The organism is Mycobacterium sp., from assembly GCF_035314905.1.
Taxonomy (GTDB): Bacteria; Actinomycetota; Actinomycetes; order Mycobacteriales; family Mycobacteriaceae; genus Mycobacterium.
In genome coordinates, this window is the sequence record NZ_DATFYW010000011.1 from 1 (window position 1) to 41,264 (window position 41,264).

Below are 41,264 nucleotides of genomic sequence, written 5' to 3' on the forward strand. Positions count from 1 at the left end.
GTGCCCAGCCGGTGCTGCAGCCGGGCGATCTCGGTGCGCATCTGCACGCGCAGCTTGGCGTCGAGGTTGGACAGCGGCTCGTCCATCAGGAAGGCCTTGGGATTGCGCACGATTGCGCGACCCATCGCCACCCGCTGCCGCTGGCCGCCGGAGAGCTGAGCCGGTTTGCGGTCCAAAAGCTCGGTCAGATCGAGGATTTTCGCGGTCTCCTCGACCTTCTCTGCGATCTCGGCCTTCTTCGTCTTGGCCAACGTCAGCGGGAATGCGATGTTCTGGCGCACCGTCATGTGCGGGTAGAGCGCGTAGGACTGGAACACCATCGCGATATCGCGGTCCTTGGGCGACTTCTCGTTCACCCGCTCACCGCCGATGCGCAGCTCCCCGGAGGTTATTTCCTCCAAGCCGGCGATCATGTTCAACGTCGTGGACTTACCGCAGCCGGATGGGCCGACCAAGATGATGAATTCTCCGTCGGCGATCCTGACCGACAGGTCCTTCACGGCCGTCGCGCCGTCGGGGTAACTCTTGGTCACCCTGTCCAACACAATCTCGGCCATCGCCTATCCCTTCACTGCACCGGACGTCAGACCAGCGACGATCCGTCGTTGGAAGATTAGAACAAAAACGATGATCGGCACCGTAATGACCATTGCCCCGGCGGCGATGGATCCGGTCGGCTCCTCGAACTGCGAACTGCCCGGGAAGTTGGCGATCGCCACCGGTGCGGTGATCGAGCGGGTCGTTGCGGTCAACGAGATCGCCAGCAGCAGGTCGTTCCACGCGAAAATGAACACCAGGATCGAGGCCGTGACGATGCCGGGCGCGGCCAGCGGCGCGATCACTTTGCGGAAGGCCTGGAATGGCGTTGCGCCGTCCATCTTGGCCGCTTTCTCCAGGTCCCACGGGATCTCGCGGAAGAACGCCGAAAGCGTGTAAATGGCCAGCGGCAGGGCGAACGTGATGTACGGGATGATCAGGCCCGGCCACGTATTGAAGAGGCCCAGCGCACGCGAGAGGTCGAACAGCGGCGAGACCAGCGAGATAGCCGGGAACATCGCGATCAGCAGCGCGACGCCGATCAGCAGTCGCTTGCCCGGAAACTCCAGTCGGGCAATCGCATAGGCGGCCATGCCGCCGATCACGACGGCGATCACCGTGGTGATGACGCCGATCCCGATCGAGTTGCGCAGCGCGGGGCCGAACAGGTCGCCCCGGAAGATGCCGCGGTAGTTGTCGAACGTGACCGACGACGGAATCAGCTTGCCGTCCCTGACGTTCGACGTCGGTTTCAGGGACAGGCTCAGGATCCACAGCACAGGGAACAGCGCGTAGACGAGCACCAGGATGTCGACGACCACCCACCAGGCCCTGCGACCGACGCCCACCGGTTCGGCCATCTCACCGGTTCCCGTCACTCGCGCCGGGGGCCGATGCCCCGAAGCCCTTGATGAAGATGAACGCGATCACCGCCACACACACGAAGATGAGGACGCTGATCGCCGATCCGAGACCGAGGTTGAACCCCTTGAACAGGTTGTCGTAGCCGAGGATCGAGACCGAACCGGTCTTGTTGGCGCCCCCGGTGAGGATGTAGATGTTGTCGAAGATGCGGAACGCGTCGAGCGTGCGGAACAACAGTGCCACCAGGATCGCGGGTTTGATCAGCGGCAGCGTGACCTTGACCAGTCGCTTCCACGCGCCCGCACCGTCAACCTGGGCGGCGCGCATCAGTTCCTCGGGAACCAGTGCCAGGCCGGCCAGCAGCAGCAACGCCATGAACGGAGTGGTCTTCCACACCTCGGCGAGGATGATGATGCCCAGCGACGGGATCCGGTGGGTGAGCGGCGCCGAGCCTTCCGGCAGCAGGTTGGCCAGGTACCCGGTGCCCGGTGTCCACGCGTAGTACCAGCTGTACGACGCGGCGACGGTGACGATGCCGTACGGGATCAGCACCGCCGTGCGCACCATCCCTTTGCCGAAGATCGTCCGATGCATCACCAGGGCCAGCGCCAGGCCCAGCACCAGCTCGACGGCCACCGAGATCACCGTGATCGCGAGCGTGACCGTCAAAGCCGTCCACCAGTACCCGTCGGTCAGGACGGTCTGGTAATTGGCCAGGCCAACGAACGACGTGTCGCCCGGTGTCGCCAGGCTGACCTTCTGCAGGCTCAGCCACACCGCGTAGCCGATGGGATAGCCGGCCACCGCCAGCATCAGCAGCACGGCCGGGGTGATCAGCAGGTAAGCCAGCCGGCGCTGCGACCTCTCGTCGGCGGTGCGGCGGGGTTTTGCCGCGGGTGTCCGCGTGGCGGGAGCCTCGGCGACGGTCACTGTCACGGGATCAGCCCCTTCCCGTCGATGGCCTTTTGCACCTGCCCGGCCAGCCTGTCGGCCGTCTTCTCCGGGTCGATCGCGGTAATCGGCGACAGCGTCGTCGAGATCCGCATCGACACCGACTGGTAGACGGGCGTTGCCGGCCGCACCGCGGCGTCGGTGAGCTGACGCCGGATGATGTCGTACATCGGGTACTTCAACTGGAACTGCGGGTCGTCATACAGGGACCTTCGGACCGAGGGCAGGCCACCTGCGGTCGAGTAGTAGAGCTCGTTGTCGCGGTTGCGCAGGCAGCGGATCACCTCGAATGCCTCGGCCTTGTGCAGGGTGGTCTTCGCGACCGCCAGGTTGAGGCCGCCGATCGTCACCCGGGCGGGCTGCCCCGGCAGGACTTCGGGATACGGCGCGAACCCGAACACGGCCCTGCTGGCCTCGTAGGCGCCGGCGAACTGCGTGTCGTTGGGTGAGAAGGTGCCGACGTCGTCGATCGCGCTGGTGAGGTCCTGCCTGCGGTCAAGCGGCAGGAAGCTGACCCCACCCTTGACCGCGTTCTCCAGGATCGAGGGAAATACGAACGGCCAGTTCACCTCGAGCGCGGCCTTGCCCTGTTCCAGCGCCAGCCTCGCGGTGGCCTCGTCGGTCTGCGTGACCGATGGGTCGGCGCCGGGTGCGGTGGCCACGTCGTGGATGATTTGCAGCGCCCTGACGGTGGCGGCCCGGTGCTCCGGCGTGTCGGTGAGCGTGACCTTGCTGCCGTCGTCGGAGAGCACCTGCCCCCCGGCGCTGACCAGCAGCGTGTTGAACCACACCACCAGGCCCTCGTACTGCTTGCCCTGCACGGCAATCCAGCCCGGCTTGCCCTCCGCGTGCAGCCGCGTCGCCGCTGCGATCATGCCGTCCCAGCCCGCTGGCGGGTCGGGCACCAAATCCGGTCGATACCAGAGCAATTGAGTATTGGTGGTGACCGGCGCCGCGTACAGCCTGCCGTTCCACGTCGCGGTCGCCAGCGGCCCGGGCAAGGTGTCGGCGGTCGCGTCGGTTTCAGCCTGCCCCGACGGGTCGTCCGACAGCGGGAGCGCCCAGCCGGCCGCACCGAACTCGGCCGTCCAGACCACGTCGATCGCCATCAGGTCCAGCGTGTGGTCGTTTCCGGTCAGCCGGCGGGCAAGCTGCAGCCGCTGGTCGTCGGCGCCTTTGGGCAGGCTGTTCTGGATGATGGAGTACCGGCCGCCGGCCTGGGCGGTGCAGCGCTTGGCCAGCACCGTGAACGTCGCGGACTCGCTGGCCGGCGTGTAGAGGGTGATGACCGTTCCGCCGCTGCGCGAAGTGCACGCCGAGGCAACCGACACCGTGGTCAGGGCCGCCAACGCCACCGCGCCGAGCCGCCGGACGCGCGAGCCCTCAGCCACGACCGCCTCCCGTGTGCACTCACGACGGGAACCTCCCGCGGGCAAACGGTAGAGCGACACGCCCGGGATTTGCAACATTATCCGGCGCCTGCGTCGCAATCGTGACCTGCGGCGGCACGGGCCGACGGCGCCAGGGCAACGCGCGCGGAGCCGCTATAACGTCAAGCGCGCCAGCAGATCCCGCGCCTTCTCGGCGTTCTGTGGGTCGCAGAGCACGTCGTAGCGTCCGGCGACCAGTTGCATCGTCGAGCTGAAATCTCTTGTGCCGCGCGCCATCGCATACGGAACCGCGGAGCTGATCAGGCCGAACACGATGCCCGCGACCAGACCGGTGAGCAGCGCTGCCCACGGATTCGGGGCGAAGAAGCCCAGCACCAGGCCGATGAAGATGCCCAGCCACGCGCCGGTGAGGATGCCGCCGCCGACCACCTTCGGCCAGGTGAGACGGCCCGTCACCCGTTCGACCTGCATCAGATCGACGCCGACGATGGTCACCTGCTCGACCGGGAACTGCTGGTCGGAGAGGTAGTCCACGGCCCGCTGCGCCTCGGCGTAGGTCGGGTAGGAGCCGATCGGCCACCCTTTCGGAGGGGTGGGCAGCGACGGGCCCCGACCACTACGCGTCGGCGAGCCCGGTGCGCCGCCCGGAGTCCGTCCTGACGGAAATGGGCTGGTCATCAATCCTCACTCTCCTTACGTCGCGGGTCGACGTACGGGCCGCTTTCCTGCATCAACGCGCCGGTCGGGGCGATCGTGCCCCGTCCACGGACAGCCGCTATCCACGCTACGGTCAACGCGCCCATAGGCTAGGTTGATCAGCATGACAAATCCGGGCGACCAGGGCGACAAGCCGCAGTCCGAGGCCAGCGGGGCGGCGTCCCCGGGTGGCTACGAGGCCCCGCCGATCGAGCACTCGCACGGGCAGCCGAGCCACCAGCCGCAGCCCGGCCCGACGCCGCCGGCATCGGATTACCTGCCACCCGGCGGCTACCCGCCGCCGCCTGGGTACCCATCCGCGGGCGCCCCGCCGAGCGCCTACGGGCCGGCGGGCTACCAAGAACCGTCGGGCTACGGTGCGCCGTCCTACCCGTCGCAGCCGCAGTACGGCACGGCGCCGGGCGGCGGCTACCCGCCACCGCCGCCGTCCTACTCAACCGGCTACGGCGCATACCCGGGCGGATACGCGACATCGCAGCAGGGGACCAACTCGCTGGCAATCTGGTCGCTCGTCACGTCGATAGTCAGCATCTTCCTCGGATGGTTCTGCATCGGCTGGCTGACGGGCATCGCAGGCGTGGTGCTCGGCGTCCTGGCGCTCAACCAGATAAAGCAGACCGGTCAGCCCGGCCGTGGCCTGGCCGTGGCCGGGATTGCCGTCGGTGCGGCAGCCCTGGTGATCAGTTTGATCGGATCGATCTACTGGTTCGGCAGTTGGTCGCACTGACCCTGCGATGACCCACCAGCCCGAAGAGCCGTTCGGCGGAACCGAATACCCCTTCCCGGAGCAGTCCCGGCCACCGGTGGATCCCTACGCTCCGGTCGACTACCCGGCGGTCTACCCCGGGGCGCCGGCCGGTTATCCGCCGCCCTACCAGGGCTATCCCGTCGACCCGTACGACCCGTACCGCGCTTCCAGGCCGCCGGGCACGAACGGAAAGGCGATCGCCTCGCTGGTCGCGTCACTGGTCGGCTGGTTCTGCTGCGGGTTGCCGTCGATCGCCGGAGCCATCCTCGGCGTCGTCGCGATGCGAGAAACCAAACGCACCGGGCAGGAAGGCTACGGAATAGCGTTGGCGGGCACCATCATCGGCGGCCTCACTGCGGCCGGTTGGCTGGTGTTCATGCTCGTATGGCTGCTCGGGTTCCTGCTCACGCTGCACTCGCGGACATATTCCTGAGCGTCAGCGCGGCGGCTCGGAGTTCTGCCCGGTGCGCCGCAGTCCCGCGGCGCGGCCCTTCGCGGCGATCACCAGCGCCATCTTGCGGCTCGCCTCGTCGATCATCTCGTCGCCCAGCATCACCGCCCCGCGCGCCCCACCGGCCTTGGACGTGTGCCACTCGTAGCTCTCGAGGATCAGCTCGGCGTGGTCGTACTCCTGTTGGCGCGGGGTGAAGATTTCGTTGCCCGCGGCGATCTGATCCGGGTGCAGCACCCACTTGCCGTCGTAGCCCAGCGCCGCCGAGCGGGCCGCCACCCGGCGGAACGCTTCGACGTCGCGCACCTTCAGGTATGGCCCGTCGATCGCCGCGATCCCGTGCGTGCGGGCGGCGATCAGGATCGTCATCAGCGCGTGGTGGTAGGCGTCGCCGACGTCGTACCCCTCCGGCTGTTCGCCGACCACCAATGTGCGCATGTTCAGGCTGGCCATCAGGTCGGCCGGACCAAGCACGAGGGCCTGCAGCCGCGGCCCGGCGGCGATCGCGTCGACGTTGGTCAGCCCCCGGGCATTCTCGATCTGCGCCTCGATGCCGATCCGGCCCGCCGGCAACCGATGGACGGCTTCCAGCTGGCTCAACAGCAAATCGAGCGCATGGATGTGCGACACATCGGTCACCTTCGGCAGCACGATGATGTCCAGCCGGCCGCCGGCCGTGGACACCACCTCGATGACGTCGGCATAGGTCCACGGCGTGGTCCAGTCGTTGACCCGGACACCACGCAGCTGCCCGGCCCATCCCGGCTCGGACAGCGCGATCGCCACCCGGGTGCGGGCCTGCGCCTTCGCATCGGGCGCGACGGCATCTTCGAGGTCGAGAAACACCTCGTCGGCGGGCAGCCCTTTGGCTTTGTCGATCATCTTCTGGCTGCTGCCCGGCACCGAAAGACAGGTTCGGCGGGGTCGATAGGCGTTCTCCACGGCTACACTCCTACCCTTTCCCGCATGGTGGCGGTCAACAGGGTCTATGCGGCGCGGCCGGCGGGCCTGCGCGTGCCGGGCCCGGACGTCGGCGTCGTCGTCCAGCGGGTTCCTGATACATCGCGGTGACCAATGTGCAACCAATCTGTTGCCGACTAGGTATGGTGACGTAGTTCACGGTCGGCCGACGTAGGACGGTGTGAGTGCGAATAGGGGGAGGGGTCCGTGCCGCCTATGCGTGGGCGCGTTGCCGGGCTACCCGAATCGCCCGAACACCCAAGTCGGGTTTGATCGTCCTGGCGCCACTGGTGCTCGGCGCTGCGGTCGCCGCCTCCCCCGACTCGGCCGCGGGAGGACCGGCCGCCCAACGGACCGGCGTCGTGCCGCTGGCCGCCGTGGCGCCCGGTACTCGCGACCAGTCCGGACCGTCCGTTGTTTCCGTCGCCCGTGCCCCGGCCAGCTTCCACGTCGCGGAGGCCAGCATCATCGCGCCGCCACCGCCGCTCGCCGTGGTCAATTCGGTGGGTTCCCTGCGGATTCCGGCGATCGCGTTGTCGGCGTACCGCAACGCCGAGCGGATGATGGCGCTGGCCGACCCCGCATGCGGCGTGAGCTGGAACCTGTTGGCGGGGATCGGCCGGATCGAGTCGATGCACGCCAACGGCGGTGCCACCGACGCACACGGCACGGCGGTGTACCCCATCTACGGGCCTGCGCTGGACGGTTCGCTGCCCGGCAACGAGATGATCGTGCAGAGCATGGCACCCAGCGGCAGGGTCAGCTACGTCCGCGCGATGGGCCCGATGCAGTTCCTGCCCGGCACGTGGGCGCGCTACGCCTCCGACGGTGACGGAGACGGAAGGGCCGACCCGCAAAACATCTACGACGCGTCACTGGCGGCGGCACGGTACCTGTGCAGCGGCGGGCTGAACCTGCGCGACCCATCGCAGGTGCTCGCGGCGGTCCTGCGCTACAACAACTCGATGCCGTACGCACAGAACGTGCTCGGCTGGGCGGCGGCCTACGCGACCGGCGTCGTTCCGGTCGACCTGCCGCCGATAACCGGCCCGGTCCCGCCGGTCGGGGATGCACACCTGGAGGGCAACCCCGAAGGCCTCGGTCCCGGCCTGCCGATCAACGTGCTGGGGTTGTCGCCGACGGATCCGATGTCGCAGCTACCGCTCATCACGTTCGGCCCGACCGATGCGGCCAGCCAACTGAACAACCCGAGCCCGGTCGCCGACCCGGCGACACTGGCCGCGCAGAACCCGGCGCAGCCGCCGATGTGCGTGCTGGTGTGCTTCGGGCAGAATCCGCTGCCACCGCCGGCGCAATTCGTCCCGCAGGGCACGGGCCCGCTGCCCGGCCCGGCCCCGGCACCATCGTCGCCGCCGGCTGCCCAGGTGCCCGCGCCCGATGCGCCGCCGAATCCGTTCGCCCCGCCGGTCAACCCCTTTGCACCGCCACCGCAGGCTCCGCCGCCGGCACCGGCGCTGCCAGCGACGCACGGACCGCTCCCGGGACCGGCCAACTGACCAACTGACGCTGCGGCCGGGGGCTGTTCGGACGGGCCGTAGACTCGACCGTGATGTCCGAGAACGAACCTGGTGCCGCCGTGCGCGCGGCGCTGGCCAAGGTGATCGATCCCGAGCTGCGCCGGCCGATCACCGAGCTCGGCATGGTCAAGAACGTCACGATCGAGCCCGACCAGGGCGTGCACGTCGAGATCTACCTGACCACCTCCGCATGCCCGAAGAAGACCGAGATCGCCGACCGCGTCACCCGAGCCGTCACCGACGTACCCGGCACCGGCCAGGTGAGGGTCAGCCTCGACGTGATGAGCGACGAGCAGCGCACCGAGTTGCGCAAGATGCTGCGCGGCGACGCCCACGAGCCGGTCATCCCGTTCGCGCAGCCGGGCTCACTGACGCGGGTGTACGCGGTGGCGTCCGGCAAGGGCGGCGTCGGCAAGTCCAGCGTCACCGTGAACCTGGCGGCCGCGATGGCGGCGCGCGGGCTGTCGGTCGGACTGCTCGACGCCGACATCTACGGCCATTCGATTCCCCGCATGATGGGCACGACCGAGCGGCCCACACAGGTCGAGTCGATGATCCTGCCGCCGATCGCCCACGAGGTGAAGGTGATCTCGATCGCCCAGTTCACTTCGGGCAACACCCCGGTGGTGTGGCGCGGCCCGATGCTTCACCGTGCGCTTCAGCAGTTCCTCGCCGACGTGTACTGGGGCGATCTCGACGTGCTGCTGCTCGATCTCCCACCGGGCACCGGCGACGTCGCGATCTCGGTGGCCCAGCTGATCCCGAACGCGGAGATCCTGGTGGTCACCACCCCGCAGCTGGCCGCCGCCGAGGTCGCCGAGCGTGCGGGTGCGATCGCGCTGCAGACCCGTCAGCGGCTGGTCGGCGTCGTCGAAAACATGTCCGGGCTGTTGATGCCGGATGGTTCCACGATGCGGGTGTTCGGCGAGGGCGGCGGACGCCAGGTCGCCGAGCGGCTGTCGCGCGCGGTCGGCGCCGACGTGCCACTGCTGGGTCAGGTTCCGCTGGATCCCGCGCTGGTCAGCGCCGGCGATTCCGGAGTGCCGCTGGTGCTCAGCGCGCCGGATTCGGCTGCGGGCAAGGAGTTGCGCAGCATCGCCGACACGCTGTCGGCACGTCGCCGCGGTCTGGCGGGCATGTCGCTGGGCATCGACACCGCCCGGCGCTGAGTTCTCGCGACAGGTCTAGGTCGCGTCGGCGTCGAAAGGCGTCGCGCCGGAGTCGAAAGGCGTTGTCCCGCTTGCCGGTTGCGGCGGCGGCGGCTGCTGGCCCTGCGCGGGCGCCACCTGCTCCGGCGCCGGCGTGGTCGACGGGGTGTCGGGCGGCAGGTCGACCGGCCGGTCGAATGCGCGGAACACCGAGTCGTCGCCGTCGAGCAGATGTTTGGCCAGCGCCTGGCGCGGCGTCAGGCCCCGCAGCTTCTGCAATTCGCTGAGAGGCTCGCGCAAGTCGTCGAATTCGGGCCCCAGCTCCTCGCGCAGGTTGCTGGTGGCGCCGCTGATGTACTCGCGAGCCTGGCGCAGCGCGTCGGAGGTCCACCGGATGGCGCCCGGCAGCCGCTCGGGGCCCAGAACGACCAGCCCGATGACCAACAGCACCAGCATCTCGCCCCAACCGATGTTGAACATCTACGTATCCGGGGTCGGGGTGACGGTGAGAGTGACGTGGCGGCCGTCGCGCACCACTTCGATCGGTGCGGGTTGCCCGATGGTCAGTTGGCGCGTCGCGACGACGAACTCGTCGGCATCGGCAACGCTTCGATTCCCGACCTTCACGACGACGTCGTTCTCGAGGACGCCCCCCTTCTCCGCCGGGCCGCCGGCCTTGACGTTGGCGATCTGCGCTCCGGAGGCCACCGAGTTGCTCACCGAGCGCGCCGTGACACCCAGCGTCGGGTGCGCGAGCTTGCCGTCCTTGATCAGTGCGTCGACTGTCCTTTTGACCTCATTGACCGGGATCGCGAAGCCAAGCCCGCTTGCGCTGTCGGACAACGATTTCCCGGCGGTATTGATGCCGATCACATGGGAGTCCATGTCGATGAGCGGGCCACCCGAGTTGCCGTGGTTGATCGACGCGTCGGTCTGGATGGCGTCGATAACCGTGTCCGTGTCCGACCCTTCGCCCGACAGCGGCACCGGGCGGTGCAGCGCGCTGATGATGCCGTGCGTGACAGTGCTGCGCAGGCCCAGCGGTGCGCCGGCGGCGATCACCTCGTCGCCGACGCGCACCTTGTCGGAGTCACCGAACTGCGCAACCGTCAGGTTGTCGACATTGTCGACCTTCAGCACGGCCAGGTCGGTCTTCGGGTCCCGGCCGACGAGGTTGGCAGGCACCTTCTTGCCGTCGTTGAAGACGACGGTGGTCTTGTACTGGCTCGGGTTGTTGGCCGCGTCCGAGATCACGTGATTGTTGGTGACGAGGTAGCCGCGGCCGTCCACGATCACGCCGGAGCCCTGTGAGCCCTCCTGGTCGCTGGTCGATTCGACCGTCACCACCGAGTCGGCGACCGATGCCGCGACCTTGGCGAAGCGGCCCTCGGGCGGCTGGCTGCCGTTGGTCGACAAGGTGACCTTCGACGTGGTGAACGCCTCGACGACCTCGGCCGTCTTGCGTCCCACCCAGCCGCCGGCAAAGCCGATCAGCAGCGCGATGATCGCCAGGATCGCCAGGGCGACGTACGAAACCCTGCCGCCGAAGAGCACGTCGCGCACCCCGAGCTTGCCCGTGTCCGCCCCGACCGCGGCAGGCGGCGGCGGTACGACGGCCGGGCCGCCGAGCGCGGCCGCCGCGCCCGGGTCGCGCCACGGGTCGTCGGCGCCGTTGTCGCCCTCGCCGTCCCGCTCGCCGTCGAGTGCTCCGGCATCGGCGGGATGGCGCTGCAGTGAATCAACGATTTGGTGCGGGCGGCCGAAGGCTTCGGCGAGCACGGGATCCGGCGGCGCGTCCTGCGGCGTGAACTCAGCCTGGTCGCGGTGCTTCTCCGAGCCGAGGAACGACCCGTCGAAACCCTCGGGACGGCCGAACGCCTGACGCGACGCCGGATCGACGGGCGGGCGGGAAATCGGCCGCGGCGCCAGACGCTGCGTCCCCTCGGAATTGTCCTGGTTGAAGCTCAAGTCATCCTCTTCCGGGCGTTCGGAAGACACGGGCTATGGTCCTCGCCGCATCCCCGATGAACGTAACCACCCTACCGGCGCTTACGGCGGGACCGGGTGATGCGGTCAGCTAACTCGTCCAGGTCGGTCTGCGAAGTGTCGCCGCCGGTGTCGACGGCGGAATGGGGAATCTGCGCCAGCATGCCCAGCAGCGCGCTGGGCACGTGGATGGGGCACGAGTCACGCAGCGCCGCACGAGCCTGGCTCTGGGCCTCGACCTCCGCGGCGCACTCCGGGCACAGCGACAGGTGGTGAGCGGCTCGCAGGTGCGCATTCATGCGCAACTCACCGTCGACGAACGCGGCAATCGCCTCGGTGGACAGATGTTCGGTGGAGCCGAACTGGCGGGGACCGACAGGGGCATCGCTTTGCGACGCGAACTGGGAGGGCAGCCAGGAGAATGCGCGGCGGAACACGTGGCCCCGATCCACCATGACCCTGCGCCTCCTTCGGTGCTGTCATTGCATGCGCCACCTCGAATGTAGCGCGCGAGGCTGTGGCCGACACCCCGGGAAACGCCGCCGGCTGTGGCGGCGGGCCGGGTCAGGCCGACTTGGCCGTCAATTCCTCGGAGTCGCCGTGGGCGGCGAGATAGTCACGCAAGGCCTGTCTGCCACGGTGAATGCGGCTGCGCACGGTGCCCAGCTTGACGCCGAGCGTGGCGCCGATCTCCTCGTAGGACAGACCCTCGATGTCGCACAGGACCACCGCGGCGCGAAACTCCGGAGGCAACGAATCCAGCGCTGCCTGCAGGCCGGGCCCGAGCCGTGAGTCGTGGTAGATCTGCTCGGGGTTCGGCTCGTCGGCGGGCACCCGGTCGTAGTCCTCCGGCAGCGCCTCCATACGGATCCGGCCGCGCCGTCGCACCATGTCGAGAAACAGGTTCGTCGTGATGCGGTGCAGCCAGCCCTCGAAGGTGCCGGGCTGATAGTTCTGCACCGAGCGGAACACCCGGATGAAGGTCTCCTGGGTCAGGTCCTCCGCGTCGTGCTGGTTGCCGGAAAGCCGGTAGGCCAGGCGGTAGACGCGATCGGCGTGCTGACGGACGAGTTCATCCCACGACGGCATCGCACTCTTGTCGCCCGTCGCGTCGAATACCGCGGTGCCCTGCAGGTCGTCGCTTTCTTCCAGCCAATCGGCGCCGGCGTACTGCTCGAGGCGCGACATGCTGGTGGGCGCGGTCGTAAGGATGCTGGGCGTGGGGTCCTCCCGGTGATCGATCAATGGCGAGCCGCCATCGCGGCCAACGTGAAATTCGTCAGGGTTATTCCCGGACCGCCAGGACGCTCCGTATGCCATTGGCCTACCGTTGCCCATCGCGGTGTGGCAGCCATATGAGCAAACTGAACTTTCCCTGAGAAACCGGGCCGCCGGCCGCCCGTACACGGCCGATGGGTCGGTGAAACGCTATTTTAGCCCGGGCGTGTCGCGGCCTCTCCCCCGGCCCCGGTTCGGGCGCGCCTGCCCGGCCCCGCTGGGCTTTGGCTTTACGCTGCGGGAATGACCACCTCCTGCGAACCGCTGTCCGCCGAGACGATGGTCGCGCATGCCGAGGGCTCGATCTCCGAAGACCAGATCGTCGCTGCAGCCCGCGAGCGCGCCGTCGATGCCGGCGCCGGTGCCGTCAGCCCGGCGGCCGGCGCGCTGCTGAGCCTGCTGGCCCGCCTGTCGGGCGGCAAGGCCGTCGCCGAGGTCGGCACCGGCGCGGGCGTGAGTGGGCTGTGGCTGCTGGCCGGCATGCGGGAGGACGGCGTGCTGACCACGATCGACGTGGAACCCGAGCACCAGCTGCTCGCCAAGCAGGCGTTCGCCGAGGCCGGCATCACGCCGTCACGCACCCGGCTGATCAGCGGACGGGCCCAGGAGGTGCTGCCCCGGCTCGCCGACGAGTCCTACGACCTGGTCTTCCTCGACGCCGACCCGATGGACCAGCCGGAATTCGTGATCGAAGGCATCCGGCTGCTGCGCCCCGGTGGCGCGATCGTGGTGCACCGGGCCGCACTGGGCGGCCGGGCCGGGGATCCCGCCGCGCGCGACGCCGAGGTCGCCGCAGTCCGAGAAGCCGCCCGGCTCATCGCCGAGGACGAGCGGCTGACCCCGGTGCTGGTCCCACTCGGCGACGGCATCCTGGCCGCCGCGCGGGACTGACGCGCTCGATCTTGACGGCTTCCTAACGTCATCGATCCTTGCCGGGGCGCATTCCTGTTGCTGCCGGTGGTGATGGCCCTCAGCGCGTTCGACCATCGTCTCGGGTGGTCGCCGGTGCCTGCCGTGGTGTCGCTGATCGGCGATGCGCTGGTCGTGATCGGGCTCGCCGTCGCACAGTTGGTCATCATCGAAAACAGTTACGCGGCCGCGAACGTCACGGTCGAGGCAGGCCAGAAAGTCGTCTCCACGGGGCTGTACGGGATCGTGCGACACCCGATGTACGTCGGGACGCTGATCATGATGGCAGGCGTCCCACTCGCCCTCGGTTCCTGGTGGGGCCTTGTCTTCCTCATCCCCGGCCTGATCGCGCTCATCTTCCGCATCCTCGACGAGGAAAAGATGCTCACGCAGGAGTTGGACGGATATCGCGAATACACACAGAAAGTCCACTATCGGTTGGTGTCATACGTGTGGTAGCAGCGCTCTAAGGTGAGTCGCGTGGCCCCGCAATCGGCGCCGGCGCTCGACCGGCCGTGGCATCGTCCCGGCCGGTTGCGCTACGCGCTCACCAGGCTGCGCGGATTCGCGAGGCCACCCGTCACCGTCACCGAACCACCCAGTGGGATCGTCGTCGACCGCGACGCCGAGGTGCGCACCAGGGATGGAACGGTGTTGCGGGTCAACGTGTTCCGCCCCCCAGGTGGGGAAGCCCATCCGGTCCTGCTGAGCGCTCATCCCTACGGCAAGGACAACCTGCCCGCCCGGCGCGGCAATCGCTGGAGGTACTCGGTGCAGTACCACGCGCTCCGCCAGCCCGAGCCGGTGACGTTCTCGGCGTTCACCGGCTGGGAGGGGCCGGACCCGGCATGGTGGGTGCCGCAGGGCTTCGCCGTCGTGAACGCGGACCTGCGCGGCTGCGGCCGCTCCGAGGGCGTCGGAAAGCTGTTGTCGCAGCAGGAAAGCGAGGACATCTCCGACATCGTGCAATGGTCGGGCGCCCAGGCGTGGAGCGACGGCCGGGTCGCCATGCTCGGGGTGTCCTACCTCGCCATCAGCCAGTACGAGGGGGCGGCGCAGCAGCCGCCGGCACTGCGGGCCATCTGCCCCTGGGAGGGTTTCACCGACGCATACCAGGACCTCGCGTATCCCGGCGGTGTCCGGGAGAAGGGGTTCGTGCGGCTCTGGTCGACGATGCTGCGCCGCACCGCCCGGCTGGCCTACGACATCCGGCGCGCGCAGGACGTCCACCCGCTGCGCGACGAGTTCTGGCGCTCGCTGACACCTGACCTGTCGGCGATCCGGGTGCCGATGCTGGTGTGCGGAAGCTTCTCTGATCACAACCTGCACAGCCGCGGCTCGATGCGGGCGTTCACCCGATCGGGTTCGACCCACTCCCGGCTCTACACGCACCGGGGCGGCAAGTGGGCGACGTTCTACTCCGAGCCGGCACGCGCCGAACAGCTGTCGTTCATCCGTGCGGCGCTCGACGGTGCCCTCGACCAAACCCGCAGTGTCCGACTGGAAGTCCGCGAAGATCGGGACACCGTCGCAGCGGTTCGCGAGGAAACCGAATGGCCGCTGGCCCGCACCCGCTGGCAGCGGTTGCATCTCGCCGGAGCGGGCGTGTTGTCCACAGTGGCACCGCAAACCCCGGGCTCGGTCTCGTTCAAAACCCGTTCCCGGGCGGCGGCGTTCACCTGGACGGTGCGCGAGGACGTCGAGCTGACCGGCCCGATGGCCGCACGGCTATGGCTGGAACTGTATGGCTGCGGGGATGCGAATTTGTTCGTGGGCGTGGAAAAGTGGCGCACCGGAAGGTTTGTCCCCTTCGAAGGGTCCTACGGCTACGGCCGCGACCGGGTCGCCACCGGCTGGCAGCGGGTCTCCCTGCGAGCTCTGGATCCCGAGCTGTCACAACCTTGGGACCCGGTGCCGACATGCACCGATCCGCAGCCGCTGCGCGCCGGCGAGATCGTCGCGGTCGAGGTCCCGCTCGGGCCGTCGGCGACGGTTTTCCGCGCCGGTGAGCAGCTGCGGCTGGTGGTCGCCGGGCGCTGGCTGGCGCCGCGAAACCCGTTGTCCGGCCAATTCCCGGCCGCGTACGCGAGCTCGGGGCGCGGTCGGGTGACCCTGCACTGGGGTCCGAATCGCGACGCGCACCTGCTGGTGCCGGTGATAGCTGCGGCGCCGCCGACCTAAACCCAGATTCCCTTGCCGACCGCGATGACGCCCCCGGCGCTCACCGCGAAGCGCTCCCGGTCCTTTTCCAGGTCCACGCCCACCATTTCACCTGGGCCGACCACCACGTTCTTGTCGAGGATCGCATGGCGCACCACCGCGCCGCGCCCCACCCGCACGCCGGGCATCAGGACGCTGCCCTCGACGATCGCGCCGTCGTCGACGACGACGTTGTTCGACAGCACCGAGTTGCGCACCGACGCGGCGGACACGATGCTGCCCGCTCCGACAACGGATTCCTGAGCCGAGCCCCCGTTGACGAACTTCGCCGGCGCCAGATTCTCGGTGCCGCCGCGAATCGGCCAGCGCTTGTTGTACAGGTTGAAGATCGGGTGCACCGAGACCAAATCCATGTGCGCGTCATAGAACGCGTCGAGCGTGCCGACATCACGCCAGTAGCCGCGGTCGCGGTCGGTGGCGCCGGGCACCTCGTTTTCGTTGAAGTCGTAGACAGAGGCGCGGCCGTCGGTAACCAACCGCGGGATGATGTCGCCGCCCATGTCGTGGTCGGAGTTGTCGTCATCGGCATCGGCGCGGATCGCGTCGATGAGCACCTTGGTAGTGAAGATGTAGTTTCCCATCGACACGAACGTCTGCTCGGGTTCGTCGGGGGTGCCCGGCGGGTCCGCGGGCTTCTCGATGAAACCGCGGATCCGGCCCGAGTCGTCGGAGTCGATGCAGCCGAACGCGCTCGCCTCCGCGCGCGGCACGCGGATGCCGGCGACGGTCGCGCCGGCGCCGCTTTCAATGTGGAAGTTCAGCATCTGCTCCGGATCCATCCGGTACACGTGGTCGGCGCCGAAGACCACGATGTAGTCCGGATCCTCGTCATAGATCAGGTTCATCGACTGGTAGATCGCGTCGGCACTTCCGGTGTACCAGCGCGGGCCGAGCCGCTGCTGCGCGGGCACCGGCGTGATGTATTCGCCGGCCAGACCGGAAAGCCGCCAGTTCTGCGAGATGTGCCGGTCCAGAGAATGTGACTTGTACTGGGTCAGAACGCAGATCCGCAGGTAACGGGCGTTGACGAGATTGGAGAGCACGAAGTCGATGAGTCGGTATGCACCACCAAAGGGAACTGCCGGCTTTGCCCGGTCCGCAGTCAAGGGATAAAGCCGCTTCCCCTCCCCGCCGGCCAGGACAATTCCCAGCACATGTGGCGCTTCCCTCATGGTCTAAACCTATCCGTCACCGTGATGTGGGGCTAGCATTCCCGTGATTCCGGCCGCCACAAACACGTCCACCGCCGACAGTGTGCATCGGCTCGTCCGCCGCACTACGGTCGGGAAGTATGCGGGTGGCGATGATGACGCGGGAGTACCCACCTGAGGTTTACGGAGGTGCGGGCGTCCATGTGACCGAGCTCGTCGCGCAGCTGCGTCACCTGTGCGACGTCGACTTGCACTGCATGGGTGCTCCCCGCCACGGCGCGGTTGTGCACCAGCCCGACCCGCAGCTCAAGGGCGCCAACCCCGCACTCGCGACACTGTCGGCCGATCTCGTGATGGCCAACGCCGCGTCGGAGGCCACCGTGGTGCATTCGCACACGTGGTACACCGGCCTGGCCGGGCACCTGGCCGCGTTGCTCTACGACATCCCCCACGTGCTGACCGCCCATTCGCTCGAGCCGCTGCGGCCGTGGAAGGCCGAGCAGCTGGGCGGCGGCTACCGGATCTCGTCGTGGGTGGAGCGCACCGCGATCGAGGCCGCCGACGCGGTGATCGCGGTCAGCTCGGGCATGCGCGACGACGTGCTGAAGACCTATCCCGCGCTGGATCCCAACCGGGTGCATGTCGTGCGCAACGGCATCGACACCGACGTGTGGCACCCCGTGGAGCCGAAACCCGGGGAGTCGGTGCTGGCCGAACTGGGTGTGGACACCGCACGTCCGATCGTCGCGTTCGTCGGGCGCATCACCCGCCAGAAGGGCGTCGCGCATCTGGTCGCCGCGGGCCATCGGTTCGCACCCGACGCGCAGCTCGTGCTGTGCGCGGGCGCGCCCGACACCCCCGAGATCGCGGCCGAGGTGACCGCCGCGGTGCAGCAGCTGTCGCGCGCAAGAAGTGGGGTGTTCTGGGTCCGGGAGATGCTGCCAATCGGCAAGATTCGCGAAATACTCTCCGCGGCAACGGTTTTTGTATGCCCGTCAGTCTACGAGCCGTTGGGGATCGTGAATCTCGAGGCGATGGCTTGCGCGACGGCGGTGGTCGCATCCGACGTCGGGGGCATTCCCGAGGTGGTCGCCGACGGGGAAACAGGGCTGCTGGCGCATTACGATCCGGCCGATCCGGCCGGATTCGAGGCCGGGCTCGCCGCGGCGGTCAACACCCTGATCGCCGACCCGGACAAAGCCGCGCGGTTCGGCCGCGCCGGCAGACAGCGCTGCATCGAGGAGTTTTCGTGGTCGCACATCGCCCAGCAGACGCTGGAGATCTACCGGAAGGTGTCCTCGTAGGGACTCAACTGGTGACGCTCTTCAGTTCGTCGCCGAGGGCCGATGCCTCCTCTGGAGTCAATTCGACGACGAGGCGGCCACCGCCCTCCAGCGGTACTCGCATCACGATGCCTCGCCCCTCCTTGGTTGCTTCCAGAGGACCGTCTCCGGTCCGGGGCTTCATCGCCGCCATCGAGTGCTCCCTCCAGGTCTAGACCGGGCCGCCGTGGTGGAGGCCGCAGATGCCGAAGGTGCCCACCCGCCGCCACCCCCGACAGAGAACTGCAACTTCACGCCCCTATTGTTCCCTATCCGCGAGCATCGGTGTGCCAAGACCCTGTTATGCCCCGCTGATCACCGGCACCCAACAGGACCGAAGATGGTCGTCGACCATGCCCGTGGCCTGCATCAGCGCGTAGGCGGTGGTGGGCCCGACGAACCGAAACCCGCGCCGCTTCAACTCCTTGGCCATCGCGACCGATTCGGGACTGGTCGGGGGCACCTGTGACGGATCGGCGGGCCGCGGCCTCCCGGGCGGGGGCGCGAACGACCAGAGCAGGTCGCTCAAGTCGACGTCGAGCGTGGCTGCCGCGCGGGCGTTGGCGATCACCGCGCCGATCTTCGAGTGGTTGCGCACGATCCCGGTGTCGGACATCAGCCGTGCGACTTCGGCATCCGTGTAGCCGGCGACCTTTTCGACATCGAAGTGGTCGAACGCACGACGGAAGTTGTCGCGCTTGCGCAGGATGATCAACCACGACAAGCCACTTTGAAAGGCTTCCAACGACATTCGCTCGAAGAGCGCGTTGCGGCCGTGCACCGGCCTCCCCCACTCGAGGTCGTGGTAGTCGCGATAGAGGTCCCCAACCGCCCACCCGCAACGGATACGGCCGTCGTCGTCTTCGGCGCTCACGCCTCGTCCCGGCCGACGGTCCCGGACGCCTCAGAGGCGGACTCGGTGGTCGACTGCAGCGCCCGCACCGCCGAGAGCTGCCCGCGCAGCAGCTCGATCTCCTGGCCCAGCCGGTCGAGCACCCAGTCCACCTCGCTTGTCTTGTAGCCGCGCAGCGTCTGGGTGAACTTCACCGCGTCGATGTCGGCGCGGGCGACACCCGAGGCCGGCAGAACGGTGGCGGTAGTCGCCCGCGGCAGCGGCGGAAGCGGCTCGCCGCGACCGAACACGGCGCTCGCAACCACGAACAGGACCGCGGCGACCAAAATGAGCACCAGCAGATACAGCAGCACCATCGTCACGCCACCGATACTGCCTGACGCACCCGACAGTGCGCGCGGCCGACCGGTGGACGACTAACGCTGCCGCAGGGTGTTCATCGGAGGCCGGTCGGTCAGCGAGACGGGCGACAACCGCGGGGTGTAGCCGTCACCGTCGGCGAAGAACTGGGTGAGCCCGATCCCGGAGTCACCGATGCCGCAGCGCGACAGCAGCGTGGCGATGACCTGACGGCTCATTCCACCCAGCTCGGTCAGCGGCCGGTTGCGGTGGGCACGTACACCGAGGTTGACCTGCGCGATCGCGTCCAGGCCGAGCCGGTCATACGTGTCGACGAGCAGGCCGATCTCCACGCCGTAGCCCGGCGCGAACGGCACCGACATCAGCAGCTCACGAGTCGCGGCGTATTCGCCGCCCAGGGGCTGGAGGATGCAGCTCAGCCCGGGCCGCAGCGCCGCCAGCAGCGGCCGCGCGACCAGCTGGGTGACCCGACCGCCGCCGTTGGCGTCCTCGCTGCCGCTGACCTTCAGCGGCCGACGGTAAAAGCCCTTGACAAGGTGGACGCCGTCGACCGTCAGCAGCGGGCCGACCAGCCGTGGCACGAACATCGGGTCGGGGTCGATCAGGTCGGAGTCGATGAACACGACGATGTCGCCGCTGGTGGCGGCGAGCGACCGCCACAACACCTCACCCTTGCCGGGATGCGGGGGCAACTCGGGCAGCGCCTGCTCCCGGCTGACAACGCGGGCCCCGGCGGCGATGGCGCGGATCTCCGTCTCGTCGGTGGAGCCGGAGTCAAGCACGATCAGTTCGTCGACCAGCCCGCCGAGCATCGGCGAGATGCTGTCGATCACCGACGCGACCGTTTCCTGCTCGTTCAGCGCCGGCAGCACCACCGAGATCGTGCGGCCCGCTTTGGCGGCCTGCAGTTCGGCAACGGTCCAGGACGGTCTGCTCAAGCTATGGCCGGCCATCCATTTGTCGCCGGCCAGGTCCTCGGCGGTCAGCTCTGGTGCAGCGGTCATGCCAGCCCCCTCACCGTGCGCGTCGGCGCACGTACACCCTCAATCGCCGCGACCATGTCCAGGACGCGCCGGGTGTGTCCGACCTCGTGGACCCGGAACATCCGCACACCGGCCGCCGCCGCCAGGGCCGTCGCAGCGAGAGTGCCTTCCAGGCGCTCGGCCAAACCCACACCCAAAGTCTCCCCGACGAAGTCCTTGTTGCTCAGCGCCATCAGCACAGGCCATCCGGTGTTAACAAGATCTTTTACGTGGTGCAACAAAGCGAGCCCGTGGAAGGTGTTCTTGCCGAAATCGTGGGTGGGATCGATCAGGATCGCGTCCTTCGACACCCCGGCCGCAGCCGCGCGCTCCGCCGCCGCGGTCACCTCCGCGATGACGTCGTCGACCACCCCGCGGGTGCTGGTTCCGTAGCTGACCCGAAACGGGCGGCTGCGCGGCGACGCGCCACCGGTGTGCGAGCAGACCAGTCCCGTGCCGAACTCCGCGGCGACCTCCGGCAGCCCAGGTTCGGCACCGGCCCAGGTGTCGTTGATGAGGTCCGCACCTGCTTCGCACGCACGCCGGGCCACCGCGACCCGCCACGTGTCGACGCTGACCAGCTGATCGGGGTAGGCATCGCGGATCCACTCGATGAACGGCACGACACGGGTGATCTCCTCGCCGGTTTCGACGGTCCGGCCCGGACCGGCCTTCACGCCGCCGACGTCGATGATGTCGGCACCCTCGGCGATCGCACCGTGGACGGCGGCCTTGGCCGAATCGTCGCCGAACGTGGCGCCGCGGTCGTAGAACGAGTCCGGCGTGCGGTTGACGATCGCCATGATCAGCGCGCGGTCGTCGGCCACCGGCCGTCCGCAAAGTGTCGACTGCACCCCACCAGGGTGCCAGGCCGGTAGGTCAGCCCTTTGGACGCTTCCCGTCCGCGACTTGCGCGGGGTACTCGTCGTAGTACTCGACGTACCCCTCTTCGCGGCCCGTGAGCACGTAGATCGGGTCTTCGATGTCCGATCCGTAGCCCTGCTTGCGCAGGCCGACCTTCTTGCTCTTGAACGTGGACGTGTGCTCCAGCTCCTTGACGACGCGCACGAACAGCGGCACCGCGTAGCCGGGCAGATGCTCGTACACGGTCCCGGCGAGCGACTTGCCGTCGAATTCGGCGCCCTCCTTGAGCACCACAGCCGCCATCCCGGCCCGGCCGCCGGCGCCTTCGACCTCGACGCCGTACACCGTGCATTCGTCGATGTCGGGGTCCCTGGAGACGGCCGCCTCGACCTGCGTGGTGGCGACGTTCTCACCCTTCCAGCGGAAGGTGTCACCGAGCCGGTCGGTGAACGCCGCGTGGCCGAACCCCTGCGGCTGCATCAGGTCGCCGGTGTTGAACCACACGTCGCCCCTGCGGAACGCGTCCCGCACCAGCTTCTTCGCGGTGGCCTGTTCATCGGTGTAGCCGTCAAACGGCTGGAAGTTGCTGACCTTGGACAGCAGCAGGCCCGGCTTGCCGTCGCCCACCTTGCGCACGCGGCCGTGCTTGTCGCGCACCGGGTCGCCGGTCTCGGGGTCGTACTCGACGAATGCCACGGGCGTCGGGCAGATCCCCGCGGTCTTGGGCATGTTGAGCACGTTGACGAACGCGGTGTTTCCTTCGCTGGCCGCATAGAACTCGCAGACCCGCGTGATGGCGAACCGTGCAGTGAACTCGTCCCAGATCGAGGGCCGCAACCCGTTGCCCGCGATCACCCGCACGTGGTGCCCGCGGTCGGTCGGCTTCTCGGGCTGATTCAGCAGGTACGCGCAGATCTCGCCGATATAGATGAACGCGGTGGCCTGGTGCTCGATGACCTCGTCCCAGAAGCGCGACGCCGAGAAGGACTTGCCCAGCGCCAGCGTCGCCCCGGTGCCGAGCACCGACGACACCGCCACGGTCAGCGCGTTGTTGTGGTAGAGCGGCAGGCAGCAGTACAACGTGTCGCTGCTTTTCAGCCGCATGCCCAGCGCGCCGAAGCCCGCGAGCGCGCGCAGCCAGCGGTAGTGGGTCATCACGCTGGCTTTCGGCATGCCGGTGGTGCCCGAGGTGAAGATGTAGAACGCCTTGTCCTTCGCCAGCACCGACGACGTCACGGCCGGGTTATCGGTCGGCGCGTCGGCAGCCAGCCGGTCGAGTTCGTCGACACCGATCGAGTCGGCGACCTTCGCACCGGACGCCTCGACCTCGGCGAGCAGGTCTTCCTCCCCGATCAGCACGTTGGCGTTCAGCAGTCCGATGCTGTGCTCGAGCACGTTGCCGCGCTGGTGGTAGTTCAACATTCCGGCGATCGCGCCGAGCTTGACCACGGCGAGCATCAGCAGGACCGCCCGCGGCGAGTTCTTGAGCATGACGCCCACGACGTCCCCGCGACCGACGCCACGGGCGGCCAGCACCGCGGCGTACCGGTTGGCGGTCTCGTTAGCCTCCCGGTAGCTGACGGTTTCGTCCTGAAACTTGATGAACGGCTGGTCGGCATAGCGTGCGGCGCGGTCCTGAAAGACCTTGCCGATCGAGGTCTTCGCGGACGGCAGCGCGAGGAATCCCGTCAGCACCCCGCGCAGGATCGCGGGGGTGTCCATCAACAGGCCCGGCAGCCGCGTCGCGACGTCGGTCAGCCCGACGCCGGCCCGCTTCGCCTCGGCGCGATCGTCGGTTGCCTCATGCTCGTCGGTGGTGGTCGTGGCCTGGTTCCCGTCGGTCTTCTCAGCCATGCGATCGGTCTTCCCCCTCGTATCGTGGCGCAAACTGGCGCACAGCCTAGCCCCGATTGTGACCGGAGCTACTCGCCGGGGGCACAAGCGTCAATCGCATCGACCAGGCGGCGCGTGACGACGAGGCGTGCCAGCGCCAGCGGGTGCACGTAGCCACTGTCGACCAGGCCCACGAGCCACTCCAGCAAACCGTCGTAGTGGCCGTGCGGGTCGAGCATCACCACCGGCTTGTCATGCATGCCGAGGTAGCCGGCCGTCCAGGCTTCGAACAGCTCCTCGAGCGTTCCGATGCCGCCGGGCAGCGCCAGAAACGCGTCGGAGCGCTCCTCCATCACCTGTTTGCGCTCGCGCATCGTGTCGGTGACGATCAGCTCGCCCGCATCGACATCGGCCATCTCCCGGTGAACCAGTGCCTTGGGGATCACGCCGACGGTGTGCCCGTTGTGCGCGCGGGCGCCGGTGGCCAGTGCGCCCATCGCCGACACGTTGCCGCCGCCGGAGACCAGCGTCCAGCCGCGGTCGGCGATCGACTCGCCCACTCTGGCCGCCAGCACGAGCAGCTCCGGATGAACCGGGCCGGACGCGCAATACACGCACACCGCCCACTCCTGTCGGGTACCGGACACAGTCGCCAACGTAGCGCCCTATGATCCGGCGAGTGCCCACCGCGCCCGACGAACGGTCACTGCAACGGCTCATCGCCGCGCTGGGTGACCACGAGCGCGCCGGTGCCGTGCTGCTCGGACCGGTGGGGGTCGGCAAGGCGGTGCTGGCAGACACCGCCGCCGACCGCTTCGCCGCCGAGAACCCGTCGACTCAGATCCGGCGGGTGGCGGGGACGGCGTCGGCGCGGGTCCTGCCGTTCGGCGCATTCGCCCACCTGATCGACGTCGCCGACGCCGGCAAGACAACGGACCTGTTGCGCGCCGCCCGCGCATCGTTGCAGCGCCCCGGCGATGGTGAGCTGCTGCTCGTCGTCGACGACGCCCATCACCTGGACAAGCTTTCCGCCACGCTGGTGTATCAGCTCGCCGTAAACCGGGCGGCACGGTTGATCGTCACGGTCGACACGGAACAGCCGGTGCCCGAAGCCATTTCGGCGTTGTGGACCGACGATGTGCTGACCAGGATCGACGTCACGCAACTCGACGGGGACCCGCAGACGCCGGTCACCGACTACGTCGCGGCGCTGCCGGAGCAGGCACTGGGGGTCCTGCGGTACCTGGCCGTTCAGGATCCGCTGACGCTGAGCGACCTCGTCGCGCTCACCGGCGAGGAGGCGGTCGCGGCCGCCGCCGCCGCGGGTGCCGTCCGGATGGAGCAGGCCGGCGGCGACCCCGTCGTCCACCCCGGCCATCCGCTCTACACCGACACCGTGCGGACGGACCTGGCCGCAGCGGACACGCGCCGGCTGCGCACCGCGGTGGCCGACCTGCTGTCAGCGCGGCCGCCCGGTGATGTGATCGCACGGCTGCGCCTGGCGGCCCTGGCGCTCGACAGCAACACGCCCCAGCCGGTCGCCGAGGTCACGGCGGCGGCGCTGGAGGCGCTGCGGCTCGGCGACATGGACCTGGGCGAGCGGCTCGCCGGCGCGGCGCTGGACCGTTCCGGCGGGTTGCCCGCGCGGCTGGCGCTGGCGACCGCGCTCGCCTGGCAGGGCCGGGGCCGCGAGGCCGACGAGGTGCTCGCGCCCGTCGACCCCGCGCAGTTGTCCGAAACCGAAGTGATGACCTGGGCGCTGCCGCGGGCCGCCAACCAGTTCTGGATGCTCGGGGAGCCGACGCAGGCGGCGGCGTTTCTGCAGGCCACCCGCAACCGGGTCGCCGCGCCGAACGCTCGCGCCACGCTCGACGCGCTGGCCGCGACGTTCGCGATGAACGCCGGCACCCCGCATCGCGCGCTGCGGCTGGCCGACGAGGTGCTGGCCTCGCCGTTCGCCGACGAGCAGGCCGTGGGTTGGGCGGCATCGGCCGCCGCGCTGAGCTCGGCGCGGATCGGCCGGCTCGACGACGTCGACGCGCTGGCGGCGCGGGCGGTGGCCGCCGAGCATCCCGGGCTGCTGCGGTTCACCAGCGGGTTCGGCCGCACGACCGCGCTGGTGATGGCCGGCCGGCTCGACGAGGCGCGCTCGGTGGCGCAGAAATACACCGACTTCGCCGAGCTGCAGCAGCCGGGCCGAGCGATCGGCGAGGTGCTGGTCGCGCACGTGGCGATCGCGCAGGGTGACTTCGACACCGCGGTGACGCTGCTGCACGGGGCAGCTGACGCGCTCGCGCCGACGGGATACTCGTGGGGGCCGCTTTCTCTGATGCTGCTGGCCACGGCGCTGGGCCAGCAGCGCGACCGGATCGGCGCGGCCAAGGTGCTCAGCAATGCCGAGTCGCGGCATGGGTTGAAGTCGGCGTTGTTCACGCCGGAGCTCTCGCTGGCCAGGGCATGGACCAGGGCCGCGCGTGACGACACCCAGGGTGCGATCGACGCGGCCCGCGAGGCCGTGCAGGCCGCCGAACGCGGCGGACAGTCGGCGGTGGCTATTCGCGCGCTGCATGACGCGGTCCGGCTGGGCGACACCCGGGCCGTGCACCGGTTGGAGCGACTCGCCGGTGAGGTGGATTGCGTGGCCGGCCGCTTGGCGCTGGCTCACGCCCGCGCCCTCACGGACGATGACAGCGGGGCGCTCGCCGAGGTGGCCGCGAAGCTGCACGCCGCCGGGCTGCACCCCGCAGCCGCCGACGCCGCCGCTCAGGCCGGGCGCGTGAGGTAACCCCGCAGCATGTCGACGGCCGCGGTGATCTGACCGACCGGCACCCGCTCGTCGGCGCGGTGCGCCAGACCCGGGTCGCCGGGGCCGTAGTTGACCGCCGGGACGCCGCGCGCGGCGAACCGCGACACGTCCGTCCAGCCGTACTTGGCCCGCACCCGTCCGCCGGCGGCCTGCACGAGCGCGGCGGCCGCGGGCCGGGTCAGGCCGGGCAGCGCTCCCTCGGCGGAGTCGGTCAACTCGACGCCGACGTCGAGGCCGTCGAACACCTCACGGACATGCTTGACCGCCTGCTCGACGCTGAGGTCGGGCGCGAATCGGAAGTTCACGGTCACCGATGCGGCGTCGGGGATGACGTTGCCTGCGATGCCGCCGTCGATGCCGACCGCCGACAAGCCCTCCCGGTAGGTGCAGCCGTCGATGTCGACCATGCGCGCCCGGTAGGCCGAAAGCCTGTCAAGCACAGCGCCGAGTTTGTGAATTGCGTTGTCGCCCAACCAAGATCGTGCCGAGTGCGCGCGGGTGCCCGTGGTGCTGACGATCACACGGATGGTGCCCTGGCAGCCGGCCTCGATGTAGCCGCCCGACGGCTCGCCCAGTATCGCCACGTCGGCCTGCAGCCAATCGGGCAGCTCGCGCTCGATGCGGCCCAAGCCGTTTGCGGCGGCCTCGATCTCCTCACAGTCGTAGAACAGGAGCGTCAGGTCGTGGGCGGGTTCGGCGACGGTGGCGGCCAGGTGCATGAACACCGCGAGGCCGGACTTCATGTCCACAGCGCCGCAGCCGCGCAGTTCGTCGCCGTCGCGGCGGCTGGGCAGGTTGTTGGCGACCGGCACCGTGTCGAGGTGCCCGGCCAGCAGCACCCGCGACGGCCGGGCGAAGTCGGTGCGGGCCAGCACGGCGTTGCCGTTGCGGACGATCTGGAAGCCGTCGGTCTGACAGCGCAGCGCGGCCTCGACCTCTTGGGCGATGATGTGCTCGCGGCCAGACTCACTCCGGATGTCGACCAACGCGGCGGTCAGCTCGATCGGGTCTCCGTGCAGGTCCAACATGCCCGTCAACGTTAGTCCACTAGCGTGTAGCCACATGACGTCCGCAGCGGGCATCGGGCTCGCCACCATCGCCGCCGACGGGACTGTGCTCGACACCTGGTTCCCCGAACCGGAACTCGGCGGCGACGGACCGGCGGGCACCGTGCGACTGTCCGTCGCGGAGGTGCCCGAGGAACTCGCCGCGCTCGCGGCCCCCGACGAGGACCGGGATGTCGAGACGGTGCTCGTCCGGACCGTGATCGCAGCGCTGGACGACAAGCCGGCCGACGCCTACGACGCGTACCTGCGGCTGCACCTGTTGTCCCATCGGCTGATCCGGCCGCACGGGGCCAACCTCGACGGGTTGTTCGGCGTGCTGGCCAACGTCGTCTGGACCAACCACGGGCCGTGCCAGGTCGAGGGGTTCGAGGCGGTGCGTGCGCGGCTTCGCCGGCGCGCGCCGGTGACGGTCTACGGTGTGGACAAGTTCCCGCGGATGGTCGACTACGTGATGCCGACCGGCGTGCGGATCGCCGACGCGGACCGGGTGCGCCTCGGCGCGCATCTGGCGGCAGGCACGACCGTGATGCACGAGGGATTCGTGAACTTCAACGCCGGCACGCTGGGCACGTCGATGATCGAGGGCCGCATCTCCTCCGGCGTGGTTGTCGGCGACGGCTCGGACGTCGGCGGGGGCGCGTCGACGATGGGAACGCTGTCGGGCGGCGGTAGGCAGGTGATCTCGATCGGCAAGCGCTGCCTGCTGGGCGCCAACTCGGGCCTGGGCATCTCGCTGGGCGACGACTGCGTGATCGAGGCCGGGCTCTACCTGACCGCAGGCACGAAGGTCCAGATGCCGGACGGCACAACGGTCAAGGCGCGGGAGCTCTCCGGGGGAGACAACATGCTGTTCCGCCGCAACTCTCTGACCGGCGGCGTGGAGGTGGTCGCCCGCGACGGCACCGGCATCACGCTCAACGCCATGCTGCACGCCAACTGACGAGTTGGCGTCACCCACAGTCGGGCCTCAGCCGGCGGCCAGCACGCAGAACTCGTTGCCTTCGGGGTCGGCCAGCACCACCCAGCTCTGTTCGCCCTGGCCAATGTCGACGTGCCGTGCGCCGAGCCGCAGCAACCGCTCCACCTCGGCGTGCTGGTCGCCGGGCACGAAGTCGAAGTGGATGCGGTTCTTGACGATCCGCTTGTCATCGACGCGCAGGAACAGCCAGTCGGGTCCCGCGCCGGCCGGCGTGTGCAGCACGACGTCGCCGTCGTCATCGACATCCTTCGGCCAGCCCAGCGCCTCCGACCACCACGCGCCGAGCGCCGTAGGGTCGGCCGCATCGATGCAGATCTGGTCGAACCTCAACCCCATCCGGTCAGCTCCTTCTTGAGTACCTTGCCCATCGCGTTCCGGGGCAGCGCGTCGACGACCCGCACCTCACGAGGCCGCTTGTGGACCGAAAGCTGTTCCGCCACATAGTCGATCAACACCTCCGGTGACGCATCGCCGACCACGAACGCGACGATGCGCTGGCCGAGGTCGTCGTCGGGAAGGCCGACGACGGCGGCCTCCGACACGCCCGGATGGCCCAGGAGCGCGGTCTCGACCTCCCCGGCGCCGACGCGGTAGCCACCCGACTTGATCAGGTCGGTGGACTCGCGGCCGACGATCCGGTGCATCCCGTCGGCGCCGATCACCGCGACGTCGCCGGTGCGGTACCAGCCCTCGTCGCTGAACGCCGCCGCGGTCGCGTCGGGCCGGCCCAGATATTCGTCGAACAGCATCGGCCCCCGAACCTCAAGGCGGGCAACGGTTTCCCCGTCATGCGCCGCCTCGCCGCCGGCCTCGTCGACGAGGCGCGTCGTGACACCGGCCAGCGGCAGCCCGACCGAGCCCGCGCGGCGTTCCCCGTCGGCGCGGGTGCTCAGCGTGATCAGCGACTCCGTACTGCCGTAGCGCTCGACCGGCCGGTGCCCGGTGAGCTTTGCGAGGTGATCGAAGACGGGAACCGGCAGCGGCGCGCTGCCTGATACCAGCAGGCGCGCCGCCCGCAGCGCCCGGGCGGCGTCGGGGTCGGCGACGACGCGGGACCACACCGTCGGCACGCCGAAGTACAGCGTTCCCTGCGCCGCGGCATACCCGGCCGGTGTCGGCCGGCCGGTGTGGACGAAGCGGTTCCCGATCCGCAGCGAGCCGAGCAGCCCGAGCACCAGCCCATGCACGTGGAACAGCGGCAGGCCGTGCGCGAGCGTGTCGTCGGCGGTCCACTGCCACGCCCGGGCCAACGCGTCCAAGTCGGCGGCGATGGCGCGCCGGCTCAGCACCACGCCCTTCGGCGGGCCGGTCGTGCCGGAGGTGTACATCACCAGCGCGGTCGCGTCGGGCGACGGCTCCGGGTAACGGTGCCACGAGCGGGCGTGCAGCCGGACCGGGACGTGCGGCAGGCCCGCAGGGTCGTCGGGCGGCTCGCCGAGCCACGCCTGAGCGCCGGAGTCGGTGAGGATGTGGTGGCGCTCGGCCCGCCCGACGTCGGCGGGCACCGGGACGACGGGCACACCGGCGATCAGGCAGCCGGTGATCGCCAGCACCGTCGCGGCGGTCGGGCCGGCCAGCACGGCCACCCGCTGCGCACCGCCCACCCGCTCGGCCACTGACGTCGCCGCGCCGACGAGGTCGCTGCGGCTCAGCGACACCCCGCCGATCCGGACGGCCTCGGCGAGGTCGGAGCCGGCGGGGTTCAGCGAGGCCAAGAGCACGCCAGCGAGGCTACCTCGGGAGGGGGCGGGAATACTCGGCCCTGTGATGATCGAACGCATCGCCAGCCGGGAGGTCTATCGCAATCCCTGGATGACCTTGCGCGAGGACGAGATCCGCAGGCCCGACGGCAGCCGCGGCATATACAGCGTGGTGGACAAGCCGGCCTACGCGCTGGTCATCCCGCACGACCGGGACAGGTTCCGGCTGGTCGAGCAGTTCCGCTACCCGCTGGGCCTGCGCCGCTGGGAGTTTCCGCAGGGCACGGCGCCGGAGGGAATCCACCTGGAACCGGAGGCGCTCGCGGCACGAGAACTGCGCGAGGAAACGGGCCTGCGTGCCGGATCGTTGGTGCGGCTGGGTCAGCTCGACGTCGCCCCGGGAATGAGCAGCCAGCGCGGATGGGTGTTCCTCGCCACGGACATCGTCGAGGGCGAGCCGGACCGGGAGCACGAGGAGCAGGACATGCGCAGCGCCTGGTTCACTCGCGAGCAGGTGGAGGCGATGATCCGCGGCGGCGGGATCACCGACGCGCAATCGATCGCGGCGCTCGCTTTGTTCCTGCTCAGTCAGTGAACCGGAACCCGCCGCCCGCCTTGCCAGTTGACGACGCGGATCTGGTGGCCGGTTTGCACTCCGGTGGCCGGGTCGACCCGGAACCGACCGAACAGGGTCGTGGTGTCGAGTCGTTGTGACGCCGCCAGGACCGGCCCCGGGTCAACGGTTCCGGCGTCATCCGCGCAGCGCCGCCAGATGACCCCGGCGGCGAACGCGGCAGCGGCCGGGTAGGGCGGGTTCCTGCCGGTCGCATCGCGGTAACGGCGGGCGAACCACTCGCCGTCGGGCCCGTCCGCGGGTTGGTCTCCGTCGCCCAGCCACTGGCAGGGTCCGTACAGCCCCTCAACCCGGCCGCCGACGGCATCGCGCAGCTCCTCCACCCCCGCGGCGACAAGCCCGATCGCGCGCCAGCGGCGTTTGCTTGCAAGCCGCGCGACAGCGACATCGTCCTCGAACGACCCGGCCGACAACAACACGTCGCCGGTCGGGATGTGCTCCCACACCGCCTGCACGCGGCCCGGCCGAAAAGCGATCGACAGCAGCGAGAGACCGAGGCGACGGGCCGCCACCGCCGCCCCCTGCGCCACCTCCCGGCCGAATCCGGTATCCACGCGCAGGAGCACAATCCGCGATCCGGCAGGAAGGCCCCGTGCGACGAGGCTGTCGAGCACCGCCGCGAAATAGGCGTGCGCGGGGGAAGGCACGTTGACGACGCGTGGATATTTCGGCCTGGCCAGGCGCGCCGTCGCACCTCCGTGATTCCAGATGGTGCCCGCGCCAGCCGCGGCGGCCGCAACCGCCGGCCCCGAACCGTAGGGTCCGAACACCACATCCGGCCGGGCGGCCTCCGCCGCCGACATCGCGGAAGCGGCGGAGGGGTGGGCGTCGATGACCTCGAGACTCAGCCCGCAACCATCGGCCCAGAACCCGAGGGCGGTCGCTCCGGGGCGTCCGAATCTGGCCAGCGGCCCGGAGAGCTGGGTGAGCAGGACGGCTCGACGTTTCACATCAGTCCGTTTCGTCACCGCCGCGGTGCCAGGCCACGGCCGCCAGCAGCGCGACCGCGAAGACAGCGCCGACCGCGCCCGAGAGCAGCAGCGGCAGCCGGCCGTCGGTACCCCAGGACAGCCCGGCCCACAGACCGGCGAACAGCACCGCGAAGCCGCTCAATCCCTGGAAGACGCCCTGGGCGCTGGACTGCAGCTCTTCCCCGACAAGCACGGAGATCCACGCCTTGCCGACGCCGTCATAGCAGGCGGTGAACACGCCATAGACCGCGATCAGCCCCCACGCGCTCGCCGTGTCCGTGGTGATGCCGAGGCCGAGGTAGCCGACCGCGAAGAACACCAGCCCGAGCGCGTACACGAGCGGACGGCCGAACCGGTCGGCAAGCACCCCGGCCGGGAAGCTCGCCAGCGCATACACCGCGTTGTAGCCGACGTAGGCCAAGATGACCCCGACGACCGAGAAGCCGATCTCCTTGAGCCGCAACAAAAGCAGCGCGTCGGGGAAGTTCGCGGCGCTGAACGCGACCAGGAACGCGACCACGCGCCAGTACCGCCCGGGCAGCCGCCGCACCCCGGCCCACATCGACGGCCGGCCCGCGGGCGACATCTCCCGTGGCCGCTCACGGACCCACGCGATCAGCAGCACGCTCAGCACAGCCGGGATCACGGCCAGATACAGCACGGTACCGATCCGGTGGTCGAACAACTCGTACCCGGCCAGGCCCAACAGCGGGCCGATGACGGCGCCGAGCGTATCCATCGTGCGGTGGAACCCGAAAACCCGCCCGCGCTCGGCCGGCCCGATGCCGTCGACGAGCAGCGCGTCCCGCGGCGCGCCGCGAAGGCCCTTTCCGAGCCGGTCCACGACGCGTCCGACCAGAACGCCCGGCCACGCGCCGGCCGCGGCGACGATCAGCTTGCCCAAGGCCGCCATCCCGTATCCGGTCGCGATGAGCGGGCGGCGGGCGAACCGGTCGCCCAACGGGCCGGACGCGACTTTGGTCAGTGCGGCGGCGCCCTCCGCGGCGCCTTCCACCGCGCCGACGACCGCGGGTGGCGCGCCCAGGACGCTGGTCAGGTAGATCGGCAGCAGCGGATACAACAACTCGCTGGCCGCGTCCTGCAGCAGCGACACCAGCGACAGCACCCGTACGTTGCGGGTGAGCCACGTGCGCCGGTTACGCGCGGTCACCGGTCAGCCCCGGCGCGCCAGTCGGAACGCACACCGCCCATCGTTGCAGTGCACCACCCCGGCTGAGAAATTCCTGCCAACCGGGGTACGCAATGCTTGCCGGCGGGTCGTTGCGTTACTCTCAGCGACCCCGTTCTGCCAGTGCCCGCAGGAGGAACGTGAGGTTGGCCGGCCGCTCTGCCAACCGCCGCACGAAGTAGCCGTACCAGTGCGTGCCGAACGGCACGTAAACGCGCACCGCATTGCCCGCGCCGGCCAGGCGACGCTGCTCCGGGTCGCGGATGCCGTACAGCATCTGGTACTCGAACCCGGTTCCCAGGCGCGATGTTTCGCGCGCCAGGTCGCCCGCCGCGGCGATGACCACGGGGTCGTGCGACGCCACCATGGGGTAGCCGTTGCCTGCCATGAGCACCGTCAGGCAGCGCAGGTAGCTGTCGGTGACGTCGTCGCGGTCGCGGTAGGCCACCGACGCGGGTTCGTCGTAGGCCCCCTTGCACAGCCGGATTCGCGCGCCGGACGCGGCGAACTGCGCGCAGTCGCCGTACGTGCGCCGCAGGTATGCCTGCAGCACCGTGCCCAGCCAGTCGAAGTCGGCGCGCAGCTCACGCACGATGCCCAGCGTCGAGTCGGTCGTGGTGTGGTCTTCCGCGTCCACCGTGACCCACACCCCGGCCCGCTGCGCGGCCGCGCAGATCGCGTGCGCGTTGTCCCGGGCGATCTTCTCCCCGTCGCGCGGAAGGGCCTGGCCCAGTGCCGACAGCTTCAACGACACCTCCAGCGGACGCACCCCCAGACGCGACGCGTCGCGGCGACGGCCCAACGCGTCCAGCAGGCCCAGGTACGCGTCCACCGTCGCGTTCGCGGCGTCCACGTCGGTGACGTCCTCGCCGAGGTAGTCGATCGACACCATTCGCCCCGAATCACGCAGCCCCGCAACGCTGTTCAGCGCATCGCCGACGGTCTCCCCCGGCACGAACCGGCGCACCACCCGACGGGTGGCGGGCAGGCGTTCAGCGCTACGGCGCAAACCGCCGGACCGGCCGGCCGCCAGAATCGCCGGACGCGCCACCCGGCTGAAAAGCTGCCCCATCACCCGGCCTCCATGTGCGGGTAGTTGTGATCGGTGGGCGGGACGAACGACTCCTTGATCGAGCGGGCCGACGTCCAGCGCAGCAGGTTCAGCGCCGAGCCCGCCTTGTCGTTGGTGCCCGACGCCCTCGACCCGCCGAACGGCTGCTGGCCGACGACCGCCCCGGTCGGCTTGTCGTTGACATAGAAGTTGCCGGCCGCGAAGCGCAGCCGCTCAGAGGCCTGCAGCACCGCCGCACGCTCGTCGGCGATCACGGAGCCGGTGAGCGCGTAGGGCGCTCCGCTGTCGACCACGTCGAGGATGGGTTCCCAGTCCTCGTCCGGGTAGACGTACACCGCCAGGATGGGGCCGAAGTACTCCGTGGAGAAGGCTTCGTCGCGCGGGTCGTCGGACAGCATCACGGTCGGCCGCACGAAATAGCCTTCGCTGTCGTCGTATTCGCCTCCGACGGCGATGGTCATGCCGGCCGCACCCTTCGCGCGCTCGATAGCGGCGACGTTCTTGTCGAACGCCCGCTTGTCGATCAGCGCGCCGCCGAAGTTCGAGAGGTCGGTGACGTCGCCGTACCGCAGCGCCGCGATGGCGTCGAGGAAGCCGACGCCCATCTTCTGCCAGACCGACCGCGCAATGAACGCACGCGAGGCCGCCGAGCATTTCTGGCCCTGATAGTCGAACGCCCCGCGGATCAACGCCGTCCGCAGCACATCCGGCCGCGCCGAGGGGTGCGCGAGCACGAAATCCTTACCGCCCGTTTCCCCGACCAGCCTGGGGTAGGTCGCATAACGCTCGATGTTGGCGCCCACCTCCCGCCACAGATGCTGGAACGTCGTCGTCGACCCGGTGAAGTGGATGCCGGCCAGCCGCGGGTCGCGCAGCAGCACGTCGGACACCGCGGACCCATCCCCGGCGAGGAGATTGATCACCCCGGGCGGCAGCCCGGCCGCCTCCAGCAGCTGCATGGTGAGGTACGCGGACCGGGTCTGGGTCGGCGACGGCTTCCACACGACGGTGTTGCCCATCAGCGCCGGCGCGGTGGGCAGGTTACCGGCGATAGCCGTAAAGTTGAACGGCGTGATCGCGTAGACGAAGCCCTCCAGCGGCCGGTAGTCGGTGCGGTTCCACACCCCGCGGGTGCTGATCGGCTGCTGCGCCAGGATCTGGCGCGCGAACGCGACGTTGAAGCGCCAGAAGTCCACGAGCTCACACGGTGCGTCGATCTCGGCCTGGTGGGCGGTCTTGGACTGACCGAGCATGGTCGCCGCGGCGAGCTTTTCCCGCCATGGGCCGGACAGCAGGTCGGCGGCCCGCAGGAACACGGCGGCGCGTTCGTCGAACGGCGTCGCCGCCCACTCGGCGCCGGCGGCCAGCGCGGCCTCCATCGCGGCGATCGCGTCGGCGCGCGTCGCGTTGCTCAGCGTGCCCAGCCGTGCCGAATGACGATGCGGCTGAACGACATCGATGCGTTCGCCGGCACCCATTCGGTGCTGGCCGCCGATCACGTGGGGAAGGTCGACGGGCTCGGCGGCCAGCGAGTCCAGTGCGGCGACGAGGCGCATGCGTTCCGGGCTGCCCGGTGGGTGGTCATGGACCGGCTCATTTGCCGGCGCCGGTACATCGGTGATCGCGTCCATGGGTCAAGGATTGCCGACAAGCCTCCCCGAACTGTTGGCGGATCAGACAAGGTGTTGGTCGGTCAGCAGTAGAATCTGACAACATGGAGACGGCCCGCATCGGCCTGGGCCAGCTGCTCTTGGCGCTGGACCGCACGATGGTGACGCTGGTCGAGGCGCCGCGCGGCCTCGACATGGCGGTGGCCTCGGTGGCCTTGATCGACGCCGACGACGTGCGGCTGGGCCTGGCGGTCGGCGCCGGCAGCGCGGACGTGTTCTTCCTTCTCGGCGTGGCCGACGACGACGCCGTGCGCTGGATCGACCGCCAGGTCGCCGCCCGGGTGCCGGCCGCGATCTTCGTCAAGGAGCCGGCGGCGGCCGTGATCGAGCGGGCGGTGTCCGCGGGCGCCGCCGTGGTGGCCGTCGAGCCGCGCGCACGCTGGGAGAGGCTCTACCGGCTGGTCAACCACGTCTTCGACCACCACGGCGACCGCACCGACCCCCAATTCGACTCGGGTACAGATCTTTTCGGCCTCGCCCAGTCGATCGCCGAGCGCACCCACGGGATGATCAGCATCGAGGACGCGCAGTCGCACGTGCTGGCGTACTCGGCGTCCAACGACGAGGCCGACGAACTGCGCAGGCTGTCGATCCTGGGCCGGGCGGGCCCGCCCGAGCATCTGGAGTGGATCGGCAAGCGGGGAATCTTCGACGCGCTGCGGGCCGGCACGGACGTGGTGCGGGTCGCCGAGCGGCCCGAGTTGGCGCTGCGGCCGCGGCTGGCGGTCGGGATCCATCGCGAGGACGAGCCGCGGGGTGGAACGTTCATCGGCACGATCTGGCTGCAGCAGGGCTCGCGCCCGCTGGCCGGCGACGTTGAAGACGTGCTGCGGGGCGCGGCGGTGCTGGCCGCCCGCATCATGTCCCGGCTGGCCGCGACTCCGTCGACGCACGCGCTGAGGGTCCAGGAACTGCTCGGTTACGGTGGTGAAGGGGCCGACGTCGCCGCGAGCGCCCGCGAACTCGGGATCGTCGCCGACGGACGTGTCGCGCTGGTCGGCCTGCGATGCACCGACGGTGCCGTTCCGGCAGACGTCATCGCGTTGAGCGCCAGCGCTTTTCGACCCGATGCCCAAGTGACCTGCCGAGGCGACCGCGCGTACGTGCTGTTTCCCCAGATCGGTGCCGCGTCGTCGGTGGCCTCGTGGGTCCGCGGCACCGTCGCGTCCCTGCACCGCGAGCTGGGGCTGGCGTTGCAGGCCGTGATCGCCGCGCAGGTCGCCGGGCTCGCCGCCGTGGCAGACACCCGCGCCGAGGTGGACCGGGTGTTCGACAGCGCCGACCGCCACCCCGGCGCCATCGCGCAGGTCACGTCGCTGGACGAAGCCCGCACCACCGTGCTGCTCGACGAGATCGTCGCGCTCGTGGCCGGCCAGGACGGTCTGGTCGACCCGCGCGTGCTCGCGTTGCGCGACTACGACGCCGGCCACGACGGCTCGCTCGTGCCCACCCTGCACGCCTATCTCGACTGCTTCGGCGACATCGCCGCGGCGGGGCACTGGCTGCACGTCCACCCCAACACCGTCCGTTACCGGGTGCGGCGGATCGAGAAGCTTCTCGGCAACTCCCTGGCCGACCCCGATGACCGGCTTGTGCTCGCCCTGGGCGTGCGGGCGATGTCGCTCACCGCGGCGCGGGCTGCACCGTCAGCCGCGACACCGCGGCGGCGATCCGCTCGTCGGTCGCGGTGAGCGCGATCCGCACGTGACGAGCGCCCCGCGGGCCGTAGAACTCGCCGGGAGCGACGAGGATGCCGCGCTGCGCGAACCACACGACCGTGTCACGGCACGGTTCGTCGCGGGTGGCCCACAGGTAAAGCCCGGCCTCGGAATGATCCACGGTCAGACCGGCCTTTCGCACCGCGGGCAGCAGGGTGTCGCGGCGCCGGAGGTACCGGTCGCGCTGCTCGCGCTCGTGGGAATCGTCGCTGAGGGCTGCCACCATCGCCGACTGCACCGGGGTCGGCACCATCATGCCCGCGTGCCTGCGCACCGCGAGCAGCTCGGCGACGACATCGGGGTCACCGGCGACGAAGCCGGCGCGGTAGCCCGCCATGGACGAGCTCTTCGACAGCGAGTGAATGGCCAGCAGGCCGGTGTGGTCGCCGTCGCAGACCGCCGGGTCGAGCAGCGACACCGGCGCGACGTCCCAGCCGAGGCCGAGGTAGCACTCGTCGGAGGCCACCAGCGCACCGCGCTCGCGCGCCCAGCCGACGACCTTACGCAGGTGGTCGGCGCCCAGCACCCGCCCCGTCGGGTTGCTCGGCGAGTTCAGGTAGATCAGCGCGGGCCGCTGCGGCCCGAGCTGCGTGGTTGAGTCCGCGAGTAAGACCTGCGCGCCGGCCAGCCGCGCGCCTACCTCGTAGGTCGGGTACGCCAGCTCGGGCACCACCACCGCATCGCCGCGACCGAGCCCGAGCAGCGTCGGCAACCACGCGATGAGCTCCTTCGTGCCGATCACCGGCAACACGGCGTCGGCCGAAACACCCCGCACGCCGTAGCGGCGGGCCAGCGCGGCCACCGCGGCCTCGCGAAGCGCCGGGGTTCCCGCGGTGGTCGGGTACCCGGGCGCTCCGCCGGCCGCCGCCAGCGCTTCGCGGATCACCGGCGCGACCGGATCGACCGGGGTGCCGACTGACAGGTCGACGATGCCGTCGGGATGGGCGCGCGCGACCGCCGCCGGCCCGGCCAGCGTGTCCCACGGGAAGACCGGCAGCGCCGCCGAGACTCCCCCGCGCGCGGGAGGCGCCCCCGGCCGACGGGTCGGGGCTACGCCGTGCGCCGGCTCAGGCGGTTTCACCCTGGGGCGGCAGGTTCTTGACGGCGGGCGGATCGTTCGAGGTCATTCCGACCTTCGAGGCCCCGCCCGGCGAGCCCAGTTCCTCGAAGAAGTCGGCGTTGATCTGCGTGTATTGGCTCCATTGCTCCGGCACGTCGTCCTCGTAGTAGATGGCCTCGACCGGGCAGACCGGCTCACAGGCGCCGCAGTCGACGCACTCGTCGGGGTGGATGTACAGCATGCGTTCACCCTCATAGATGCAGTCGACGGGGCATTCCTCGATGCATGCCTTGTCCTTCACGTCGACGCAGGGTTCGGCGATCGTGTACGTCACAGGGTTCTCCTCAAGGTCTCCTCGATCTCCCGCTGGGATGGCTGCTGTTGCGTTGTGGCTCTGAGAAGTTGCCGACAGTATCCGATCTCGCAGCCGGCTCTTGCTCGCCAGTGTGCCCTAACTTGCCTGGTGGTAGTAGCTGATACTAGCCGTTGCATATACCGCGCGATCAACCCCTTGCGCACTCGGTATGCACACAGCTGCAGTGCAACATGTTGCATATAGGCGTCCGCGGTGGTTACGCTGCCGCCGTGGCGCTGCCGCACGCGATCCTGGTGTCGCTGTCCGAACAGTGCTGCTCGGGCTACGAGCTGGCGCGGCGGTTCGACCGTTCGACCGGGTACTTCTGGAGCGCGACCCATCAGCAGATCTACCGGACGCTGCGGGTAATGGAGGGCAATGGCTGGGTCACCGTGACGCCGGTCGCACAGCAGGGCAGGCCCGACAAGAAGGTCTACAACGTGTCGCCGGCCGGACACGCGGAGCTGGCCCGGTGGATCGCCGAACCGGTTGCCGGGACTGCGAACTCGGTGCTGCGTGACCTGGCGGTGAAGATCCGTGGTGCCGAGTACGGCGACGTCGGCGCGGTGCGTCGGCAGGTCGCCGCGCTGCGTGCGCAGCGTGCCGGGAGGCTGGACATCTACCGTGCGCTGGAGAAACGCCAGTTCCCCGATCGCGGCTGTCTCAGCGGATCGTCGTTGCACCAGTACCTGGTACTGCGCGGCGGTATTCGCGCCGAGGAGAACGCACTCGACTGGCTCGACGAAGTGGGGGCGGCCCTGTGACTGCATATCCCAACCTGTTGTCGCCGTTGGATCTTGGGTTCACGACGCTGCGCAACCGTGTCGTGATGGGTTCGATGCACACCGCACATCATCGGTGGCGCGGCGCCGGCGGCCGAGCTGGGCGCCAAGCGGGCGTTCAAGCAGGGCGCTGAACTGGCCGGAAGTCAAGCCGCCAGAGGCAGGTACGTCGTCGTGCGCTGACGCGCGGGCCGGCCGATGCCGGCCGCGATCTCGACCAGTTCGGCCACGGTCTTGGCCGATCCGTGCTCCGAGCCGGCCATCCGCGAGATGGTTTCCTCCATCAGCGTGCCGCCGAGGTCGTTGGCGCCGCCGTTGAGCATGATCTGCGTGCGCTCGACGCCGAGCTTGACCCAGCTCGTCTGGATGTTGGAGATCCTGCCGTGCAACATGATCCGGGCCAGCGCGTGCACGGCACGGTTGTCGCGGTGGCTCGGCCCGGGCCGGGCGGCCCCGGCCAGATACAGCGGGCTGCTCTGATGCACGAACGGCAGGGGGACGAACTCGGTGAAGCCGCCCGTCTGGGCCTGAATCCCGGCCAGGATCCGCAGGTGCGCGATCCAGTGCTTGGGCTGGTCGACGTGGCCGTACATCATCGTCGAGGACGACCGGAGGCCGACCTGGTGCGCCGTGGTGACAACCTCGATCCACGCCGAGGTCGGCAGCTTGCCCTTGGTCAGCACCCAGCGGATTTCGTCGTCGAGGATCTCGGCGGCCGTGCCGGGAATGGTATCCAGCCCCGCCTGCCGCAGTCCGGTCAGCCAATCCCGAATGCTCTCACCGCTTTTCGCCGCACCGTTGACGATCTCCATCGGAGAGAACGCGTGCACGTGCATGGACGGCACCCGGTGTTTGACCGCCCGCACGAGATCGGCGTAACCGGTCACCGGCAGTTCGGGGTCGATGCCACCCTGCATGCACACCTCGGTGGCGCCGTCGACGTGGGCCTGCCACGCGCGGTCGCCGACTTCCTCATAGGACAGCGTGTAGGCGTCGGCGTCGCCCTTGCGTTGCGCGAACGCGCAGAACCGGCACCCGGTGTAACAGATGTTGGTGAAGTTGATGTTGCGGTTGACGACGTAGGTGACGTCGTCGCCCACCGTGTCGCGGCGTATCGAATCGGCCAGTGCCGCAACGGCATCCAATGCCGGGCCATCAGCGGTGGCGAGGGCGAGATACTCCTGGTCGGTACAGCCTGCGGGATCCCGCTCGGCCGAGCGCAGCGCGGCGGCCACATCGGCGTCGACGCGTTCGGGCACGCGGGCCGCCAGCTCCCCCACCTTCTCGCGCACCGACTCCCAGTCACCGAACGCGCTGCCCAGATCGCTGCGGGTGGCGCTGCGCCGGCCGTGCGTGTCGATCGCCGAGTTCAGGTCCACACGGCCACTCGACTCGTACGCCGCATCGGGCTCCTGCCACGGCCGTCCCACGGGGTTGACGTCACGAGCCAGACCGGTGAGCGGATCGGCCAACGCGGCGACGTGGCCGCGCACGCGAGGGTCGATCCACGCCGCGCCGCCGAGCACATAGGGCGGCTGGGCCGTCAGCCGCTGCACCAGGTCGTAGCCGGCTTGGCCGGTAACGTCGGCAAGTTCGTCGAGCCCGGGCCACGGACGTTCGGGGTTGACGTGGTCGGGGGTCAGCGGCGAGACACCACCCCAGTCGTCGACACCGGCACCGATCAGCGCCAGGCATTCCCGCCGTGAGACCAGATTCGGCGGTGCCTGGATGCGCATCTTCGGCCCGAGCACGAGCCGGGCGACCGCGATCGTCGCGACGAAGTCATCGATGTCCGCGTCGGGCACCGCACGCATCGCGGTGTGATCCTTGGCCCGGAAGTTCTGCACGATCACTTCCTGAACGTGCCCGAACTCCTTGTGCACCCGCCGAATCGCATGCAGGGTCTCGGCGCGCTCGAAAAGCGTCTCGCCGATACCCACCAGCAGGCCCGTCGTGAACGGGATCGACAGCCGGCCGGCGTCGGTCAGCGTGCGCAGCCGCACCGCAGGATCCTTGTCGGGGCTGCCGTAGTGGGCCATGCCCTTGTTCTCGAACAGCCGCCGCGACGTCGTCTCCAGCATCATGCCCATCGACGGGGCGACGGGCTTGAGCCGCGACATCTCCGACCAGCTCATCACGCCCGGGTTCAGGTGCGGCA

The 41,264-nt window shown here is 69.5% G+C and carries 39 protein-coding genes and 3 pseudogenes; 14 read left to right on the forward strand and 28 right to left on the reverse strand.

Features of this window, described 5'->3' with window-relative positions; genetic code table 11:
* The 5 genes from VKG81_RS00785 to VKG81_RS00805 all read right to left on the reverse strand — a co-directional run.
* Positions 1–557: ABC transporter ATP-binding protein (locus VKG81_RS00785; RefSeq protein ID WP_324388921.1), on the reverse strand; the 557-nt coding region annotated here is incomplete at its 3' end.
* Positions 558–560: 3 nt separating this feature from the next.
* Positions 561–1,397 carry a carbohydrate ABC transporter permease gene (locus VKG81_RS00790; RefSeq protein ID WP_324388922.1) on the reverse strand — a complete coding sequence of 279 codons (837 nt, stop codon included), beginning with the start codon at positions 1,395–1,397 and terminating at the stop codon, positions 561–563.
* A 1-nt stretch (position 1,398) separates the two neighbouring features.
* Entirely contained in the window at positions 1,399–2,250 is an 852-nt protein-coding gene (locus tag VKG81_RS00795) for a sugar ABC transporter permease (protein ID WP_324388957.1), read from the reverse strand.
* Positions 2,251–2,333: 83 nt separating this feature from the next.
* Complete coding sequence (locus tag VKG81_RS00800) at positions 2,334–3,743, reverse strand: ABC transporter substrate-binding protein (RefSeq protein WP_324388923.1); 1,410 nt, start codon at positions 3,741–3,743, stop codon at positions 2,334–2,336.
* A 153-nt stretch (positions 3,744–3,896) separates the two neighbouring features.
* A complete protein-coding gene (locus VKG81_RS00805; RefSeq protein WP_324388924.1) occupies positions 3,897–4,421 on the reverse strand; it encodes a general stress protein in 525 nt (174 codons plus the stop codon).
* A gap of 142 nt (positions 4,422–4,563) precedes the next feature.
* Between VKG81_RS00805 and VKG81_RS00810 the strand changes: the two genes are divergently transcribed.
* A complete protein-coding gene (locus VKG81_RS00810; RefSeq protein ID WP_324388925.1) occupies positions 4,564–5,187 on the forward strand; it encodes a DUF4190 domain-containing protein in 624 nt (207 codons plus the stop codon).
* Between the two features lie 7 nt (positions 5,188–5,194).
* The gene (locus VKG81_RS00815; RefSeq protein ID WP_324388926.1) at positions 5,195–5,641 is read left to right on the forward strand and encodes a DUF4190 domain-containing protein; all 447 of its coding nucleotides are present in this window, start codon (positions 5,195–5,197) and stop codon (positions 5,639–5,641) included.
* Positions 5,642–5,644: 3 nt separating this feature from the next.
* On the opposite strand, the gene VKG81_RS00820 is transcribed toward VKG81_RS00815, so the two are convergent.
* Positions 5,645–6,601, reverse strand: a complete 957-nt coding sequence (locus tag VKG81_RS00820; RefSeq protein ID WP_324388927.1) for a CoA ester lyase — start codon at positions 6,599–6,601, stop codon at positions 5,645–5,647.
* A 203-nt stretch (positions 6,602–6,804) separates the two neighbouring features.
* On the opposite strand from VKG81_RS00820, the gene VKG81_RS00825 reads away from it, so the two are divergent.
* Positions 6,805–8,136 (forward strand): lytic transglycosylase domain-containing protein, encoded by a 1,332-nt coding sequence (locus tag VKG81_RS00825; RefSeq protein WP_324388928.1) that lies wholly within the window; start codon positions 6,805–6,807, stop codon positions 8,134–8,136.
* Positions 8,137–8,189: 53 nt separating this feature from the next.
* Positions 8,190–9,326: an Mrp/NBP35 family ATP-binding protein gene (locus tag VKG81_RS00830; protein WP_324388929.1), complete on the forward strand. Its 1,137-nt coding sequence runs from the start codon at positions 8,190–8,192 to the stop codon at positions 9,324–9,326.
* Between the two features lie 15 nt (positions 9,327–9,341).
* Here the strand turns inward: VKG81_RS00830 and tatB are convergent, their stop codons facing one another.
* From tatB to sigE, 4 genes are all read right to left on the reverse strand, one after another.
* Positions 9,342–9,785 (reverse strand): Sec-independent protein translocase protein TatB, encoded by a 444-nt coding sequence (gene tatB / locus VKG81_RS00835; RefSeq protein ID WP_324388930.1) that lies wholly within the window; start codon positions 9,783–9,785, stop codon positions 9,342–9,344.
* Complete coding sequence (locus VKG81_RS00840) at positions 9,786–11,273, reverse strand: S1C family serine protease (protein WP_324388958.1); 1,488 nt, start codon at positions 11,271–11,273, stop codon at positions 9,786–9,788.
* A 71-nt stretch (positions 11,274–11,344) separates the two neighbouring features.
* Positions 11,345–11,746 carry an anti-sigma E factor RseA gene (gene rseA / locus VKG81_RS00845; protein WP_324388931.1) on the reverse strand — a complete coding sequence of 134 codons (402 nt, stop codon included), beginning with the start codon at positions 11,744–11,746 and terminating at the stop codon, positions 11,345–11,347.
* Positions 11,747–11,855: 109 nt separating this feature from the next.
* Positions 11,856–12,611 (reverse strand): RNA polymerase sigma factor SigE, encoded by a 756-nt coding sequence (gene sigE / locus VKG81_RS00850; protein ID WP_324388932.1) that lies wholly within the window; start codon positions 12,609–12,611, stop codon positions 11,856–11,858.
* Between the two features lie 201 nt (positions 12,612–12,812).
* On the opposite strand from sigE, the gene VKG81_RS00855 reads away from it, so the two are divergent.
* From VKG81_RS00855 to VKG81_RS00865, 3 genes and pseudogenes are all read left to right on the forward strand, one after another.
* Entirely contained in the window at positions 12,813–13,460 is a 648-nt protein-coding gene (locus tag VKG81_RS00855) for an O-methyltransferase (protein ID WP_324388933.1), read from the forward strand.
* Positions 13,461–13,505: 45 nt separating this feature from the next.
* Positions 13,506–13,937, forward strand: a pseudogene (locus VKG81_RS00860) (methyltransferase family protein); the annotation flags it as partial.
* A 21-nt stretch (positions 13,938–13,958) separates the two neighbouring features.
* The gene (locus tag VKG81_RS00865) at positions 13,959–15,659 is read left to right on the forward strand and encodes a CocE/NonD family hydrolase (RefSeq protein ID WP_324388934.1); all 1,701 of its coding nucleotides are present in this window, start codon (positions 13,959–13,961) and stop codon (positions 15,657–15,659) included.
* Here VKG81_RS00865 and glgC read toward each other — a convergent pair.
* Complete coding sequence (gene glgC / locus VKG81_RS00870) at positions 15,656–16,870, reverse strand: glucose-1-phosphate adenylyltransferase (RefSeq protein WP_324388935.1); 1,215 nt, start codon at positions 16,868–16,870, stop codon at positions 15,656–15,658. The two genes, VKG81_RS00865 and glgC, sit on opposite strands and share 4 nt — an antisense overlap.
* A gap of 119 nt (positions 16,871–16,989) precedes the next feature.
* On the opposite strand from glgC, the gene glgA reads away from it, so the two are divergent.
* A complete protein-coding gene (gene glgA, locus VKG81_RS00875; RefSeq protein ID WP_324388936.1) occupies positions 16,990–18,153 on the forward strand; it encodes a glycogen synthase in 1,164 nt (387 codons plus the stop codon).
* Between the two features lie 4 nt (positions 18,154–18,157).
* Here the strand turns inward: glgA and VKG81_RS00880 are convergent, their stop codons facing one another.
* From VKG81_RS00880 to VKG81_RS00910, 7 genes and pseudogenes are all read right to left on the reverse strand, one after another.
* Complete coding sequence (locus VKG81_RS00880) at positions 18,158–18,325, reverse strand: DUF3117 domain-containing protein (protein ID WP_324388937.1); 168 nt, start codon at positions 18,323–18,325, stop codon at positions 18,158–18,160.
* A 147-nt stretch (positions 18,326–18,472) separates the two neighbouring features.
* Positions 18,473–19,045 (reverse strand): DNA-3-methyladenine glycosylase I, encoded by a 573-nt coding sequence (locus VKG81_RS00885; RefSeq protein ID WP_324388938.1) that lies wholly within the window; start codon positions 19,043–19,045, stop codon positions 18,473–18,475.
* Positions 19,042–19,386 carry a DivIVA domain-containing protein gene (locus VKG81_RS00890; protein ID WP_324388939.1) on the reverse strand — a complete coding sequence of 115 codons (345 nt, stop codon included), beginning with the start codon at positions 19,384–19,386 and terminating at the stop codon, positions 19,042–19,044. Before VKG81_RS00890 ends, VKG81_RS00885 begins: the two co-directional genes overlap by 4 nt.
* Before the next feature lie 54 nt (positions 19,387–19,440).
* Entirely contained in the window at positions 19,441–20,388 is a 948-nt protein-coding gene (locus VKG81_RS00895; RefSeq protein ID WP_324388940.1) for a glucosyl-3-phosphoglycerate synthase, read from the reverse strand.
* Positions 20,385–21,397: pseudogene (gene folP / locus VKG81_RS00900) on the reverse strand (dihydropteroate synthase). The gene VKG81_RS00895 and the pseudogene folP overlap by 4 nt, the downstream one beginning before the upstream one ends.
* Positions 21,286–23,124: a long-chain-acyl-CoA synthetase FadD6 gene (gene fadD6, locus VKG81_RS00905; protein WP_324388941.1), complete on the reverse strand. Its 1,839-nt coding sequence runs from the start codon at positions 23,122–23,124 to the stop codon at positions 21,286–21,288. The pseudogene folP and the gene fadD6 overlap by 112 nt, the downstream one beginning before the upstream one ends.
* 68 nt (positions 23,125–23,192) lie before the next feature.
* On the reverse strand, positions 23,193–23,750 hold the full coding sequence (locus VKG81_RS00910; RefSeq protein WP_324388942.1) for a TIGR00730 family Rossman fold protein: 558 nt from the start codon (positions 23,748–23,750) through the stop codon (positions 23,193–23,195).
* A 32-nt stretch (positions 23,751–23,782) separates the two neighbouring features.
* On the opposite strand from VKG81_RS00910, the gene VKG81_RS00915 reads away from it, so the two are divergent.
* A complete protein-coding gene (locus VKG81_RS00915) occupies positions 23,783–25,888 on the forward strand; it encodes an AAA family ATPase (RefSeq protein WP_324388943.1) in 2,106 nt (701 codons plus the stop codon).
* Here the strand turns inward: VKG81_RS00915 and dapE are convergent.
* On the reverse strand, positions 25,867–26,937 hold the full coding sequence (gene dapE, locus VKG81_RS00920; protein WP_324388944.1) for a succinyl-diaminopimelate desuccinylase: 1,071 nt from the start codon (positions 26,935–26,937) through the stop codon (positions 25,867–25,869). The genes VKG81_RS00915 and dapE overlap by 22 nt on opposite strands.
* On the opposite strand from dapE, the gene dapD reads away from it, so the two are divergent.
* Positions 26,936–27,916, forward strand: coding sequence for a 2,3,4,5-tetrahydropyridine-2,6-dicarboxylate N-succinyltransferase (dapD, locus tag VKG81_RS00925; protein WP_324388945.1), 981 nt, complete (start codon positions 26,936–26,938; stop codon positions 27,914–27,916). The two genes, dapE and dapD, sit on opposite strands and share 2 nt — an antisense overlap.
* Positions 27,917–27,943: 27 nt before the next feature.
* On the opposite strand, the gene VKG81_RS00930 is transcribed toward dapD, so the two are convergent.
* Both VKG81_RS00930 and VKG81_RS00935 read right to left on the reverse strand, forming a co-directional pair.
* Positions 27,944–28,291 (reverse strand): VOC family protein, encoded by a 348-nt coding sequence (locus tag VKG81_RS00930; RefSeq protein ID WP_324388946.1) that lies wholly within the window; start codon positions 28,289–28,291, stop codon positions 27,944–27,946.
* Positions 28,282–29,676, reverse strand: a complete 1,395-nt coding sequence (locus tag VKG81_RS00935) for an acyl-CoA synthetase (protein ID WP_324388947.1) — start codon at positions 29,674–29,676, stop codon at positions 28,282–28,284. Before VKG81_RS00935 ends, VKG81_RS00930 begins: the two co-directional genes overlap by 10 nt.
* A gap of 46 nt (positions 29,677–29,722) precedes the next feature.
* On the opposite strand from VKG81_RS00935, the gene VKG81_RS00940 reads away from it, so the two are divergent.
* Positions 29,723–30,250: an NUDIX hydrolase gene (locus VKG81_RS00940; protein WP_324388948.1), complete on the forward strand. Its 528-nt coding sequence runs from the start codon at positions 29,723–29,725 to the stop codon at positions 30,248–30,250.
* Here VKG81_RS00940 and VKG81_RS00945 read toward each other — a convergent pair.
* The 4 genes from VKG81_RS00945 to pruA form a co-directional block, all read right to left on the reverse strand.
* Positions 30,244–31,239 (reverse strand): ABC transporter substrate-binding protein, encoded by a 996-nt coding sequence (locus VKG81_RS00945; protein WP_324388949.1) that lies wholly within the window; start codon positions 31,237–31,239, stop codon positions 30,244–30,246. The two genes, VKG81_RS00940 and VKG81_RS00945, sit on opposite strands and share 7 nt — an antisense overlap.
* Position 31,240: 1 nt before the next feature.
* Positions 31,241–32,431, reverse strand: a complete 1,191-nt coding sequence (locus VKG81_RS00950) for an MFS transporter (RefSeq protein ID WP_324388950.1) — start codon at positions 32,429–32,431, stop codon at positions 31,241–31,243.
* Positions 32,432–32,552: 121 nt separating this feature from the next.
* Entirely contained in the window at positions 32,553–33,521 is a 969-nt protein-coding gene (locus VKG81_RS00955; protein WP_324388951.1) for a proline dehydrogenase family protein, read from the reverse strand.
* Positions 33,521–35,152, reverse strand: a complete 1,632-nt coding sequence (pruA, locus tag VKG81_RS00960) for an L-glutamate gamma-semialdehyde dehydrogenase (RefSeq protein ID WP_324388952.1) — start codon at positions 35,150–35,152, stop codon at positions 33,521–33,523. The genes VKG81_RS00955 and pruA overlap by 1 nt, the downstream gene beginning before the upstream one ends.
* Positions 35,153–35,235: 83 nt before the next feature.
* Between pruA and VKG81_RS00965 the strand changes: the two genes are divergently transcribed.
* On the forward strand, positions 35,236–36,882 hold the full coding sequence (locus tag VKG81_RS00965) for a PucR family transcriptional regulator (protein WP_324388953.1): 1,647 nt from the start codon (positions 35,236–35,238) through the stop codon (positions 36,880–36,882).
* Here VKG81_RS00965 and dapC read toward each other — a convergent pair.
* The gene (gene dapC, locus VKG81_RS00970; protein ID WP_324388960.1) at positions 36,815–37,906 is read right to left on the reverse strand and encodes a succinyldiaminopimelate transaminase; all 1,092 of its coding nucleotides are present in this window, start codon (positions 37,904–37,906) and stop codon (positions 36,815–36,817) included. The two genes, VKG81_RS00965 and dapC, sit on opposite strands and share 68 nt — an antisense overlap.
* Positions 37,907–37,976: 70 nt before the next feature.
* Positions 37,977–38,303: a ferredoxin gene (gene fdxA / locus VKG81_RS00975; protein ID WP_324388954.1), complete on the reverse strand. Its 327-nt coding sequence runs from the start codon at positions 38,301–38,303 to the stop codon at positions 37,977–37,979.
* Between the two features lie 251 nt (positions 38,304–38,554).
* Here fdxA and VKG81_RS00980 point away from each other — a divergent pair, with 251 nt between their 5' ends.
* Both VKG81_RS00980 and VKG81_RS21430 read left to right on the forward strand, forming a co-directional pair.
* Positions 38,555–39,088: a PadR family transcriptional regulator gene (locus VKG81_RS00980; RefSeq protein ID WP_324388955.1), complete on the forward strand. Its 534-nt coding sequence runs from the start codon at positions 38,555–38,557 to the stop codon at positions 39,086–39,088.
* A pseudogene (locus VKG81_RS21430) lies at positions 39,085–39,171 on the forward strand (hypothetical protein); the annotation flags it as partial. The gene VKG81_RS00980 and the pseudogene VKG81_RS21430, both read left to right, overlap by 4 nt.
* Positions 39,172–39,252: 81 nt before the next feature.
* On the opposite strand, the gene VKG81_RS00985 reads toward VKG81_RS21430, so the two are convergent.
* Positions 39,253–41,264 (reverse strand): bifunctional FO biosynthesis protein CofGH (locus tag VKG81_RS00985; RefSeq protein WP_324388956.1); only part of this gene is annotated, 2,012 nt, incomplete at its 5' end.

What these genes read in the sequence shown, in the direction of transcription:
- VKG81_RS00880 (WP_324388937.1), bottom strand. Translation starts at nt 18,325, where the DNA reads ATGGCGGCGATGAAGCCCCGGACCGGAGACGGTCCTCTGGAAGCAACC.
- dapD (WP_324388945.1), top strand. Translation starts at nt 26,936, where the DNA reads ATGCCCGTCAACGTTAGTCCACTAGCGTGTAGCCACATGACGTCCGCA.
- VKG81_RS00955 (WP_324388951.1), bottom strand. Translation starts at nt 33,521, where the DNA reads ATGGGGCAGCTTTTCAGCCGGGTGGCGCGTCCGGCGATTCTGGCGGCC.
- fadD6 (WP_324388941.1), bottom strand. Translation starts at nt 23,124, where the DNA reads ATGGCTGAGAAGACCGACGGGAACCAGGCCACGACCACCACCGACGAG.
- glgC (WP_324388935.1), bottom strand. Translation starts at nt 16,870, where the DNA reads ATGAGGGAAGCGCCACATGTGCTGGGAATTGTCCTGGCCGGCGGGGAG.
- tatB (WP_324388930.1), bottom strand. Translation starts at nt 9,785, where the DNA reads ATGTTCAACATCGGTTGGGGCGAGATGCTGGTGCTGTTGGTCATCGGG.
- VKG81_RS00895 (WP_324388940.1), bottom strand. Translation starts at nt 20,388, where the DNA reads ATGACCGCTGCACCAGAGCTGACCGCCGAGGACCTGGCCGGCGACAAA.
- VKG81_RS00810 (WP_324388925.1), top strand. Translation starts at nt 4,564, where the DNA reads ATGACAAATCCGGGCGACCAGGGCGACAAGCCGCAGTCCGAGGCCAGC.
- rseA (WP_324388931.1), bottom strand. Translation starts at nt 11,746, where the DNA reads ATGGTGGATCGGGGCCACGTGTTCCGCCGCGCATTCTCCTGGCTGCCC.
- glgA (WP_324388936.1), top strand. Translation starts at nt 16,990, where the DNA reads ATGCGGGTGGCGATGATGACGCGGGAGTACCCACCTGAGGTTTACGGA.
- pruA (WP_324388952.1), bottom strand. Translation starts at nt 35,152, where the DNA reads ATGGACGCGATCACCGATGTACCGGCGCCGGCAAATGAGCCGGTCCAT.
- VKG81_RS00815 (WP_324388926.1), top strand. Translation starts at nt 5,195, where the DNA reads ATGACCCACCAGCCCGAAGAGCCGTTCGGCGGAACCGAATACCCCTTC.
- VKG81_RS00930 (WP_324388946.1), bottom strand. Translation starts at nt 28,291, where the DNA reads ATGGGGTTGAGGTTCGACCAGATCTGCATCGATGCGGCCGACCCTACG.
- VKG81_RS00940 (WP_324388948.1), top strand. Translation starts at nt 29,723, where the DNA reads ATGATCGAACGCATCGCCAGCCGGGAGGTCTATCGCAATCCCTGGATG.
- VKG81_RS00965 (WP_324388953.1), top strand. Translation starts at nt 35,236, where the DNA reads ATGGAGACGGCCCGCATCGGCCTGGGCCAGCTGCTCTTGGCGCTGGAC.
- VKG81_RS00855 (WP_324388933.1), top strand. Translation starts at nt 12,813, where the DNA reads ATGACCACCTCCTGCGAACCGCTGTCCGCCGAGACGATGGTCGCGCAT.
- VKG81_RS00830 (WP_324388929.1), top strand. Translation starts at nt 8,190, where the DNA reads ATGTCCGAGAACGAACCTGGTGCCGCCGTGCGCGCGGCGCTGGCCAAG.
- VKG81_RS00805 (WP_324388924.1), bottom strand. Translation starts at nt 4,421, where the DNA reads ATGACCAGCCCATTTCCGTCAGGACGGACTCCGGGCGGCGCACCGGGC.
- VKG81_RS00790 (WP_324388922.1), bottom strand. Translation starts at nt 1,397, where the DNA reads ATGGCCGAACCGGTGGGCGTCGGTCGCAGGGCCTGGTGGGTGGTCGTC.
- sigE (WP_324388932.1), bottom strand. Translation starts at nt 12,611, where the DNA reads ATGGCATACGGAGCGTCCTGGCGGTCCGGGAATAACCCTGACGAATTT.
- dapE (WP_324388944.1), bottom strand. Translation starts at nt 26,937, where the DNA reads ATGTTGGACCTGCACGGAGACCCGATCGAGCTGACCGCCGCGTTGGTC.